The following is a 55,539-nucleotide window of genomic DNA, read 5'->3' as shown; positions in this document are numbered from 1 at the left end:
CGGGGCCAGCGCGGCGGACTCGGTTTGCGCCTCTTCCAGTGCTGCGACGACCTGCAGGCGGACGGCTGCGGCGGCGGTCGAGTCAGGTGCCGCGCCGTCGAGGTCACGCCAGGCGGTCTGTGCCTGGTTGGCGACGGTGCGGACGATGCGCTGCTGTGCTGTGTAGAACTCGGCGTCGACCTCGGTCATGGGCTCGGTCATCAGCATCACCACCCGGTCACCCGGTCGGGGAGGGCAACGAGCCGGACCGCGTCGACGGACGCAGAATCGGGTTCGTGGAGGCAACGGACAAGGTGCTGCTGATCGACGTGGAGAACGTGGTCGGACCGAACCAGCCGCGTCCTCGCCTGCTGCGCGCGAGGGTGGGCGCGCTGGTGGCGGCGGCCGGGCCGGTTCATCACGTGATGGCCAGCTACAGCCATCCGGACACGCACGAGGACTTCACGCTCAGCGTGCTGGCGGAGCTCGGCGTGGCCGCGTGCCGAGTACCGCCACACGCCAACGCCGCCGAACACGCCTTGCTGTGCCACGCGCGGTATGCCCATCAGCAGGGGTGCCGCAGCTTCGCCGTGGCCTCGGCTGACCGTGCGTTCACCGCGCTGGGCGACTACGGGCAGTTCGAGGTCCTGATCTGGGAGGGCCAGCCGGTCGCTGCCAGGTTGGAAGCCCGCGCGCACCAGGTGGTGCGGGTGCGGCGCCCGGTGCTCACACCGGCTGTCGCGGCTCGATGAACTGCACGGCGGGCGGCGGGAGCACCTGGCCGCCGAGCTGCCCGGCCGGGCGGCGCGGCGAGGGGATCGACGGGGCCGCGGGCTCGGACCGGCGTGGCTCGGGGAGGGGCTTTGGCCCGAACTCGGCGGCCTGGTCGCCACCGGCGACGCGCGAGTACGCCTCGGCGTCCTCGGCCTCCATGTCCCGGATGTCGGTGTCGGAGTAGCCCAGCGAACGGCGGGCGAAGCGACGCGGCAGCAGCCGATCCGCCGAGTAGAGCTTCACGGCGGCGTCGGCCTGCGCGGCGAACGTCGGCGTTGCGGCGTCGGCCCACTGCGATTCCATCCGCAGCGCCTCGGGAGGAATGCGGCCGTCGCGGATGATCAGCACGATGCGCATGACCTGTTCCCAGCTGTCGCCGAACGTGCGCTGTCGGCGTTCCGCGCGCTTGATGTGCCGCGACTCCGACGAGCGGATGCCGTCCGCGCTGGCGGGGTTCTCGGTGGCGTATCCGAGGTAGTGCGGGGGCAGGCCGGACAGGCTGGAGACCACGCGCGCCAAGGTGTTGAGCGTGTTGTGGAAGTTGGAAAGGTCGGCCTCGGGGAACTGGCCGACGCTGACGCCATCTTCCTTCGGACTCTTCGGGCTGGCCCACAGCACACCCGCGACGGACTCCCACGGCGTGAGCTGACGACCCTGTGCGTCAACGAAATCGTCCTTGTCGAAGCCGAGCGCGTACCGGCGCGGCATCGCGTGGTACTCGGCGGAGATCATCATGTCCGTGGCGATCTTGCATGCTGCGTCGGACAGCGGGAGAACGCTGATCAGCTCCGAGCGCCCGAGCCGGGGTGGGGCGGTCCGGCGGCGACGGATGCGCGGCCGGTTGATGATCGGCACCACTGGAACGGTGCCCATGCCGTGCTCGTCACGCTCGATCTCCGACCACGTGCCGCCGCCGTTGTCCGAGGAGTACCAGACGGTTTCGTTGGGCAGGTACAGGGTGGCGTAGGCCTCGGTGTAGCCGTCGCCGTCCTCCTCGTACTGCCGTTTCAGCGCCGCCCGGACCTCACGGGTCCGCGGGTCCAGGTCAACGTGGACCTCCAGCGGAGACTCCACCGTGACCAGCGGCGTGGAGCGGTCACGCTCGTTGCTGCCCACGATCGCATAGGAGCGGCCCAGCGCCAGCGCGTCCACGTGCGCCTGCTCGGCGTGCAGGTCCAGACGGTTGGCCTGCCAGATGTGCCACAGCTCCCGATCGGCCGCAGCCTCGCCGCCGAGCCGGAAGCCGGTGACGTCCAGACGTTCGTCCAGGCTGTCCACGATGAGCTGCGGCCAGTTGATGACCACGGAGCGGAGCCGGGAGTCCAAGCGCCGCAGGAGCTCGGGGTGCATGTACGACAGCGGCTGTTCGCCCTCGTAGTAGGCGTCCAGCAGTTCGAGCTCGGGGAGTTGCTTGTTGTGCAGCCGCGCGAGGCGGGTCACCCACTGTTCAGGCGACAGCGTGAATTTGGTAGTGATCAGGACAATCACCACCACACGGCCGGTACGGTCTTCGCCGTGCCGTCAGGACAAGTTCCGATTTGGGTCCCAGTAGTCGTTGGTGTACTGGGCATCGTGGGTGTTATCAGTGGTCAGTGGATCAATTCCTGGCGAGAGGATCGCCGGTGGAAGCGCGAGCTGGAACGCGAAGATCTGCGGTGGCAACGTGAGCGCGAGCGTGATCAGGAGCGCCATGAGATCGAACGGTCGCGTGAGGAGCTCAGGCAAGCGCATGACGCCCGCATCGAGTGGCGCGCTCAACGATTCGAGGCCTACAAAGTCTTCGTGGCTGCGGTCGATGAACTTGTGCGGTCCGGACCAACGAGTAGAGGCAAAGGCTACCGTGATGACCTGAGCCGTGCCTTCCAAGATCCAGACTTCAGTTCGCGGATGAGTGAGGCTCTATCGCTGGTAAACGATGCAGCTGTCGCGATCGAATTGCTTGCAGGTAGGGATCTGGTCGACGCCGCTGACCACCTCTTGAACACGTGTGAAGCACTGCGATGGAGCGTATTCCTGCCGCCTCGCCCGCCTCGGCGTAAAGACAGCAACGAGGAAGAGCCTGAAGTGGACTGGGATTCGATGGGTGAGCGGTATGCACACGCATACCGGGCACTAGGGAGCGCGCGGGCAGAGTTCATAGCGAAGGTAAAACGCGAAATCGCACTTGTGACGCCTGATGAAGCCAAGGCCAAGGCTTAGCCCATTACGACCATCTTTCCCGACTTCGTTGGTTTTGCGCCGCGCAGCTTCCAGCCACCCACGGCCATCGCGGCTGTGGGCACAGCGTCGATGCGCTTGCCGGTCTTACCGCGTTCGGGCTTGTCGGGCCGGATGAGGTCGGGTTCGCCTGCGGGGTGGCGGACCTCTACGGAGTCGAAGCAGTATTCGGCGACGGGGTTTCCGTGATGGGACCAGGCGCGGGACTTGGTCAGCGCCATGAGTTCGGTCATGCCGTGGGTCATGCCCTTGTAGGTCTGCGGGACGGGGTACATCGGGACGCCGGTGCGGCGTTCGAGGCGTTGGCGGACGGGTTCGCCGGACCACTCGTCGTAGGAGATGTCCGCGACACGGACCAGGCCGGTGTCGGCGGTGATGTCGGCCTCGATGATGTCGTAGTCGATGACCTCGCCGTCCGTGGCCGTGATCCAGCCTGCCTCGACCCACTGCGAGATCTTGCCGTCGGTGCGCTTGTCCAGCGCCTCCACGGCCGACTCGGGCAGCCAGAACCGCCACAGCGCGGAGGCCCGGTCGTCAATGCCGGCGGGGACGATGAGACACCACGCGGTCAGGTCCATCTTGGACGCGAGGTCGAGGCCACCCCACGCGGGCCGGCCGGCGTGCAGCTCCCGCAGCCGGTCCGCGGGCGTCGAGTCGGTGCCGGTGCACAGGGCGTAGAGGTGCATCGGCATCCACCGTGACGACTGCGAGACCCACTGGTTCAGCCGGAACTGGCGGAACACGTTCTCGCGGGCGGGATCGTTGCGGGCCTCGATCGCCTCTTCTCGCAGCGCCTCAAGTGAGAGGAAGTCACCCAGCGCCGGGTTGGACAGGAACCAGTTCGTCTCGTCCCACGGGTCTGCGTCCTCGGGCAGGTTGCGGAGATACACGAAGCGGTGCGGGGCGCGGTCGGGGTTCTCGGCGATCTTCACGCACTCGTCGTGCTCGGCCTTGGCGAACGACGTCGGGTCGTTGCCCGCCGTGGTGGCGGCGATGAGCAGCGGCTCAAGGCGGGTGCCCATGCCGGTGCGCATCGCGTGCCAGAAGTCGCCGTTGGGCTGCGTCAGAACCTCGTCGAAGATCACGGCCGAGGGGTTGGAGCCGAGGTTGCCCAGCGCGTCGGAGGGCACGACCTGGTAGACCGAGTTCGTCTTCTCGTCGACGATGCGCGACGAGTGCTCGATCACCCGCAGACGGCGTGACAGGACGGGGCTCAGCTTCACCATCCGGGCCGCGACGTTGAATACCAATCGGGCCTGCTCGGTGTCGCGGGCACAGCCGTAGATCTCCGCGGACTCCACGCCGTCGCCGACCAGCATGTACAGCGCCACGAACGCCAGAAGCTCGCTCTTGCCGTTCTTGCGTGCGATCTCGATCCACGCGATGCGGAATCGCCGCACGTAGCAGGAGGCCTCGGGGTCCCAGCGGACCTCGCCGAACAACGGCCGGACGATGTCGTCTCGCTGCCACGGCGCGAGGACGAACGGCTTGCGCGCCCAGCGGTCTTTCGTGTGGACGCAGATCTCTTCAGCGAACGCTTGTGCGTGATCCGCGCGGGGCGCGCAGAAGTGCGTTCCGCGTCTGCGGCAGCGGCGCCCATCGAACTCGCGGCCGCATACCGGGAGTTGTCTTCTTCGAGTCGCGGTCACGGCGGACCACCCCCGATGAAGATGGCGATGGACAGCCGTTCCCTACCTATGTAGAGTACGAGCTATGCGGCGAACACACGCGATGGTCCAGGTGGCAATGGCCCTCATGGCCGATGCCACCGGGAGGCATTGGGGCTACCAGCTCGCGAAGACCTCAGGTGTCCGTTCGGGCGTGCTATACCCAATCCTGACGCGCATGCTCGATGAAGAGTGGCTGATCGACGGCTGGGAGGACCGCAACTCGATCAAGGAGAAGCGCCCCCCGCGTCGCTACTACGAGCTCACGGACGAAGGGCGGCTAGCGCTTGGTGGCGTGCTTCAGGAGGCGCGACGTGACGCGAGGTTCGCGGGGCTTGCAGGGCTGGCCGGGAGGTTCGCGTGAACATTGTCGAACTGCTGAGCACGCTCGCCTCTTGGAAGACACTGCTCGGGGCGATCGCCGTATACGGCTTCGCTCCCGGCTTCGTGTTGCGAATCCTCGTCAGGGCCTACGAGCGCGAGGACCCGCGTCGTGACGAGTTGATTGCAGAGCTGTACACGGTGCCTCGCCCCATGCGGCCCTTCTGGGTGGCCGAACAGTTCGAGACCGTGATCTTCGATGGGCTTGGTCCTCGCCTTAAGTGGGCGGCAACGGGACGCATCATCCTGCGGTGGCACCTCCTGTCGGGTGTGAAGCAGAACCGCGAGCACCCGAAGTCCTTCGAGATCCCGTCCGACGACGAGAAGGCGGAGATCGAGCCTGGTGTCTTCGTGAAGTTGATGTTCGAGCAGAGTGACGGCTGGGTTGAACGCATGTGGGTTGAGGTCGAACGTATCGGACGTCGTCGCATCACCGGACGTCTTTCCAACCAGCCCCTCGACTTTCCTCGGCTGAACCCAGGAAACAAGATCAAGTTTCATCGCAAGCACATCATCGATATCCATTGGCCGACCTCTTGCGAAAATGACGCATCGAAGAAGGCGATTGAGGGTGGAGAAGGTGTGAAGGACGCTGCCTGACCGCTTCTCATGACAGCAGTCGGTCTGCGTTTTGGCCCCCGGCGCCCGCTGCTGTGTCGACCTTGATGGATTGCCGATCGGACGGCGTGAGTCCGAACCGGGCGGCAATCTGCAAGAATGTGCGCTCGGCCTCGGCCTGCACCTGCAACGCCGGGTTCTTCATCAAGCCCGATCCGCCCTGCACGAGCAAGGCGGAGCCGTTGACGAGCTGGGTTGCGGAGCGGTAACGGGCCAAGGCCTCGCACAACAGCAGGAACGCATCCGCGTCCCAGGTGGTCAGCACCCCGCGCTCTTTGAGGCTCGGGGCGAGTCTCTGCCAGATTTCGCGCGCGCTATCGGATGCCCAGTCGGGGCAACGGATTTCGTCGTTGGGTGGCTCGGGTTCTTCGGCATTGATTCGGTCGGCACGATCTCCGTGCAGAACTCGCAGTTTGGTTGGTTTTGCAGCAGGCCCTCGCTTGCCTATCGTGACCTCCGTTGATCAGCGTCCGACGTTCTAGGGGCCTATTCTTCCTCCTCGCTTGAAACAGCGAGCTTCTCGCTCTCGTTTAACTGGCCGAGGGAACTCCGATGCCACCAGTTTCCTGACGAGTCGAGGTAGCGAATATTGACGCCATTTTCTATGGCGCTGGACATGATTTGATTCATTTGACGGAGCCATTCTCCGGACATTACCTGGTCGCCGTTGGCGTCGTCGTAGAACTTTACTTCGCGGGTGAGCCCTTGCAAGTTCTTTGTGATCTCTCGCGAGGCGTCTTGCAGTGTTGAAGGCTCAGGCGTAGGGGGCACGACTGGAACGGTCTTGATTTGGTTGAAATCGTGTTTCAGGAGAGGTGAAGTAATTGTCAATCGGTAAACTGGCTGGCTGCTGGTGTTTGCAAACCGAACCAATATCGACTGATCATTCAGCTCTAGCCAGACGGCCAGCTGGGAGGCTTGTCGCCGTCGCTCATCATCGTTACGTCGTTGCTCTGCCGCTTCGAGTTGTTTGAGCTGTTTGTTCTGTTGCTCGTTGGTTGCGTGAGCGGCCTTCACGGCTCGCCGGGCAAAAAATAGTGCGAGAACGGCGCCGCTGCCTGCGAACCAATCAGGCACGCTGCCCCAGTTGATGTTTGCCATGTTGAAAGGTTAGGGACCGACAGCGGGGCCGCCGCATGCACGGCCCCGCAGCGGCTACGACCCTGAGCTACGGCCCCGCGAGGGGCTGGCGGCGCGGCGCGAGATGGCGCGGCGGGCGCCTGCGAGCAGTCGGCCGATACGGCCTCGCATGGTGATCACTCCTCTCCGGTGTCGGTGGTGGGCAGGTCGACGCCGAGCAGCGCGGCGGCAGCTCGGCCGTCGATGTACTTGTCTCCGATGTGCATCAGGCCTGCGGCCTTGAGGAACGCTTCCTTGTCCTCGCGGGACTTGAAGCACAGGGCGCACCAGAACTCGGAGTCGGTGGCGAGGCGGAATCGTTCGTCCTCGCGCTTGGTGCGTTCGCGGAACCCGATCGCCAGGGCGTCGAGCTCCGCGCCGGCGTCGGTGGCGAGGTCGCCGGTGTACTCGACGTCGGCCAGGGGATCGGGTTCGGGTTCGGCGTTGAGCTGGGCGAGCAGGTCGGCGTTCGAGGACGGGCCGCCGAGTACGGCGGTGGACTTGAGCTGTGCCAGGAGGTCGGCGTTGGGGTCAGGCGGGGAGGCCACGGCGGAACACCTCCAGGTCGGCGAGGGGGAACCAGTCCAAGATCCGCTGGTAGTCGTCGGGTGCGTGCTGGCGGATGGGGTCGAGGAACCGGAAGTCCAGGCCGTCGAAGCTGCGGCCGAACCACTCGTACTCGGGCGGGAGCGGGCAGTTGTGGCGCTTCAGTGCGTCGCGGACGTCGGCGATGCGCCAGTCCCACACGATGCTGACCTTGCGCAGCTGCTCGCGTTTCGGGCCGTGGGTGACCATCGCCATGCGCCGGTTCGGCGAGTCCGCGGCGCGCACGCCGTCGGCATTCCACACGCCGGCGAGGCCCAGGTCCTCCCGGAGCATGTCGGCCATCTCCTCGTAGGTCGGCTCCGGCAGCTGCGCAGCCTCGATCACGGCCGCGCGTTCCGGGGGCTGAAAGAGCAGGCTGTTGAGCCACCGGTATAGCGTCGGGTGCGGCAGGTCCAGGATCGGCGTCTGGAAGAAGTCCTCGTAGAACTTCCTGCTGTCGTCGATGAACCGCAGGCCCGGCACCAGGTACAGGTGATAGGGGACGACGGTGATCCCGGCCTCGCGCATTGCCAGCCACGCGGCCAGGCTGTCCTTGCCGCGGCTGAAGCCGAGCAGAACCGGGTTTCCTTCGGCGGCGAGCTCGGCGCGGATCTGCTCCGAGCTCGTGATGCCGTCGATCTCGATGGGCAGCGGGTCACCTCCAGGTCGTGTGATGCGGTGTGCATCGTGTGATGCGCGGTGCATCACGAACGGTGGTCGGCGGGGAAGGGTTCGCGCGCGGCTAGGCGGGAGACCGTGGACTGGTCCACGTTCGCGTGAGGCGCGATCCGCCGTTGCGGAATCCCGCGCTCGACGGCTTGGCGCACAAGGGATTCCCAGCGCGCGGTCCACGCGGCCACCTGGTCGGCGGCCTGCTCGATCTCGTCGAGCAGACCCTCGGGGTCCGTGCCGGCGTGGGTGCTCACCCACCGGCCCTGCGGACGTGGGTTCGGCCGTCGGCAAAACCTGGCGGGACCCCAACGGCCCTCAGTGGCTTGTGCCTTTGTGCGCGGCGGAAGGGTTCCTCCCCTGGGGTGGGCGTGCGGCCCGAGCGGGCGGCGTCGGCGGCGTGGCTCACGGGCTGTTCCAGCCTCCTCGGGTGCGGGGATCGGTGGCGGTGGCCTTGGCATGGCACGGGGCACACAGACCACGGCCACGGGCAGGCTGGTCAGGGTCCAGGCCAGCGGATACCAGCTCCCTGCGGGTGAGCGGCCAGTGGTCGGCCACGGTGGCGGGTTGCTGGCACGGGCGGCCGGTGTGGGCGGCACAGTCCAGGCGGTCACAGCGGCACACGGTGTCTCGGGCCAGCACAGCGGGACGGAACCGGGAGCGGTGGCGGGCGGTGTAGCCACGCTGCGCGCTGGTCCCGTGAGCCAGCCGGGAACGGGAGCGGCAGGGCGGGCAATGGCCACCGGTGGCGGTGGTGTTCGGGCAGCCTGGGCGGGTGCAGGGGCGGGCGGCACGGGACGGCACGGCCTCACCCCCGGACACGGAACAGCCCCGGCACGGGGTGTGTCGGGGCTGTCTCGGGTGTGCGGTTGTCGGGCGGGTGGCTACTTGGCGGGCTTGACTGCCTTACGGGCCAAGCGGAACGCGGTGTGCACGTAGTGCTTGGAGCTGAACAGCACATCCAGGGCACGGCCCTGTTCGTCCACCTTCGTGGTGTCCCCGTCTTCCAGCTTCTTGGCGGGGTCCATGTGCTCGGCAATGATCATGACGGCCTGGAGAGCGGCCCACCACGTCCCGGCAATCTCGGCGGTGATGTCGAATTCCCCGCGAGTTAGAGCCTTCATGGCGGCATAGCAGAGGCCGTGCCGTTCGCGCTTGTCCTTCGGAGCGGCATCACCGGGGAAGGGGAACAGGGCGTTCGTGAGCCCGGTGAACTCGGCATCGGTGATCTTGCGGGCCATCAGCTCATTGGCCAGTTCCTCGAACCGTTCGCGGTAGATGCTGAGCAGGCTCAGGGCGTCACTGGTCTCCGAGATCCGCGCGTCCTTGTCGTCGGCGGCGACGAGGTCGTAGACGTGGTTCGCGTTGTGCCCCAGGTCGAACGGGAACGTGGTCTGGCTGGCCACCCGGACGGGGCTGACCATGACCTGAGACGGGCGGCCGGGAACCAGGGAGTTGATCAGGACCAGGCGGAGTTCCACGGGGTCCTTGCCACCCACCATGATCGGTTCGGGGTGGCGGATGCTGGCAAAGGCTCCCCTGCCCTCCCAGAGCGGTCCGGCAGGGCCGGTCTTGCCCTTGACCTCTTTCATGATCGAGGTCAGCATTTCGGCCCGGACCTCGATCGGGACCGGAATCCTCTCGGACTTGGTGTGTCCGAGCACGTCCCACCCGAACTCCGAGTCCGGGTTCTTCCGCATGAGCGCGAAGGACCCGAACATCGGGACCGGGACGCAGGTGTCGTCCTTGATGACACGCGGTTCGGCGTCCGGCTCGTCCAGGCTCGGGCATTCCTTCTTGTGCAGTTCCCCGACCGCCCTTTCGCAGTCAATGCACAATCCGGTGGGCGCGAGAGCCACAACGCCTTCCGGCTTCACGTCCCAGCCGGACAGACCGGCCTTGTTCAGCAGGTCAGGAATCGTCCGGGACCCGTTGTTACGGGTCGCGATCCGCGACCACGAGTCCTTGCCCGGCTTGATCGGCTCTGGCACTACAGGGGCGGGCTTGGTCTCGGGCTTGGCGGCCGGGACCTTGGTGTCCTTGGCGGGAGCGGCGGCCTTGGCTGCCTTGGGTGCCGGGGCGGCCTTGGTGGTGGCCGGGGTCTTGGCGGCCGGGGTCTTGGTGGGGGCGGGTTTGGTGGCCGGGGCCTTGGGTGCCGGGGTGGCCTTGGGTGCGGCCTTGGTGGCCGGAGCCTTGGTGGTGGCCTTGGGAGCCTGCACCTTGGCGGCCGGGGTCTTGGTGGCGGCCTTGGCGGGTGCCTGCGGGGCGGGGGCCGGGGTGTTCTGGGCAGGGGTAGCCGGTTCGGTCATTGCTTTTCCTCTGGGATTCGGCCAGCACTCATTCACGGTGCTGTGCTGTGTGGGAGTTGGTGACACCAAGAACACTACTGGTGAAACAAGGCCACACAAGCAATCCAGAGGAATTCTGAACAAAGTGACTACGAACGGTCTAACGTATTATTTTTCGATCTTGCGCGTGCATTCGCGTAATGAGAAAAGGCCTGCGAACCGGAGTTCGCAGGCCTTCCCTGTCCTCGTGAAACTCGTGTCACCAAATCCCAGAGGAACGCGTGCCATCTTGCCGGGCCAGCCGGGCGCCGTCGAGCACCTGGGCGGTCATGACTCAGCCGTCGTCGCGCGCCGACCTGTCCCGGACCTGCTTGAGCGCCTGACTCGCGGCTTGCCGTCCACGGAGCTTGCTCTCGATGCGGGCCAGCTCGAACTCCGTCAGCATCCACACCATGCCGACCGCGTAGCCGACCATCGTCACCGAGAAGCGGTGGTGCCGGTGGCAGAACGACACCATCTCGCGTGCCAGCAGATCCGCCACGTCCAGCGGCGTGGTCGTCAGTGCCACCAGGACGGCGTCACCGTTGAGGCGGTTGATGTGCCGCATGACGTTCACGGCGCGGCGGTCACCCTCGACCTGCTCACGCAACGTCTTCGCGCGCTCGGCCATCGTCCCGCGCACACCCTTGCCGTAGCGGGCGATCTCGGCCGCCTGTTCCGCCCACGTGATCTGTGCGTGCGCGTTGTGGAACGGCCCGCACGCACACGCCGGCATCGGCACACTGCTCAGCCGCACGAAAACAACCTTGTCAGTCAACGACTTTCCCCTTGTACGTCAACAGAATGTGATCGGTGAAGGGCTCGGCGACGACCACGGAAGGGCCGCCGCCGAGCGGGTCTACATCCAGGTGACGACGCGCCAGAGCGCGTCCACCTCGGGCAGATGCCGGTGCGGGGTGATGCAGGTGACCCAGTCCAGAAGGTCAGCGCGTCCCGCGTCGGTGAGCTGGTACGGCATCAGCAACGCGTCCGGCAGGCCTACCGGACGGGCCACCAGCCCCCGCCTGACCGCGCGGTTGCGGGCGGCCGGGGTGGTGACGCTCTCCAGCAGCCACGGCCACGTCATCCCCATGACGAGCGCGTACTGCACCCGCCGCACGGGCAGGTCCTCGGCCAGCAACCGGAAGGCCTCCGAGTCACGCGTCACGCGCTCCGGCCCGGTGTCGTTCTCGGCCTCAGGACCGGTGAACAGCCCGACGTGTTCGGCGTCCTCGGTGGCTGCGTGCCGCCCGGTGAGGGTGCCCCGCATCGACGGGATGCCGGGAGTGCTCGGCAGCCCTGCGGGTGCCTCGGTGCTGGTCTGGGAGGTCTCAGTCATGGCTCGTCACCGCGTCCCAGAAGGCCCCGCACTCCGGGTTGGTGTCGACGTGATCGGCCACGAGGCGGAACCACCGGCCCAGCGCGACGCGTCCCGCGTCGGTGAGCTGGTAGGGGAAGTCCTCCTCGAACGGCTCGGCAACCCAGCCGCGTGCCATTGCCTTCATCACGGCGGCCATGTCGGACAGCCGTTCCAGGTGCTCGGGGCGGCCGAAGCCCTTGGCGATCATGTAGGCCACGCGCAGCACCGCGTGGTCCTTCTGCAACGCGGCCACGGCGGCGGCGTGCTGGGCCCTCGACCGCGTCACCATCCGGTCACGTCCCGCCAGAGCTGCTGGAAACGCTCGTCACGCAGGTGCGGGGTGACGGTGTTCTTCCAGTCCCACCAGGCGGCCAGGCCCTCGTGGGTCAGACCCAGTCGGCGGTCTCCGGTCACCCAGCCGCGCTCACGGGCGTGGTGCAGCGCCATCGGGTCGGTGCGCTCCCGCACCATCTCGGTCCCCAAGTCCAGGTACAGCAGGCACAGCACGTTCATCAGGTCCGCGTCCAGGCTCAATGCCCGGTGCAGCGCGTCGAGCTGCCCGGCACTGCGGGCCAGTGCGAAGCGGTAGCGTTCGCCCGCCTCGGCGGCAGACAACGCGTCCAGCGGTGGAGTACCCTCAGCCACGTCAGGTGTCCTCTCGGAGTCTCTTTTCATTTCCTGCTCCGGGTGGGCACCCGACCGCCGCCCTGGGGCTGTGCCATCAGCCGCCAGGGCTTTTCCGTGCGGCCGGGTGCCGGAAAACAGGTGGATCAACGGGCCATCGGTTCCGGGATGCCGTTCACGGACCCCGGAATCCGGCGGCTAGGAATTGGCGCGGAACGCCGCGCAGGACGGGCATACCCGGCTGGTGGCCTGCATGACCTGACCTGCACCCGGCATGTCCTCCGAGGCCGCCGGGGTCAGCAACATCAGGTTGCACATGTGAAAACGGCGGTCGGACGAGTCCAGCGCGTTTCCCCAATTGAACTGGCCCAACAGGTCGGAATAGAACACCGCCGCAACGGTGTACTCATCGTCGGACGGCTCATCGGAAGACAGGGCCTCGCCGACCATCAGCGTGACGTGGTTGCCGGGAGCAAAGCGGATGCTGTGCTTGTGGCCGTTGTCCAGCCCCTTCAAGTGCTTCATGATCGCGAAGCACAGCTCGCCCACGTGAGAGATGCTGGCAGTGGCAAAGCACTGGGCGCCAAATAGCCGGTGGTCAAGGTTGTCCCTGACCTGGATAGCGGTACTCGGGTACAGCAAAGACATGTTCGGAGTCCCTTTCATTTCCTCTGCTGAATCGGTGTGCCATCACCGGTTCAGCCCTTACCTCTGAATGATGTCCTTTCCGGGGTTCTTGGGCAAGTAAAATGAACGTCTCCGGAAATCTATTTTCTAAGATTCTTCGTGCACATTCCTGACCTGCGAAAACAGGCCAGCGTCTCCCGCGAAAAACGCCGATGCTGACCACGTGCTGAAACCCGGTCCGCATCGAGTCGAGCGCAGCCGGACGGGTGCTGTCGACGTCGGCGTGGGCTGGCGGCTTGGCGATGGGCGACCCTTGGCGAAGCGGCCGGCATGAGGCTGCGGGCGAGGCGTTGGAGGAGGCGGGCGGCGGCGTCGCGCTCGGCGCGATGGGGAACGGTCGCGCCGAGCTGCGGTGTGCCGCCGCCCGCGGAGCGAAGACCTCGGCGGGGGACGGGCGCCGATGTCTTCGCGGACAAGGGAAACCCCGTGGACATGACAAAGCCCGCCGCACCGGGGGGAGGTGTGACGGGCTTCGGCTTGGGGTTTTGGGCACACGAGTACCCAGTGAGATCCATTATGCCGACTGAAATGACTGAAGGTCAACTAGTCGGGTCGTCATCGCGAGTGATCCCGGTCACGGCCAGGGTCTCGTGGGTGAGCTGCTGGTGGAGTGCGGTGTTGAGCTGGACCCAGACGTCCAGGGGCCAGCGCAGTCCGCACGCGGCGCACACGGCGTCGGCCTGGTCGGGGTCGATGTAGAGGGCCGGGCGGCGGACGTAGTCGTCCTGGTCGTCGGCCCACACCTGCACCACGTCCACGCCGCAGGTCGGGCATGCCTTGCCCCGCAGAGGGAAACGCGGTTCGGGGTCGACTACCAGGCGGGCCTGCTGCACCCAGCGTGTTGCCTGCTCGGCGGCCCACACCACGTAGTCGCGGGCATCGAGCTGCCAGTCATCGGCGTGCCCGATCCAGGCGCGCAGTTGCTCGGCCAGCGTCGTGAACTCGGGGTGGCCGTGCGTGCGGCAGCAGCCGCGGACCTCGGCGCGGATCTCACCGAGCAGCGCGAGCGCGCCCAGGCTGGCGGGCGGGCGGGACCCGAGCAGCGTCTTGCCGGAGACCTTCGAGCCGGGAAGGACGGCTTCCTCGACCTGGCGCAGCAGCGGCAGGACCTCGGCGGTCTCGGTGCTGCCGTCCTCGCGGTGGACGCGGTGCTGGCCGGGCTGGATCAGCTGGTCCACCGCGACCTCCCAGGAGAGCCGGGCGTTGGCGGCCTCGCCCCAGCTCGGCCCCTTGTGGACAACGTGTGGATCGGTGTGGACAACCTCGTCGACGATGAACGGGCGTGCGGCGGTCATGCGGAGACTCCTTGCGTGGCGGTGCCGGACGCGGCAGCGCCGGACGAAGTCGGGTTGGTGTCCTGGCGCTCGGTCGCGGCCCGCAGGCGAGACGGGTGCATCCGGGTCTCGCGGTCGCGGACCTCGCGCTGGCGCAGGCGGTTGCGGGTCAGGGGGCTGCACGGGACACCGGCCAGCGCCCGGCAGAAGGGACATGGCACTGAGCGGGCCAGGGCGTGCTGTTCGTGGCCGCTCCAGCCCATCGCCGCGTAGACCTTGCCCACGCCTCGCGCGCCTGCCTCCTTGGCGGCGGTGCGGTCGCGTGGCAGCGGCGGGCGGGCCGAGCTCGGCGCGCTCGCGGCGGCCGGCCGGTACCGCGCGAGCTCGATGAGCCGGGCGACCTCGGCCGCCGTGACGCGCTGGACCCGGTTGGGTGCCATCGAGCTCAACGCCGCGTGGACCTCGCCGACGCTCCGGCCGCGCAAGGCGCGCAGCCACTCGGTCACCACATCCTCGGGCGCGGTGTCGCCGGGGGTGATCCGGTAGTGCGCCAGCAGCATGCGCATCGTGCTTCGGGTCAGCTGCTGGGCGTTCGGCGCGCTCACGCCACCGCCCCCAGTCCGACCGGATCGGGCGTGAGGCCTGCGGCCTGGTGCAACGCGCGCTCCAGGATCGCGTCCAGCGTGGCGGCGTCGGCGTGGGCGGGCAGCTCGGCGCGCACGGCCAGGCCGACGGGGCTGGTGTCGTCCTCGGCGATGGCGTCGGCCCGGATCGCTTCCCAGTTTGCCGCCGTCACCTGTGCACGCCGACGAGCCTCCGGGGAGGCGGCGGTGACGCTTGCCCGCATGGCCTCGCCGACCAGCTCGGCCAGCATCGACGTCGAGAGCTGCTTTGCCGCCCACAGCCGCAGGCCCGAGGCGATGGCTGCGGGCTCGACATCGTCCTGCAGAAGCCGGAGCACCTCGGCGCGCAAGCGGTCGAGGACCTGCCGGGGCTGGCGGGGGCAGTGGGTGACCACCAGCCTCTCGGCTTCACGGCGGCGGGCCTGCCTCACCGAAGACGCCTCGAGCACGGGTTCGGCCTCGGCGAGGCCGGAAGCATCGGCGGCCGGGAACGCCTCGCGTGCGTGCGTGGGCGTGTGCGCGGGCGCAGGCGCGGGGCCACCCACTGGAGTTTCAACCAACGAAAGACGAAGTGCTCCAGTCTCCGACTCCCTACTCCCTTCTCCCCGACCCCGCGGCGAAGGGTTCGCGGAAGGGTTGCGCGAGGGGTTCGCGGAAGGGGTAGGCGAGGGGTTCGGAGTCGGGTTCGTGGCGGGCGCGTCGGCGGCGGCCGGGGTCGTGTCGATCCTGCGAGGGGAGTCCGCGGGCGCGGCCGGCGTGGCGGTGGCGGTGCGGGCCGGGCCGCGTGCGGACATGGCGGCCATCACCGACGCGGGCAGCTCCCGCGCCCCGGCCTCCAGCTCGTCCGCGGCGACGGCCGGGGCCGGGCCGGTGACCTCGACCGGCAGGCGGCGCAGCTCGGCCGCCAGTGCGCGGCGCAGCAACGGGCTTTCGATCTCGAATGCCGTCCGCAACGCCGCGCGCAGGACGTTGGGCTGCTTGTAGAGCTTGTCGTCGGCGATGAACGTCCGGATCAGCAGCTCGTCGGTGTCGTGGTCGACCACGATCATGCGGGCGGCATCCAGCTCGGCCAGCGCGGCGCGGATGCTGTCGGTGTCCTGGTCCGGGTGCGCCTTGGCCCAGCGCTTCACCGAGACGGTGATCTCACCGGAGTAGGCCAGCTTGCGCTGCATGCACAGCTGGACGTACACGATCTTGGCGAGCGCGGACAGGTCGATGAAGTCTTGGTCGTCCCACATGGACAGGTAGAAGCGGGCGTGGTCACGTGCCACGGAAACGGTCCCCCGTAACGGAAAATGGCGAGTGGTCAGCACGAGATGGCCGCGCGTCGATGCGCGGCAACGAAGACAGATGGCTCAGGCGGCGGGCTGCTCGGCGTCGGCGCGTCTGTGCAGCAGGGCGGGCGCGGCGAGGTTGAGCGCGTAGACGCGCATCAGCTTCCCGCCGTTCTTGCCCTTGGTGTCGTCCGAGCGCACGTAACGGCCGGTGGGCACCAGCACGTCCAGCGAGAGCATCCGCCGCACGGTCACGCCGATCATCGGCGGTGCAACCCAGGACGGAATCCCCGTGCGCCACCGGTTCGCCGTGGTTTCGCGGAACGGATCACGCAACGCGTCGTCCACGATCACGGCCGTCACCGCACACACGGCCGGGCGGTTGCGCGGCTCGGCCGCCAGCAGGGCGGCGATCTGCTCCACAGTGGTGCCGTAGTCCAGCGGCAGGCCGATCAGGTGCTCGGCGACCTCGACGGCGAGATCACCCAGCACGGCCGGGGCATCCCCAGAGCGAGCCCGGCCGGTCCCCCGAGACCGGCCGGACTTCCTCCGGGTGCTCACGCCGCGTCCAGCAACCAGAACTTCCGGACGGGTGCGATCTCCTCGCACTCGCGCGCGATCTCCGGGTGCCGCGCGCGGAGCAGCTTCGGCGAGATCGTCACGCGCAACTCGTTGGACCAGCGGACGACGGGAACACCGTTGACGGTGCCGAACTCCTGATCGCCGAGACGGTCCTTCACGGTGCCGCGCAAGGTGTTGCGCAGGCTGGTGAGCCGGTTGATCTGCTCCTCGACGATGCGCAACAGGGTGATGTCGTGCGCCTGGTCGTCCAGGGCAACGGCGTGGACGGTGGACACGGTGATGCTGTTGTCGGTCATTGCGGGACCGCCCTCCCTGGGCGGCCGGTGAGCAAGCTGTGGTGGTCAGCGGCCCTCGCGGCCGGACACCCGCAGGCATCCGGCCCTCGATAGCTCGGCCATCCACGCCGACAGCATCGCTTCCACGTCGGCCGACACCCGACCGTGCGCGCGTCGCTTCCTCATGAAGCCCCCCAGGACTTGTGACGAAAGTTGTTGACCTTGCAATTCCACGTTGCCTGAACTCAACCAGGACGTCAAGCGGAAACACGACACTCGCTCAGATTGTCGCGTCGCTGGTGACAGGCGTGTGTTAGGTCAGGCTGGCCAACTGGTCGTTCGGTAGTGGACCATCTCGATTACGATTCGGCCCCGAACAACGGTGGGGCGATCGTGAGTAGACCAACGGCGGGTCGCGGTCGACCGCTGGACGGTCGAAAATTGGCCTATGGGTGCGACCAGTTGGTAGGAATGGCGCACTTCGCAACTGGGTTCAGCCGGTCTGCCTCAGGGGAAGTACGACGCAGGACGGCGCGGGGGGAACAACATGACCACAGGTGAGTCAGGCAGCCACAACGCCGGTAGCCGTGAGACCCACATCGGCAGACTCGTCAGGAAATACGCGGGCGGGCGGTCGATCAGGTCGATCGAGCGGGACAACAACCTGCCGCACGACAGCCTGTCGCGCTACGTCCGCGGCAAGTGGGATCACCGCAGCCTGAACCTGGACGTCATGGAACGCCTGGCAACGGCCCTCGGCACGAGCATCGACGAGGTCAGCGAGGCCTTCGCACTCGACTCCGAGTTCCCCGTGAACGGCCGCCCGCTCAACGTCGACGAGGCCAACCTCTTGGACTTCTACAACGAGCTCACCCCGGAAGGCCGGGTCGTTCTCCTGGCGATGGCACAGACCCTCCGAAACACCCTGCCCGCTGCGTCCCCGCAGTCCCCTGAGACGGCGTCCTGACCCTCAGCGGCCGAACTCGCCGACGTTGTACGGTGTCGGGATCGGATACTTGAATGATCAGCCAACGACGGCTGGTCCAGCGCGTCTACTGGTCGGGGAGGACAAGGCGACGTGCGGAGGGAAGCGGCCCGATGACAACCTTGTCGGCCGCGAGATGGGGGATGTTCGTTGTGGAGCCGCTTGTCACGTTCGTGCCAGGCCAGAGACCGCACTGGAAGATCAGCACCGACCGGAACGGCAACCGGGTCCTGCGCATCCGGCAGGGCGCACCCGTCACCGTCTTGCTCTACAACCTGATCGGCGAGCTCGCCGCAGAACGCGGCCTCGTTAGCGAACTGCCGCAGATGTTCGAAGAGCACGTGTTCAGCAACGTCCCGTTGCCCCGACGCGAGGCCGACGCGTGCCGCCGCCTCATCGAGCAACTAAGCGCCGAGGGCAGCTGACGTCGGACGCCGGCGAGGGACGGCGGTGGTTCCCCGGCTGGACTCGACTGCCTGATCTTCGCGAGGATGGCGGAATGCGCGTACTTGTGCTGGGCGGCAGTTGGTTCCTCGGTCGTGCCGTAGTTGATGCCGCGCTCGCGGCGCAGCACCAGGTGACCACGTTCCGGCGTGGTCACTCAGGGGAAGGCGCGGTTGGCGTGGAGCTGATCCGCGGTGACCGAACCAACGAGGCAGACCTCGCGCGGTTGGCCGACGCCGGACCGTGGGATCTCGTGCTTGACACGACCGGCTACGTTCCCCGCGAAGCGCTCGCTGTGGCTCGCGCCCTGGAGCCTGTTGCGGCGCGCTACGTCTTTATCAGCACAGTGTCGGTTTACGAGGGCTGGCCGACCACCCCACTAACTGGCGACTCCCCTGTTCTTGACTGCCCATCGGATGCAGGTCCTGACTTCGGATACGACGGCGATCCGGGACCTTCTACCTACGGTTTCGGCAAGGCAGGTTGCGAGCGCGCGATCTTGGAGACCTTCGGGACGGAGCGAACAACGATCCTCCGCCCAGGGGTGATCCTCGGCCCACGCGAATACGTAGGCCGGTTGCCCTGGTGGCTGAGGCGATTCGAGCGTGGCGGACAGGTCCTGTGTCCTGGCGATCCTGGCCGATCGATCCAGCCGGTTGACGTTCGTGACGTCGCGCAATTCGCCTTCACGGCACCAGCGGGCGTGTTCAATGTGACTGCTCCAGGAACGGACACCTTCGGTTCGTTCCTGGGGGCTTGTGCGGAGGTGACGAAGTCGACCGCGGACATGGTCTGGGTCGACGAGGACTACCTGGTTGATCAAGGCGTCAAACAGTGGACTGAGCTTCCCATCTGGCGCACCTACGCAGGGGCTTGGGATGTCGACGCTTCACCGGCTCGCGCGAACGGGCTCACGACGAGGCCGCTGCGCGACACGGTCACGGACACGTGGGCGTGGATGCACGACGGCGAGCTGGTCGAGCACGAGCGCAAAGGCGAACTAGGGATCGCCCCGGAACGAGAAGCCGCTGTCCTGAAGGCGTGGGCTGAACACCGGGGCGATCAGTAGCTCCGCTCATGGAGAGATTGCGCGGCGTGGTGTTGTGCGCGGCAAGCTCCGCTCGGCGAAGTCTTCGATGGCTTCGCCGAGCCGTTTGGCTTCGATTGCGCTACGGAACCGTTCGGCCCCGATTACACCGCCAAGCCGCGTCAGGCGCCGGACCAACGCCTCAGTGCGCCGATCAGGCTCCAGCTCGAACACAGACGACAAAGCGGCTTCGGCTCCTGCCAAGTCGCCCTTCAGGACCCGTGCAGTTCCGAGGTCGATCCGAGCGCCCTGTTCTCCGGCTCCCCACCTGACTTCGTCGGGCATTTGGCCGAACAGCTCCAGGGCAGCGGTCGCCTCCGCTTCCGCGCGCGTCCCGTTGCCGAGTGCTACGTAGACCGCACCTGCGCACAGTGCGCGGCGCGAACGGTCAAATCCGAGTTCGCCGCCAACCTCGTCAAGAAGCGGGTCGCTTCCGGCTCGGTCAAGTTCGGTCAACGCCGCATCGAGTGCGTTGACTGCTTCGTCGCGCGCACCAATCATCGCCAGAGCGCGCGCCTGGACGGAAAGCAGGCGGGCTCGGGCGGTTCCAACTGGCGCTGTGACCAGCGCAGCCTCCGCGATGCGGACTGCCCGGCGAGGCTGGTCAGACCAGAAAGCACAAGTCACCTGATGTGCTCGCGCCCATGCCTGCAACGACAGTTGATCGATCACTGATCCGTAGGTGTGGGCAGCGCGGGCGTGTTCCTCAGCGACGTCTGGATAGCCGAGGTCCCAGGAGACGGACGAGAGAAGTCCGGACACCTGGCCGGCGATGAGGTACAGCTCGGCCTTCTGCCGAGGCTTCTCGATGCGATCGAGCTGGGTATAGACGACATTCCGAAGCCGCATCAGGTCTGTGAACATTTCGAACGGTGGCGTGACGTAGTAGGCGTGTGCTGCTCGTCGCGCATCCGCGTGAAGCTGTTCAAGAGCGGACGGGTCCAGCGCAGACGCAGCGTGGATAGCGTGCTCCATGGAATCCCGGCCAGCCTTCACAATCTGTTCCTCCTTGCTCAACTCGACGATCGGCACAGCACTTGCGGTGCCGTGGTCGGGTGGCCCGAGCAGGCGGTCAACCGGTTCTTTCCACCAGTGCTGAAGTACGCGGCGTGCGATAGGCAGCGGACTTCCCGAGCCGCCCCTTAGCCAGCGCCTCGCCTGCGGCTCGCTGACCGTTGCTGTCTCGCCCATCTCGGCGGCAGCAGTCGCGTAGCCCGCCATGAACTCGGCCACGGTCAAGGTGGCACCTTGGACAAGCTGCTCAAGCCGCGTGCGCGGTTCAGGCTGCGCCATCTTTCGACCTCCGTCGTCGCCTCAACAGTAGGCGTCGATCGGCCATTCGTGGCCTGTCTGCGGTGTCATGACCACCTGATGATCAGCAGATGATCGGTTCATGACCTGCCAATGATCGACTCAAACGACCATCTTTGTGTCTTGTCAGCAGCTTGTGGCACGCGTCACCAATGGGTGCCACAAGGCCTAGGACTTCCACGGGAAACAGACGACGGGGAAATCAAATGACCACGCAGACCGACACCAGACGCGTTGCCGTCCCCACTCCTGCGGGCACGCGGTCGGTGCTGCGTTCTGAGGCCGTGAGGTGCACCCCGACTGCGGCATCACCGGCCTCCTCGGGGGGTGAGGTGCATCGCAGCGGCGCGGTGGCACCTCACCCCTCGCCTGTCACGACCCAGGACTATGCAGACGGGGTCAGCTGGCCAACCCTCAAGGTCGCCGAGGGCACCTTCCTCGTGTGCGGGCAGCGTGTGGATGTCATCTCGATGCCGAGCGGCCTTGCGGGTGAGGTAAACAACTCCCTGAAACAGCTTTGGCTGGACGCAGCGGTCTTGGAGATCACGGGGACAACCGGCCGCCGTTGGGCCTTCTTTTGCCAGGCACAACCGCCGAGCATCACGAGCCTGGGAATCTTGGAGCTGCGTGGCGTGACGCACCACGGCGGGACCGCGCTGTTCCAGCTGCCGCCAGATCCTATGCGCAATTCCACCTGCCTGCGCTGGATCTGTCCCCCTCTTCCCGGCACGACGATGCTTCCGTTGGTGGCCACTGTCGTCGCCTGCGCGCAGACGGCGTTGCAGCGATGACTCTTCTTGCGGCTACGGGTGCAAGCCACGAACTTGAAGGCCTCTTCATACGCCTGCACGAGATGGGCCTGATGGTGTTGCCCTTGCCCAACTCGACGGGAAGTGACGACGGGCTTCTCTGGCACAGGACATTCCCTGACCACATCGACACCGTGGCTGCATGGGCTGAGAACTACGCCGTTGCGCTGCGAGTACCTAGGCAGCGGACTTGGTCAGACCCATTCGCGCCGTCACCGGTCATCTTCCGCTGTGTCGGAACGCTGGAACAAGCCGTCACTGGGCTCTCAACGTTATCCCCGTACTGCAGCTACCCAGCCGCGAAGCACAGGCAGGAATAGCTGCGCGGCGAGCACATCGGCAACACGCGAGTCGAACTTCTCCGATGAGGTGCCTGTGCGCACCTCCACACCGGTCTGTCCCTACTCGGCAACGAAAGGAGGTACGGCATGGACACCGTGAGCTCGCTTGTGCTGGCGGTCGAAGACCTGTCGGTGGTGCGTGGGCGCATGGACGCTTCCCACTCTGACGCGTCGGAGGACGCGGGCGGCGACGGCTACGTCGGCGACGGTCTGAACATCCCCGCCGAAAGCGCGGGCTGATCGTGGCTCGGTCCTGAAGTCCATTCATTCGGTGGGGCGCCATGACGGGTGGTGCCCCACCGGGTTCTAACGACGCCGAGGAGGACACCGTGGAACACCGACTGATCGAGATGATTGAGAAGGCGCTCGGGTGGAGTGGTGCAGCGCCGCTGGGGCGTGGGTTCGCCCGCGGCTCGTTCGACGACCCCGAACTGTACAGCCGATTGCTCACGCCCCAGCGCTTGCTCGACGCTGCAATGCGTCGAAGCCTTGCACCACCTCAGTTTCGTTGCTTCCAGAACGGAGAGGAACTGCGCCCGAACCAGTTCCTCACGTCCTCCGTCACCAGGCGCGGTCAGAGCCTGCCGATGGCGAATATGGACACCTTGTCACGCCTCATGCGCACCGGCTGCACGCTCGTCGTGGACGCGATGGACACCTTCGATCCGACGATGGAGGCGGCCTGTCGCGCTCTTCAGTGGTGGTCGCACGAACTCGTCCAGGTGAACACCTACCTCACGACTGCTGACGCAGCGGGATTCGGCCTCCACTGGGACGACCACGACGTCATCGTCGTACAACTCGCCGGCGAGAAGTCCTGGGAGGTGCGGGGCGCGTCGCGCGAAGCGCCGATGTATCGGGACGCGGTGCCGAACTCCGACCCCAGCGAGGAAGTCGTCTGGTCCGGCACCATGCAGCCGGGCGATGTCATGCACATCCCTCGGGGGTACTGGCACACCGCCACACGGAACGATCGAGACGACAAGGGTTTCAGTCTGCACGTGACGTTCGGCTTCGTGAAGCGCACTGGTGTGGACTGGATGGCCTGGCTCGGAGACAAGACGCGAACGGACCTGTTGTTCCGTCAGGACCTCGACCGATTCGGTACCAAGGAGGAACAGGGCCTTCAGCACAGCCAGTTGTACGTCGCGATGCTGCGCCACTTTGAGCGCCTCAGCATCCCGGCCTACCTCGCCGCACGCGAAGCAGAACAGCCGCCCTGCCGATACGTGCACACCGGAGGGCTGTTCGGCCCGGTGTCCGACGTCGTCTGCGTCAGCCCGTTCCCCCCGCACATCGCCGTTGACGCCAGCGAGGTGACTGTGACGAGCGTCGGTAAGCGACTTCGGCTCAACCTCCGGGCCGAGGCCGCGGCGAGGCTGTTGCTCTCGGGCTACCCCGTGTCGATTTCGAGCGTCTCCGAGCTGACCGGCATTGAGGCTGCACCCCTTGCGGAGATCTTCATGAAGGAGGGGTTGTGCGCAGAGCTGACCGACGCATTGCACTCGGGTTTCACCGGACTCGTCCCAGCCGCGAGCTGCTTGAGCAAGCTTTGACGCTCGGAGTCACGGACCTCGACACGGCGTTCAACTACCAGGCGTTCCACGGGCATCGAACGCTGGCGAAGGCGGCCGGCGACCTCATCCACGAGTTCACGATCTCGACCAAGGTGGGGTTCTTCCGAGCCGGGGGCACCAGCCGTCATTCGCTTCGGCGATGGGGGCTGAGACAGGCGGTAGAGCAGGCTGTATGCGACCTCTCAGTACCGCCCGCAGTGGTCCTGTTGCACAACCCTGAGGAAAGTCTTCGGTCACTTCATCGTGCACAAGCATTCGACTATTTCGCCGACGCTTGTGCCGAGTTGGAAAATGCCGTCGAGCTGGGACTTTGTGACGCCTGGGGCATCTCTTCATGGGAACCTGGTCCACTGCTCGACGTCCTGCAGGCTGGCACCGGATGCCCAGCGCCGAGCATCCTGATGGTCCGTGCGGGGCTGACTCTGAGCGCCGAACAACTGAACGCGGCCGAGCGGCTGGCCTGGGAGTTCGACGTCAAGCCTGATCGGCGTTGGGGGATGAGCCCGTTCGCCGGAAGCACGAGTAACCGCGTGTGGACGTCGACCAACTTCACACCGTTCCTCGAACCGGACCAGGCCCATACCCCGGTCCAGGCGGCGGTGAGGCTTGCGTTCGAACTGCCGCAGTGCACCAGACTGGCAGTAGGTACGAGCAGCGAACAGCATCTCGCCGAACTGTTGGACGCGACGCAACTCGAAGTGGATTGCGAAGCGGTCGACAAGTACCGCGAACTGATTACCGGTTCGGACTAGTGCCCTTAGGTTCGACAGGATGTCGTCCGGTTCGTCAGGAAGGATTGCTTCGGTGTCAGCAGCACAACCGGGTCAGGCTCGGCCCATCGCCATTTTCGATACGAGCGCGAACGAGCATGACGATGTGCTGGAGCACGTCGAGCGTGCGTTGAACCTTGAGTTGGACCGAACGACGGTCGTACACGGGGTCGGAGGCGTAACCGAGGGGTTCCGGACCAGTCGCGGAACGTGGGCACGGATTGAGCAGCGTCTCCCGTGGCGGATCAAGAGCGCCGCGTGGGTCGGGCTGGAGGCCGCGTCCGCGATCGAAGGTGTCCCGATCCCCGGCTGGTTCCAGAGCGCGACGTGGGCCGATCCGGTTCGTGACCTCGTGTGGCGTGTCGACGAGGTGGAGTTCGTCTCCTCACCGTCGGTGAGAGTGGCGGGCGGCCTGGACGCTGCCAAGGATTTGCCGGACGAGTGGTGGAGCACGCTGTGCCGGTCGCTCAGTTCTCTGGGGCAGCATCCGACCGAGCGTGTGGGTGTGAGTCAGGAGCACCTGACACGTCGGATCGGTCAGGTGTTCGAGCAGGTGGACACGGTAGTGGATGAATGGAGAACGGCGCACGCTGACCTGCATTGGGGCAACGTGACGGTGTCTGGGTTGCTGATCGACTGGCAGGACTGGGGCCTTGCTCCGCGAGGTCACGATGCGGCGACCTTGTGGCAGGCATCGTTGCCCGACCCCGAGCTGCTCGCGCGCGTCGAGACGGCGTTCGCCGATGATCTCCAGACGCGATCGGGCAAGTTGTCGCAGCTCATGCACTGTGCCAATGCGATAAGGATTGCCGACAGGCGTGGAGCCCCGACGCGCTTCTCAGAGCCCGCGAAGGTGGAAGCAGAAAAGCTGCTGGTGGACCTGCGGACTTAAACCACTGTGACAGTCTGGGGCGTGTCGGACTGCATCGCGTTGTCCACTATTGTCGTCGCATGACGGCTGCCGGATGGGAGCTGGTGCGGAACTGGCTCGGCACGATCGGCACCCTCTCAGCGCTCTTGGTCGCTGCGTTCACCTATCGTCGCAACATCAAGATCAAGCGTGAAGAGCAAGCACGGCTCGTGTACTCGAAGATCACGCACGTCAAGCATCACGAGATTGGCGCACTTGTCGACGTCCTCCCGGAGGGGGCGCGGCTCAGCAACCGGCTGTTCCACGTAGAGATGATTCCGAATCCCGACCCTATGGGGGACGACAGGATCGCTTGGAGAGCCACAGCGCCGCTCATTCAGGCCACAGCCGTGATCCACAACGGCAGTAAGGAGCTTGTTGGACCCGCTCGCATCCAGTTGGTCAACAGGGGACGAAAGAGCACGTGGGATGAGTTCTCGATCGAGGTCGGAGTCATCGATCCCGAGTCGGAGTACGTCGTCTGCTTCGTTTGGATTAACGCCGACCACCCCGGCGAACCAGCGTTGGGCACCACGGTCATCTTCCGGGATGCGAGTGGGGAGTGGTGGAGACGTCATCTGGCTGAACCCGTCGAACATGTACACGACGATCCAGAGAACAGCGGGCCGACTCCCACTGAGCGCATAAGCATCAGAGAACAGCAGGTCGCTATGGGCTACGAGCCTATGGCTGAGCCCCAACTCACGTGGCGGGTACGGTGGCATCGATTCTGGCGGAAGCGGCGCGGCAAGACGCCGCTTCCTTAGCCAGTCGGGGACCTGTCTATCAGGGGTACTACATGCGGTGGCCAACGGCCTTGATGGCCAGTTCGGGCCCCTGAGCTGCTACAACAGAGTTCTCATGCTGTGTAGTCAGGTCCACAATTGGATAGCACAAGAATCGCCCGCTGACCTGCGCAAACAGGTTCGGCGGGCGATCTTGTTTTCTGTCCTAAGTGGACGCCGCCTCACCGTGAGCTCCACGACGAGTCCTTTGGTCAGCGACCGCGCATACTCGACTTGGTCGGCAGCTCGCGCAACACGTCAATCACCGCCTGCGAGCCGACCTCCACCTCGCCGTCCACAAGGCACGCCCAAGTCGTGGCCACGAACCAGCTACCTGACGCTCTTGAGCGCAGCGGTGAGGGCCTGCCACGGAAGCAGGACGCAACGTACGCGGCTTCCGGTGGACCGCACGGCCTCGAAAGCGCCCATCGCGCCGACCGAGGCCGGCGGCTCCGGAGTCGTGCCGCGCAGGAAGTCGCGGACCGCGTCGTGCAGTTCAGCGACCCTGTCCGCGGTCTTCGCCTCCATCACCAGGGTGTGCATGACCGACGCCGACGCCTGGCTCAGCGTGCAGCCGGCGACCTCGTGGCTCAGCTCGTCGACGATGTCGTCGTGGTGGCGCAGGCGCAGGGTGATCTCGTCGCCGCAGGACGGGTTGACCTTGTGCACCTCCGCGGTGAACTCGTCCTGCAGGCCGTGGCCGCTGCGCAGGCGGTAGTGCTTGGCGATGACGTCCCGGTAGAGGTCGTCGAGCTTCACGCGTGCTCCTCCAGGTCGATGAACCCCTGCGCGGCGAAGAACTCGCGGGCCCGCCGCACGCCGCTGACCAAGCGGTCGATGTCGTCGTGTCCGTTGTAGACGTGCACGCTGGCGCGGACGGTCGCTGTGACGCCGAGGGCCCGGTGCAGCGGCCATGCGCACTGGTGACCTGCCCGCACCGCGATGTCGTCGTCGTCGAGGATCTGCGCCACGTCGTGCGCGTGCACCCCGTCGACGACGAAGCTGATGATCCCGGGCCGGCGCGCTGGGTCGTCGGGTCCGAGGGTGCGTACGCCGGGGAGCGCCCGCAGCTCGGCGAGCGCGTATCCGGTCAGCTCGACCTCGTGGTCGAGCACCCGCTGTTCGCCCAGGCCCTGCAGGTAGCCGATGGCCGCGGCGAACCCGACGGCCTGCGACACCGGTGGCACGCCGGGCTCGAAGCGGCGCGGCGGGTCGGCGTAGGTGGCGCCGGTGAGCGTGACCGTCTCGATCATGGAGCCGCCGGTGAGGAACGGCGGCATCCGCCCCAGCAGGTCGAACCGGCCCCACAGCACGCCGATGCCGCTCGGCCCGAGCATCTTGTGGCTCGACAGCACGAGGAAGTCCACGTCGAGCGCGCGCACGTCGATCGGGATCCGGCCTGCGGCCTGGCAGGCGTCCACCGCGACGAGGGCTCCCGCTCGGCGGGCGGCGCGCACGATCGGAGCGGTGTCGGTGACCGCGCCGGTGACGTTGCTCTGGAGGGTCACCGACACCAGCGCGGTCCGCTCGCCGATCACCTCGTCGAGCACGGTGAGGTCGAGACAACCGTTCGTGGTGCTGGGGATGTACCGCAGGGTGGCGTCGGTGCGCCTGCACAGCTCCTGCCACGGCACGAGGTTGGCGTGGTGCTCCAGCTCGCTGACGACGACCTCGTCGCCGGGCCTGATCGACAGGCTGTCCGCGCCGGTGCCGGGTGAGCCGAGGGAGAACGCGAGCAGGTTGATCGCTTCGGTGGCGCTCTTGGTGAACACGACCTCGGAGGGGTCCCCGCCCAGGTAGGCGGCGACGGTGGTGCGGGCGTCCTCGTACGCGGCTGTCGCTTGCTCCGCGAGCCGGTGCGCACCGCGGTGGCACGCGGCGTTGGAGTGCTCCAGGAACTCGCGCTCGGCGTCGAGCACGGCGCGCGGGCGCTGGGTCGTCGCCGCGGAGTCGAGGTAGACCAGCGAGCTCGCGTCCGAGGCGGTCAGCAGCGGGAAGTCGGCCCGGACGCTCCGGGAGTCCAGGCGGGGGAGGGCGGGTGTCCGGTCGACGGCGGTCATGAGACCGTCCTGTGGTCAACGGTGCCGGACTCGATGATGATGTTCGCCGTCTGCAGGCACAGGCCCCGCACGCACACGCTGATCTCGTCGGCGTCGGCGATGTAGTCGGGTTCGGCGAACTTCGGGTTGAACGCCTCGATCCGCTTGGTCCGCACACCCTCCTGGTAGTCCGGCAGCCGGGTCCAGACGATGCCGTCGTAGGACTCGGTCCGCTCCGGGAAGACCGCGGGGTCCTGCCAGCGCACCACGACGCCGAACATCAGCAGCGGTTCGAACAGCGGCTCGGCCAGGCCGTCCTCGTCCAGGTCGCCGTCCGCGGCGTAGCTGAACCCGCCGCCGACCATGGACAGCGAGCAGGTGGCCAGCGGTTCCTCGGCGGTGGCGTGCTCGAGCGCGGTGCCGCAGCCCAGCTTGCGGGCCAACAGGTCGGCCACGGCGTAGGGCAGCGCCTCCGCGGTGCGCGGCACCGGGCGCACGTCGTTCTCGGCGTAGCGGGCGACCACCCGCAGGTCGTCGGAGCGCACCTCGTCGAGCAGCAGGGGCAGCTCCTCCTCCAGCGAGCCCTTGCTGTCGTCGAGGATCGCCGAGGCCAGCGGCACCGGCAGCATGCTCGTCGGCGTGCTGACCACGTTCGGGTGCGTCCGGTTCGCCGAGGCGCGGCGCGTGCCGTTGAGGACGTGCGGCTCCCCGTCGATGTCGGTGACGATGGTCAGCTGCAGCACCGGCTGCCACAGGCTCCCGGGCTCCAGGCACTCGCGCAGCGTCGTCACCCGGTTGGACACACCCGGCAAGTGGGCGCGCAGAAACTCAGCGTCATAAACCTTGGCCATTCGAATTCCCCCTCGTGGTGACACGGTTTCGTGTTGTCATCCACGGCAGCATGCGTTCTCGCCGCCTGCCCTCCAGTGGAGGCTGGTGGCGCACCGAGGCGCTCTTCCCCCAAGCTAGCGCGACCTGTGAACGAGCGGTTGTGTTGTCCTTGTCGTCCGTTATGTGCATAGGGCTGGACGAGTGAGTTCTTGAGTTGGGCCGACCGCTTCTTCCGGTCAGAACAGGTAAGTCTGAAATCCATCTTGCGACTCAGCGTGATTCTTGATTCATGTGCACGAGGAATTTCTCACGCCGTTGCCCCGGAAGGGTGGTCTTCTGCACTACTCTCCGATGCTGATCGAGGAAACCGGGGCTATGCCATTCCTCGTCAGGAGAAAACACGCGGTGGCCGGCATTGCTCTACGCTCGGCCCGGTGACCTCCACCCTTGATCGCCTGTACTCGTTCATCCAGTTCTCCGCGCGCCTGCGGGAGGTCGAGCGGCACAACCTGGCGACCCCCGACCGGCCCGAGTCGGTGGCCGAGCACTCCTGGCACCTCGCCCTGATCTGCTGGCTCCTGCGCGACGAGTTCGAGCGCGAGTTCAACGCACCCGTCGACCTGGACAAGATGATCAAGATGTGCCTCCTGCACGACCTCGTCGAGATCGACACCGGCGACCCCTCCGCCTGGCGCACCGACGGTGCCGCCGAGGGCAGCGCGGAAGCCAAGCGGCAGAAGGCGTTGGCGGAGGAGCAGTCGGCTCAGGAACGATTCGGTTCCCTCCCGGAACCCATTGCCTCCGAAATGCTCGCGGTGTGGCACGAGCACGAGGCAGCGGAAACGGTGGAGGCGCGGCTCGTGCGGGCGGTGGACCGGTTGAACCCGGCGCTGATGCGGCACCTGACGGGGCAGGGGTGGTCGGATGTGAGCGCTACCGCTGAGGACCTGGACAACCTGCAGCTCCCGCGGGTGTCGGTGAGTGCGACGCTCACCGAGCTGTATCAGCGGGTTCGCGCGGCTGCGGTCGAAAACGGGCAGTTCGTCGTCAAGGGCGCTTAGTCTGCGTTTTTGTCGAATTTGAAGTGGAATCGGTGTGATGAGCCGGGAATTTCTGTTCTGCAAGGGTCAACTGGTCCTACGGCAGGCTTTCCGGGGTCCGCGGGAAGGCTTCCGGCCCGTGAGCAGGTTCAGCGGCGCTACGGGGTCGGCGACCCTACCGGGGCACGTCGATCGCCGTGGTGCGTCACCAACTGCACAGCCGGAGGCGTGCCGTTGGTCACCGTGTCGGTGGTGACGGTGATCTGGATCAGGCCCGGTTGCGCGCTGTGGAAAGAACCGTTGGCGCACTGGGTGTTCACCAGCTGGTAGTCGTCTGTTGTGGACTGTGCCGTCACCGACACGTTCCCCGCCTTGAGCACCGCCACGTCCATGTGCCCGTGGAAGGTCGCGACCGGGGTGGACGTCGACACGGCCGGGTTGAAGACGTTGAAGCCCACATCGGTGTTCGTGGTCTCGTTGGTGGTGCCGTAGGTGATGCTCGACCACGCCGCCAACGGCCGGGTCGCCGCACCGGCGACGAAGCTCGTCTGGTTCCAGGTCCACGCCGTCACCGACAGGTCGTCGGGGGTCTGGTTCCAGATCGTCGTGTACAGCGTGTTGGCGTCGCAGTCCTGGTAGTGCGTGTACAGGTTCCACCCGTTCTGGTTGCCGAACACGTCCTGCGGCACCGCGCCGTTGTTCCAGATGTCGGCCAGCGCCGCCTCGCTGGGGCAGTCGCCGGAGGAGGCGCCCGAGGCCAGCAGGTTCACGTCGTAGACCCCGCCGGGCAGGGCGACGCTGTACTGCGCGCCCTGCGGACCGTCGACCGGGCCCTGCGACCGCGGGTACTGCGCCCACAGCTGGTTGCCGTACCGGGACGGGACCAGCGCCTGCATGATCGCGAGCGAGTAGCCGGGCGTGGCCGCTTCCACCAGTTGCCCGGTCAGCTCGGCCGACCAGTTCAGCTCGCCGTCGGCGATGCCCGACTGGAAGGCCTGCATCTGGGCCCAGCTCTGCAGGACCGAGGTCTCCGTGGACCCGGCCGCCGCCAGGATGCCGGTGTAGGCCTCGCTCAGCGCGCCCCACAGGTCGGCGAACGCGCCCTCGAACGTCGCCAGGGGGTTCTTCGTGGTCGTCTCGTAGACGTTGTAGGCCGTGCTCATCAGGTTCGCCACCACCGAGGCCACCGGCCCCAGCGCCGACAGCGCGGTGTAGACGGTGCCCTCGACCAGGGCGAGGACCGTGGCGGCGGTGTGCGACTGGGACCCCAGGCCCACGTCCGCGCCCAGCTCGTCCAGCAACGCCTCGCTGTTGATGAAGAACGAGTTGATGAACCCGGTCAGCTCGCCGAACAGGCGCTGGATGTCGTCGGCCAGGCTGAGCTGCTGCTGCAGCGAGGTGACCACCGCGCTCCAGTCGGTCGCCGACACCCCCGTCGGGCACGTGGCCGAGGAGCTGATGAACAGCGACAGCGTGAGCGGGCTGATGGTGAGGTTGCTGTAGGACTGTTCGACGGTCATCGTGCGCGGCAGCAGCTCGGCTTGCTGGAGCTGCTCGTTGATCGAGTCGTAGGCGGTGCCCTGGCCGCCGGTGTAGGCGGGGAACTGCCCGGTCGGCAGCCCCAGGATGCCCTGCACCGGGTAGGCCGGCCACAGCGTCCAGGTCTGCGCGGGCGACCCGGTGCAGCTGTCCACCACCACGGGGGTGCCCGCCGCGGTCGACCCGCCTTGAACGGTGAGCGCGAGCGTCCCGTTGCCCAGCGAGCTCATGAACGCGCCGTCGGTCAGGGTGAAGACCTCGTTGACCCCTCCGTTCCCGTGCCAGGCGATGACCTGCGTGCCCGGCGCGGTCAGGTTCGCGGTGACGTTCGCGTAGAGGCCGTTCAGCCGGTTGACCAGGAGGTTGCCGTCGACGCACCACAGCTGGTTGGGCCGTGGACCCTGCGGCGCCGGCGTCGAGGTCAGCGGGTTGAGCACCAGCGGCGTCAACGGCTGGCCGTCGGCGTTGGCCAGGTCCAGGACGAACTTCGTGCCGGTCGGCTCGGACAGGTCGCTCACCACGAACGAGTGCCAGTTCTGCATGACTGCCCACTTCCCACGGCTGGACTACCCGACCGATGGCAACACGTTCGCCCCTGCCCCACCAGAAGGGTCACCCGGAGGTGTGTCACCTCCCCTTGTCACACCTGCCTGCCGGGGACAGCGGGATCGGCTGCACCGCCGAACAACCCGGAGTGACCTCTGGGACGCGTTGATCGAGCCGTTTTCGACGTGCTCGCACAAGCCCTGGCGCAGTGACAGGACGTCCTGACCACGCCGCACCGGCAGCACCACCTGGAGCGGACCTGACGGCGCCGGGCAGCCGGCCCCCGCGCCGGGGCGGGCGGAGGGGCCGGCTGCCGGGGGTCAGGCCGCGTGCGCCTGCAGCGACGAGTAGCCGACCCCGGACTGCGCGAACGCCTCGACGGCGAACTCGGTGAGCTGGTCGACCACCGTCGGGTTCAGCAGCAGCTGTTGCGTCTGGACCAGGCTGGCGCCGGAGAGGCGCGGCTGCTCGCTGTACTCGATCTTGACGCTGTTCCCGCCGGTGGTCGTGACGTTCACCTTGACGTCCCGGTAGACGCCGGTGAGCTTCGAGGCGATCTTCATCGTCAGGTCGGCCACGACCACGGCCGCGGTGAGACCGGCGATGATCGTCAGCATCACCTTCGGGTCCACCCCGAACGCCTGGGACTGGGCCGGCGTCGTCCACTTGCCCCCGCTGTACAGGCGGGTCGCGGAGTTGGCCGAGCTGAGGTCGACCTCCACCGAGTTGGACCGCGCGTCGCTGAACATCGTGCTCGTGGTGATCTTCTGCTCGAACCACACCTGGACCACCTCCGCCGGCGTGAGCACGTCCTCGCCGAGGACGATCTCCTTCTCGGCGACGTAGATCGGGGTCGTCGACCCGTTGCCGTGGATGTCCGTCGAGTACGACGACAGACCGGGGTGGATCTTGCCGTACTGGTTGACCAGCGTGATCCCCGTGCTCAGGCCGCCGGTGACGGCGTCGTGGAGCAGGCCGTCGTCGTCCAGGACCGCTTTGTCGCCCAGGCCGATCGCGACGTCGTTGGTCGAGACGCTCACCGCCACGTCGCCCTGGAAGCCGTTGCTGCCGAAGAGCCGGTAGAGCGGCTGCCACGAGAAGGTGTTCTTCGAGAGGTACCTGTCGGCCGACTGCCACACGACGTTGTAGGTGCCGTTCACCTTCTTCGCGAAGCACAGGTTGTACTTGTTGTCCTTCAGGGTCTTGAGGTCGTCCGGTGCGATGTGGATCGAGACCGTCTTGAACTGGCCGTCGGCCATGGTGCACTCCTCGGTCGTGGTGACGGGGCCGGTGCGACCCCGTGGACACACGCTCCGGCGCCGCCGTCTCCGACCGGTCGCCGCGCCGCACGAGGGGGTGTCGCCGTGCCGTCGCCGTCACTCGATGGGCTGGACTGGGCCAGGCGGGTTCCGTTGGGCCATTGGCGGTACAGGTGCCGACGGGGGTCCCCGGGGGCTGGTGACGCGCCGTTGCCGTTCTTACCCGGACGGGTGACCACGAAGGTATGGGTCAAGTCCGCGCACGACTGAGTGGCGGCGGCCCGGCGGCGCCGGGGCGGACGCCGCGGCAGTCGGGCGGGAGATGCCACGGAGACGCTTCCGGGCGATGCTCGGATCGTGGGGCGACGGCGCCGGTGCTCGCGGGGAGGACGACGATGACCGAAGCGGAAGGTGGCAGACGAGCCGGGGGCGCGGGGGTGCGGCTGGTGGTGCTGGGCCGGTTCGAGCTGCTCACCGGAAGCGGGGACGTCCCGTTGCCCAAGGGCGCGCAACGGCTGCTGGCCTACGTCGCGATCCACCACGGCGAGGCGGTGAGCCGGCAGGCCGTCGCCGAGCAGCTGTGGCCGGAGTGCCGCAGGCAGCGGGCGACCGCGAACGTGCGGCAGGCGCTGTGGCACCTGCGCAGGGCCACGGAACGGCCGGTCGTCGAGTGCTCCGTGGACCGGTTACGCCCGTCGCCCGCGCTGACCGTCGACTTCTGCCGGGCGATCGAGGCGGCCCACCGCGTCGTCGGTCCCGCCGCGACCGTCGACCCGGCGACCGCGGGGGACCTGGTCGCCGCGCTGTCGCGGGACCTGTTGCCGTACTGGGCCGACGAGTGGCTCGCACCCGAACGCCGGCGCTGGGAGCAGGTCCGGTTGCACGCGCTGGAGGCGGTCGCCCACCGGCTCATCTCGGCCGGTGCGCACCTGGCTGCGCTGGAGGCGGCGTTCACGGCGATCTCGATCGACCCGGTGCGGGAGACCGCGCACCGCACGGTGGTCGCGGCGCACCTGGCCCAGGGCAACTGCGGGTCGGCGCTGCGGCACTACCAGCACTACCGGGCGTTGCTGCACCGCGAGCTGGGGGTGGCGCCGTCGTCGCACATGACCCGGTTGGTGGCGTCGCAGGCGGCGTTGTGACCCGGTACCCGTCAGCGGTGCAGCCGGGCCCACAGCGCGGGCCAGCCGCCCTTGCCCAGCACCGCGGCCGGGATCAGCAGGCCGTGTTCGGCGATCTTCGACCAGAACAGGTCCACGGGCGCACCGAGGTCGGCGGCCGCGGGCAACGCCTGCTGCCAGGGCCCCTGCGGGTCGGCCAGGTCGCTCGGGGGAAAGCCGGGCACCGTCGTCTTCCTCGGCCCGGCCACCACGACCGTGTCCTTTGTGGACTCCGAGCAGGTGGTCGCGATCGCCAGCGCGCACACCAGTTCCGTGGACGGGCGACGGGCCACCGAACGCGCCAGCGCGGCGTCACCGAGCAGCTCGCCCATGGCCGCGCGGACCGACCGCGCCACGACGTCCAAGGCGTGGGCGGGAGCGATCTCGGGGCGGCGCACCAGAGCGCGCAACGTCCTCGGCAGCGGTGCGCCGCCGGTGAGGGCGTGCAGCCGCTCGTGGTCGCGCAGCTCCTGGTCGAGCCGGTGCACCGCGGCGGCCAGCGGGCGGACGCGCGTGGCCTGCCACAGGGTCGTCGCGGCGAGGCCGTCGGCGAGGGCCGCGCGGACCAGGTCCACGTGGTCGTCCACGCGCTTCAACGCCACCACGGCCGCGTCCGGTTCGAAGTCGGCGGGACCGGGTCGGCCGAGACCGCGGGCCAGCTCGGCGTAGGCCCGCCGGGCGGTCACGACCGGCTTGCCGGCCAGCTCCCGTTCCACGGCGGCGGTCAGGGCGCGGACGAGCTCGGCGGGCAGGTTTCCCGCGGCGGACCGGCGGGCGGAGCCGCCCCGCACGCGCACCGGGGGAACGGGCACCACCGGCTCCGGTTCCGGCGGCCGGGGCGCGGGCAGGTGCTCCACCCACTTCCTGACCTGCTGCTCCAGCTCGTCCGCGACGGTGTCGTTGAACCGCGCGCGCAGTTCGTGGACGTGCCAGCCCGCGGTGTGGCGGCGCACGTCGAGGTTCGCGGCGATGCGGCCGTCGGGAGCCCGCAGGGCCATGAGCACGCAGTGGCCCTTGCGCGCCTGGTCGGCGTACCAGGACTCGCCGATGCAGTTGCCCATGTACCCGGACCACTCAGCCAGCTGCCGCGGTTCGCGACCCAGCTCCACGGTCAGCCCCGCGACGGTCGAACCGTCCACAGCGGACACACCGGGCGGGATGGGGAACACGCCGGTGTCGGCCTCGGCGATCACGGCGCTGGAGGTGACGCCGGTGACCAGCTCCGCCCAGCTCCCGCAGCGCGGTGGTGGCACCGCGCCGAACATCACGAGCTGCGCCACCTCGGCCACGGCGAGCGGCAGCGAGGTGTGGCCCGGCTTCGCCGGCGCGTCGTCGTAGGTGACGGTGGGGTGGGGGTGCTCGTGCCGGACGGTCGCGGAGTCGCCGCCGTGGAACGGTGCCAGCGCGTCGGCGAGGTCCGCGAACCACAGCAGGTCGTGCGGCAGCTCGACGTCGGCCGGATCGGCGCCGGCGAGGCGCTGGGCCAGCGGTGCGGTGGGGGCCTCCTCGCGCGTGTCGGCCAGCGGCGGCTGTTCCCAGCTCTGCGGCGCACGCGGGTACCCCACTTCCCGGCGCCACCCGGCCAGCTGCGGCGACCGCCCCGGATCGCCCTCGCCAGGGTGGTGCAGCGGCTGGAACAGCCTGTCGAGGAACCTCTCCACGGCCTCGAACACGACCACGCCGTAGTTGCGCGCCATGGCGGTGTACGTGCGCACCCTGCCCTCGGTCCGCGCGTTGACCGTCCGGTCGGGACCGGTTTCCAGCACGATCCGGTGGACGTAGGCGCCTGGCCGGGCCGGGTGGTTGTACGCGCCGTCGGGCCGGTGGGTGGCCGCCGTGCGGCTCCTCTCGGTGAGACAGGCGTCGGCGGCGACCAGCTCCGCCCGGTGCCGGTCCACGGCGACCGCGAAACCCTCGTCGGACGTCGTCCGCGCGAACCGCAGCAGCGCTGTCGCCGCGATGGCGTCGTGCAGCAGGTGTTCGAGCTCGCTGGCGGTCCACCACTTCGGCGGCTGCCAGCGCGCGGCGTTGGCGAGCGTCACCGGCTGTCCGCTGAGGTCCCAGGTCAGGTGCTGCACGATCTTGGCGTCGAAGTGCTCGCGGTGGCGCTCGCGGAGCTCGTCGAGCCGCTCCGTCCGCACCTGCGACGCCACCAGGCGGGCCCGGCGCTGCCGGTCCAGCAGCAGCCCGCACACGTGGTCCCACAGGTCGAGGACGAGCTTCAGCCTGCGCGGCTTCGGGTACGCGGCCAGCACGCGGGACAGGTGACCGGCCACAGTGGACGCCGCGCCGCGCGGGAACGGGTCGACGTCCTCGGGCGCACGCAGGTCCAGCACGCGTTCCAGCTGTTCCGGCCCGAGCAGGTCGGACGCCGCCGAGGCCAGCTGCACCGCGGCCCAACGCCCGTCGGTGACCGCCCGGTGCGCCGCCGCGCCGACCCGTTTGGTGACCTGCTCGCCGAACAACGCCACCAGCACAGCGGTCCGGTCACCCAGCCGGTGCGCGCCGTCGGCACCGAGGCACCGCAGCGCGGCCAGCACCGCGTCGCGGCGGTCGCCGTGCGCCCCCGCGAGCCGGGCCGAGTGGAAACCGCCACCGAGGTCGACGCCCGCACCCGCCGCGACCTCACCGCCTTGGCGCACCAGCCGGTCGAGCCGGCCGGTCGCGGCGCGGACGGCCGCGGGAGCGGCACCGGCGGGACCGAGTGCGACCGGTGCGCCGGGCACGGGCGGTCCGCCCGACGGGACCGGCCAGCAGCCGAGCCCCGGTCCGGCCGTCACGCCGAATGCCAGTCGAGTCGTCATCGGCACCATCATCGCGCACGCGTGCCACCCGTTTTCCCGGCTGAAGCGCGTCCGGTGACCCGCTGACACCGCGCTGGCACGCGGTGTCAGGGAAGTGTCAGCGCGCGTCGCAATTCTCATGGCCATGAGGAAGTCAGCGCTCTCGGCGCTCAAGAGGATCACTTTCGTGGCGTTGATGGGCGCGCTGGTCGGCGTGTCCGCAGGCGCCGCCACGGCCAACGCGGCGACCGCCCGCAACGGCTCCTGCGAGGCGGGCGAGTTCTGCCTGTACTACAACAGCGACCACGCCGGTTCGGTGTCGGACTTCGCCACCTCCGTTTCCGACTACGGCGACGAACAGCCGAGCTGCTACGACTTCAAGGGCGCGGGCAACGGCAAGGGCCTGTGCGTGAAGAACGAGGCCGCCTCGGTCTGGAACCGCACCAGCGGCCCGGTCACCGTCTACTTCAACAGCGGCTACGCCGGTCCCCGGCAGACCATCGCCGCCGGTGGCAAGGTCAACCTGAACTCGGAGCTCAAGAACGAGAACGCCGCGCACAAGCTGGGTGACGGCGGTGGCGGCACCCCGCCGCCGAGCGGTTCCTACGGCACCCCGGCGACCAACCCGCACCCGTCGGCCACCGCGCGGGCCCCGCAGGCCACCAAGCGCACGCAGTTCATCGACGACCAGATCCGGTCGCTGACCGGCGAGAAGGACTGCTGGGTCGGTGACTACCGCAGCTACGAGCCGTCGACGAGCAACCACAACACCGGCAACGCGCTCGACTGCACCATCTCCAACGCCATCGGCTCCTACCCGAGCGCGGCGCAGAAGGAGCAGGGCTGGAAGCTGGCCCGCTGGCTGCAGAAGCACGCCGCGAAGCTCGACGTCCGCTACGTGATCTGGCAGGGCAAGATCTGGAGCGTCGCCCGCTCGTCCGAGGGCTGGCGCGACTACACCGCGGGCAGCGGTGTCACCGGCGGTCACTACGACCACGTCCACGTCTCCGTGCAGAACCCGCACGGTGACTGAGCTGCCGGACAGCTGACGTCCGGCAGGGGGGACGTCGACCTGGTCCGGCGCTGTGCAAGGGGAGTGCCCGTCGCGGGTGCTCCCCTTGCCGCGTCGCTCAGGCGTTCCGGCGGCGCACCACCTCGGTGATCCAGACCGGTGCGAACGGCGACGTGCAGTTCGGTGGTGTCGGGTAGTCCTTGAGCACCTGCAGCCGTTCGCCGATGTCGATCGCCCGTTGCCGCAGCGCCGGGTGCTCGATGCCGATCTGCGCCAGGCAGTGGTTCATCGCCCACTGCAACCGGTCCGGGGCGTCGCGCAGCTCCTCCTCGACGACGTCCAGCAGCCCGTCGAGGTCGAGGCCCTCCGGTTTCTTCGCCACCCGGTCGACGGTCAACGCCCAGCCGGCGCTCGCCACCACCGGGTCGGGGTCGTCGATCCACGTCACGCGCAGGTCTTCGGCGTGAGCGCTCTTCTTGACGACGTAGTTCACGAGCCAGTCGTGCACCTTGGGCTTGCGCGCCTCGCGCAGCATCGTGTCGAGCTCGGCGCGTGAGAACGCCTTGGGGCGGCAGATCAGCAACGCCAGCAGGCGCGCCGCCGTGTCGCCGGTGGCCCACAGCTGCACGGCGAGGTCCTGCTGGGTCTTGAGCTCCTTGGCCAGAGCGCGGAGCCTGCCGAGGTTCACGCCGTGGTCGTCGCCGTGCTTCTCGTTCACGGCACGGGCTTTCGGGTCCTCCAGTGCGGCCAGCCTGTCGAGCACCCCGGTCACCGTCATCGCAGCCTCCCGTTCGTCACCGACAACAGAATACGTCGGTGACGAACAGGTCGTGCGGCTAGCGGCCGACCACCGTGCAGGTGGCGGTCGCGGTCCTGGCCGGGTTGCTCTCGGACGTGGCCTTGAGCGTCACCTTGGACGTGATCGGGCCGCCGTCGCGCTTGGCGTGCACCGGCACGTCCACGCGGCCGCCGAACTTCGCGGTCGCGAGCGCGTTCGGCAGCGACACGGTCCAGCCGGTGTCCGCGACCGTGGCGGACACGCGGTAGACGTCACCGCCGAGGTACTGGGTGACGTCCTCGGGGTGGCCGCCCGCCGCGGCCGCGCGACCGGTGTTGGTCAACGGGAACCGGCACGTGGCCACGCCGTCCGAGCCCGTGCGGGCCGCCGTGGGCGTCACGCGCACGCCGCGCTGCTGCGGGCCGGTGCCGTCCAGCGAGCGGACGGCGACGGTGTAGGACAGCACGCCCGCGGCGTCGCGCTGCACGTCGAGGACGTAGAAGTGCAGGCGGTTGGCCTGGTCCACGTACTCGAACTCGCTGCCGGAATTGGTGCCCGCGTGGAACAACGCGTCCGACAGCTGCCGGTAGTCGCCGACGGTGATGGGGACCTTCGTGCCGTCCGGCAGGACGTAGTCGGTCATGCCGATGTCCTGCGGGTTGGCGTCGACGACCCACGTGAACGGTGCGGCGTCGGCGTTCTTGGTCTTCGCGAGCAGCACACCGGAGTCCGGGGTGAACGAGTCGGCGCCCATGCGGTCGACGACTTCCAGCGTGTAGTTGTTGTAGCCGCCGCCGTCGCAGAACGGGTTCGCCGACACGGTGCAGGTCGGCGACCGGTCGGCGTTCATCGCGATGTTCACGCCGGTGAGGCCGGTCGCGCCGGGCTGCACGGAACGGGCGGTGACCTTCGCGATGACCGTGCCGGAGCCGGCCAGCGCCTCCCGCGACAGCCGCAGGACGTTCTGCTCGTCGACGATGCCGAGCTTGATCTTGTTGCGCAGGGTCTGCTGCGCGCCCAGCGACGCACCGCCGGTGGCCGGGATGGTCCACCGCGAGTGCGGGCCGCCGGGGCCGTTGAACGAGCCGCGCGACAGCATGTCCCACGGGCCGGAGTAGTCACGCCGCGGCGGGCTGCCGTAGGGGTTGCTGTAGTTGTCGCCGATGCCGAGGAGGTGGCTCAGCTCGTGCGCGTAGACGCCCTGGCCGGAGCTCTCGGCCTGGGTCGACGAGCCGCCGCCGGCGTTCGGCCAGATCGACGAGCCCGCCGCCCACGAGGTCCAGTCCACGTACCGGGTGCGCGACCAGTTCGGCAGCGCGGGGTCCGGCGGGCCGAAGTCGTCGGTGACGTCCTCCCTGGTGCGGAACTTCATCATCCCGAACTCCTGCCAGGTGCCCGACTCGTCCTGGCCCGCCGACAGGTAGTAGGTGAAGTCGTAGCCCGCCGGCACCTCCGCGCCGACGTCGGCCACCCACGCGGCACGGCCGTCGGTGCGGATGTCGCGGGTGCACGTGTCGCCGGCCGGGCAGCCGGTGCCGCCCTGGAACTCCATGGCGTACTCGTGGTCCTTGCCCGGCATCGTGTACGGGCCGAACGCCTTCAGGTCGACGCCGTAGCGCCCGCCGGAGGTCTCCATCCAGTACTCGTGCACGGTGTGGCCGCGGTTGAGGCCGTTCGGCTTGTTGAGGAAGTCCTGGTAGAACTGCGCGACCTGCTCGCGCGGCACGCCGCTGGCCTCCGCGCTGGGGTTGCCGAACACCGTGGAGTGCTCGGGCTGCGTCACGACGAACGGCTGGTTCGGGTAGTCCAGCAGCACCAGGGCACCCTTGAACGTGCGCACCGACCCCCGCTTCGAGGGGTCGGCCCAGGTGGTGCCGGGGATCTTGCGGTAGTCCCCCTCCCACGTCATGTGGTCGGGGTTGACCCAGTTCTGCGGGTCGATCGGGCCGGGCAGTCCGGCGTGCGCGGCCACTCTCGCGGCGTCGCGCGACTGCTGCCACGGCTGCTGCTGCGGCCAGTGGTCGAACTGCCAGTGGTGCAGGGGTTCGTCGGGCGGAGCAGCGCTCACGCCGGTGGTGCCGGCGACGAGTCCGCCGACCGAGAGCAACGCGGTGACCAGCAGTAACGGACGCCGGTTCCGGCGACGTGCAGGTGTGCGGTCCATACCACCCACCGTGGTGCAGACCGCGGTGCCGTCACCACGGCCTGGCGTCAGGTGGCCGCGTTGCCAGTTGACACAGCGGAACGGTGCCCGACGCCCTCCACAGGGGAGGTTCGGCCCCGCACGACCGGGGTGAAGCCGCTCGTGGGAAGCCGTCCACAGTAGAGCCTTTTCGGCTCACTGAAGCTGGAGTTGCCCCGTCGATCAGTGGCCTGAAGAATGCGGACGCTCCACGCGGAATTTGCCCTCTGACCACCGGCGGAGCTTCCTTGTCAGTGTTCTGCGCACCCTCTACTCTCGGATCCAAGAGCTTTGACGACTGCTGGGGCGGAGTTCGTCGGATTGTTTCGCCTATTCGGACGGGCTGCCACGGCCGCGTTACTGCAGTTGTATTTACGGGTTGACCGGTCAACGGTCCGGTTCGCCTTCATGGTCCGCACGGCCGCGGCGGTGGTCGGTGCGCGTTGACAACGAGGTCGGCGGAAGTGACGAGGAGGGGGACACGTCATGGGCTCTGGAGACGTCCGAGGGCGCAGGGCTGCGGCCAACCGTGCAGGTCGAAGCGATGACCAGGTGATGATGACACGGGTCGGGCTGCGTATCCCCACGGCGTTGAGCTTCGACGAGTGGGAGCGGGCAGGTCGCAGGCTGGCCGAGCTCGTGGACTCCTCGGCGTGGTCGCTGGGGGACTGGCTCGTGTTCGGCAAAGAACACTACTCCGAGCGCTACCAGCACGCGGTGCGGGCGGTCGGTCTGAGTTATCAGACGTTGCGCAACTACGCCTGGGTGGCCGGTCGGTTCGATTTGCACCGGCGGCGTCCGGCGTTGACCTTTCAACACCACGCGGAAGTCGCCTCCCTGCCGGCTGATGTCCAGGAATACCTGCTCAGCCAAGCGGAGATGAATTCCTGGACCACCCGGCAGCTGCGTTCCGCCATTCGCGGCGAAAAAGACTCCGGAAATGAGGTTTCGGCCGACTCGCGCATCAGCCTGCCGCAGGACCGGATCGAGACCTGGCGGCAGGCGGCGGACGTGGTCGGGCAGGACTTCGAGCAGTGGCTGGTGACGAACCTCGACCGGGCCGCCGAGCGCACGCTGAGCTCGGGGCAGGGGCTGCGGGTCGTCTCCTGAGCGACGGCCCGGCGCCGGCGGCTGTCACAGGTTGCGGACGAGTCCGCCGTCGCAGCGCAGCGCCGTGCCGGTGATGTAGGACGCCGGCTCACCGCACAGGAACGCGGCCGCGGCGGCGAACTCCTCCGGGCGCCCGTAGCGGCCGGCCGGGATCGTGGCGAGGGAGGCACGGGTGACCTCGGCGACGGTGCGGCCGGACCGCTCGGCGTTCGCGGCGTCGACCGCGGCGAGCCGGTCGGTCTCGATGCGGCCGGGCAGCAGCATGTTCACGGTGACGCCGGCCGCGGCCACCTCGCCGGCGAGCGTCTTGAGGTACCCGGCGAGCGCGGCCCGGCCGAGGTTCGACAGCGCCATGTTCGCGAGCGGCGCGGCGACCCCGCTGGAGCCGACCGCGAGGATCCGGCCCCAGCCGCGGTCCCGCATCGCGGGCAGGCACAGCGCGACGAGCCGCAGGTGCGGGCGCAGCAGTGCGTCCAGCGCGCCGTCGGCGTCGGCCACGTCCACCCCGTGCGCAGGGCCCTGGCGCGGCCCGGGACCGTTGAGCACCAGCACGTCCGGTGGCCCGAACCGCTCGGTCGTCGCGGCGACCAGCGCGGCAGGGCCGTCCGGTGCCGTCAGGTCCACCTCCACGCCCACCGCGCTGGGCAACGACGCGGCGACCTCCCGCGCCCGGTCGCCGCGGCGGCCGCAGATCACCACGCCGGCCCCCTCCGCGGCGAGCGCACGGGCCACCGCCTCACCGATTCCGCCGGTCGACGAACACACGAGTGCGGTGCGCCCGGTCAGTCCGAGATCCATGGGTTCCACTCCAAACCTGAAATCGGCGAGTTGTTGGATTGAATATCAGTGCGCCGGGGTACGTGCAACCGGCGTCCTGCCGACAGGACAACCGGCAGGACCGGAAGAGGTGTGGAACGAGCGCTATTTGTTGCGGCCTCGCGATAACGCGTGCTAGGCATTTGTCACCACCCGACCTGATTATGGGAATGGATATGACTGCCGAATACGACCCACTGCTGCTGCCGTTGACCAGTGAAATTCTCGACACGACGTTGCGGGACGGCTCCTACGCCGTCGATTTCCAGTTCGACGAGAATTTCGTCGTCGAACTGATGTGCCGGCTGGACGCGACCCCGATCCAGAAGATCGAGATCGCGCACGGGGTCGGGTACGAGGCGGAACGGGCGGGCAACCGGCCGGGCAGCATCTCGCTGCGCCGCTGGTGCGAGCTGGCGGGCACCCACCTGCGGTCATCGACGTGGGGCGTGTTCGCGCAGCCGTCGTTCAGCCGCCTGGAGACCATGTCCGAGCTGGTCGGGGCGGGCATGAGCTTCGTGCGCGTCGGCATGGAGGCCGAGAAGGTCGCGGCCAACCTCGACTACCTGCGCAGGGCCACCGAGATCTGCGGTCAGGTCTACCTCAACCTGATGAAGTCCAGCTCCACGCCCTACGAGGCCCTGCCGGACCTGCTCAAGGCCGTGCCGCGGGAGGTCGCGGGCGTCTACGTCGTCGACTCCTACGGCTCGATGCTGCCCAGCGACGTCCACCGCTACGTCACCGTCGTGCAGCGGTCGTTCCCCGTCGTCGGGTTCCACGGCCACAACAACCTGGGCCTCGCCAACGCCAACAGCATCGCGGCGCTCACGGCCGGCGCGTCGATCGTCGACGGCACCCTGCACGGCTTCGGCCGCGGCTCCGGCAACGCCGAGACCGAGTCGCTCGCCGGCATCCTCAAGGTCAAGGGCGACGACCGCTACGACTACCGCGAGCTGTCCCGGATGGCCGAGTTCTGCCGCGAGCACCTCGACGTGCTGCCGGACAACCGGAACATGCAGGTCCTGGGCGGTGTGCTGGGCGTGCACTCGAACTACTACCAGCTGGTCGAGGACCTGTGCGAGCAGCACCGGCTGGACCCGGCGTCGGTGATGGAGAAGGCCGCCGGCCTGGCCACCCGCAGCATCGACGGCGCCGACATCAGGGCCGCCGCCGAGCTGTTGTCCGCGCCCGCGACCGTCGGCGCTCGGGCCTGAGGGGGAGACGCCGTGAAGCTGGCGCGGTTCAGCACGGGCATCAGCCACGAGGTCCACGCGGGCCTGCCCGACGGGCGCTGGGTGCCGTTGTCGCTCATCCCCGGCTACGAGGAGCCGGTGCGCCTGGTCGACCTGCTCGTCCCCGACCACCGGCCGGAGCTCGAAGCGCAGGTCGCAGCCCTCGCCGACCGGGCAGTCGAGCTCGACCTGGGCGACGCGGCCACGATCGCGCAGGGCCCCGTGTGGGGTGCCGGGCTCAACTACCGCAAGCACTCCCAGGACCTGCTGACCGAGCAGCCCAAGTCCGGTCCGGGCTCCTACCTGCGCCCGGACAACGCGCTGATCGGCAACGGCGGTGTGATCGAGCTGCCGAGGCAGAGCGAACGCGTCACCGCCGAGGCCGAGCTGGGTCTCGTGATCGGCACGGAGTGCAAGAACGTGCGGCGCGACGAATGGCTTTCCGTCGTCGTCGGGGTCACCGCGGTTCTCGACATGACCGCGGAGGACGTCATCCGGGAGAATCCGCGGTACATCCCGTGGGCGAAGGGGTTCGACACGTTCTGCAGCGTCGGTCCGCAACTCGTCACGGTGGACGAGATCACCGACTTCGCGACAATTCAGGTGTCGACCGTGCGAAACGGGGAAGTCATGTCTTCGGCACCTGTTTCCGACATGCTCTACGACCTCGGCTATTTGGTGGAGTACTTCACCGCCGGCCGCACGATCGCACCCGGCACGGTCATCTGCACGGGAACTCCGGGTGCCGCCGTGATCTCCGCGGGCGACTCCGTACGCGCGGTGGTCGAGGGGGTCGGAACGCTCGTGCACACCGTCAAACAGGCACCGTGAAGGGGCGACAGGCGTGTTGGTTGAGCAGCTTTCCATCGTGGACGCGATCCGGCGTGCCTTCGTCGAGCACGCCGGTCGCGCCGCCGTCGAGACGGCGGCCGAGACGATCACCTACCGCGAGCTCGGCGACCGCGTCGCGGCGTTCGCGGGACAGCTCGAAGCGTGCACCGCTCCCGGCGAGTTCGTCGGGGTCGAGGCCGCGCGCGGTGCCGCGACGATCGTCGCGCTGGCCGGTGCGCTGACGTCCGGCCGGCCGTTCGTGGTGCTGGACCCGCGCGACAGCACGTCGAACGCGGAGAAGGTCGCCGCGCTCGGCGTCGCGTGGCTCGCCCGCGGCGGTGAGCTCGTCGAGGTGCCCGGCGAGAAGCGGGCGGTCGGGCAGACCGGGGCCGCCTACGCGATCCACACCTCCGGCTCGACCGGTGAGCCGAAGTGCGTGCTGGTCGCGGTGGACCCGCTGGCGCGGATGATCGCCGACCACGTGCGGCGGCTGGAGCTCACACCGGACTGCCGGACGTTGCAGTTCGCGCGGCTCACGTTCGACGGCTGCGTCACCGAGATCCTCTGGACCCTCACCTCGGGTGCCTGCCTGGTCGTGGTGGACGAGTCGCGGCTGGCGCCGGGCCCGGTGCTGCAGGCCACGCTGGAGGACCTGCGGATCACGCACCTGAAGACCACGCCGTTCGCGCTGACCGCGACCGAGCCGACCGGCTCGATGTCGTTGCGGCACGTGGTGAACGGCGGTGGCGCGTGCCGTCCGGCGCTGGTCGGCAAGTGGTCGGCGGTGGCGGCGTTCCACAACGCCTACGGGCTGACCGAGACCACCGTCTGCAACCTGCTGAGCGACGTGCTCGACCCGGCGCTGCACACGGAGACCGTGCCGCTGGGCGAGGTCGTCGGCGACTGCGGGTACGAGGTCGTGCCGCGCCCCGGCGACCCGGCCTCCCGCGGCGAGCTGGTGATCATCGGGCGCAGCGTGGCGATCGGGTACCTGACCGCCGACGGCGTGCAGCGCTTCGAGGGCGCCTACCGGACCGGTGACGTGGTCGAGGAACGCGACGGGCGGCTGTACTTCGTCGAACGCGCCGACCGGCAGCTGAAGGTCCGCGGCTACCGGCTCGACCCCGGTGAGATCGAGAGCGCCGCCTGCCGGTTGGCGGGCGTGGTCGAGGCGGTCGTGACGGCCGAGTCGCACGACGGTTCCGAGATCGCGGACGCCTTGGTCTGCTACTTCGTCGGCACGGTCGACGAACGGGCCGTGCGCGCCCATCTGGAAGCGGTGCTCGACCCCTACAAGGTGCCGTCGGTGGTCACGCGCATCGAACAGATGCCGTACACGCCCAACGGGAAGGTCGACCGGGACGCCCTGCGGGCCGCGCGCACGACGACGGCGGCGGCGGTGACCGATCTGCCGGAGGACCGGGTGCTCGCGCTGGCCCGGCAGCTCACCGGTGTCTCCGACGCCTCCCTGGACGACAACTTCTTCGACATCGGCGGCGACTCGGCCTCGACCGTGGTGCTGGTGAACGAGTTGCGCAGGCTCGGCTGGATGGACGCGGGCGTGCGGGACGTGCTGCGCGCCGAGAACCTGAAGTCGCTCACCACCGCGCTGCGCGAGCGGAGCGCCTGATGTGCGGCGTGTGCGGGACGTTCGCGCCCGACGGCCAGGTCGACCGCGGCGTCGCCGCGGCCATGCACACCCGGCTCGTGCACCGCGGCCCGGACGAGACGTACTCGCTGAACACGCCGACGCTGGCGGTGAAGCTGGGCCGGCTCGGCATGACCGGACTGGTCGACGGCTGGCAGCCGGCGGAGGACCGCGGCGGCCGGTTCGTGGCGATGACGAACGGCGAGATCTACAACGCCCGTGCGCTGAAGGCGCGGCTGGGCACCGACCCGGCCAACGGCGTGGACGTCGCCGTGATCCCCGACCTCGTCGCGGCACACGGCATCGCGGGGCTGGCGGAGGTCGACGGGCAGTTCGCGTCGGTGGTGTTCGACCGGGCGGAGAACGCGCTGTACCTGGCGCGCGACCGGTTCGGCGTCTGCCCGCTGTACTACACGGCGGTGGGCTCGTCCGTGCACTTCTGCTCCGAGCTCAAGGCGCTGGTGCAGTGCGCGGGGCAGGCGTGGCGGGTCGACGTGACCGCGGTGGACCAGTACTTCTCGCTCGGCAACGTCGTCGCGCCCAGGACGCTGGTGCACGGTGTGTCCGCGGTGCCGCCGGGATGTGCGGTCCGGATCTCGGCCGACGGCGTGGAGACCGTGCGGTACTGGCGTTACGGCGACTTCACCGAGGACCCGGTGCCCCCGGAGGAGCTGCGGTCGGCGCTGCGCGAGTCGGTGTCGGCGCGGCTGCACGCGGACGTGGAGATCGGCGCGTACCTCAGCGGTGGCTTCGACTCCACGGCGATCGTGCTGGAGGCGGCGTCGCTCGTGGACCGTCCGATGAGGACGTTCTCGGTGGTGTTCGACGACCCGTCGCTCGACGAGGGCCGGTTCCAGCGCGAGGTCGCCGCCCTCGCCGAGACCAAGCACGAGCAGATCCGGTGCGGGGTCTCCGACATCACCGCGTCGTTCGAGAAGATGGTGCGGCACTGCTGCTTCCCGCAGCGGGAGACCTACAACGTCGCCGCGATGATGCTCGCCGACGCGGTCCGGTCCGCCGGGATCAAGGGCGTGGTGTCCGGTGAGGGCGCCGACGAGCTGTTCTTCGGCTACGACTCCTACGCGTTCGACAGCGCTGGCCGCGGCCGGCGGCCCGGTCGTGACGAGAACGAGCAGGCCTGGGGCAGGGCCGACTTCGCGTGGGAGGTGAACTGGGACAAGGTGTCCTCGCGCCGCACGGCGTTCCTCGCGCCGGAGGTCCAGGAAGCCCTGCGGGGCGCGGAGTTCTGGCGCTCGCGGCTGATCCCGTTCAGCGACGACGAGGTGCGCTCGCTCTCGCCCATGCAGCTGCGGTCGGTCGCGGACGTGCACGTGCAGCTGTCCGGGCACCTGCTCGGCGACCACGGTGACGCGATGGTCATGCGGAACTCGGTCGAGGGGCGGTACCCGTTCCTGGGCAACGGCGTGGTGGCGGCGGCGTTGCGGGTCCCGGACGCGGAGAAGGTGGCGGACTTCGAGGGCAAGGCGTGCCTGCGGTCGGCCTACCGCGGGATCGTGCCGGACTCGGTGCTGAACCGGGGCAAGCACGGGTTCACCGCCTACGACCTGGACTCCGTCGTGGACCCGGTGACGTGGGCGCGGTGGGAGGAGCTCGTGGTGGCCAGCGGGGTGCTGGCGCCGGGGTCCCTGACCGTCGCGCCGGGCACGGACAAGTTCGACTTCCGGTTGAGTGCGATCAGCATCGCGATGGTGGTGGATGAGCTCGGGTTGCGGGTCTGAGGTGTTCGTCTTCCCCGGTGCCGGGTCCTACGGCAGCGACTGCCGGGCGTTGCTGCGCTCGGGGACGCTGGTGAAGTACCCGGGGCGGTTCGGGCGCAGCGCGCCGGCGGCGTCGTTCGGTGCGCTGGTCGAGGCGTGCGCGGAGCAGGTGACAGGGGAACGGCCGGTGCTCGTCGGGCACAGCTTCGGCGCCTACGTGGCCTATGCGGTCGCCGGGGTGCTGGAGACCTCCGGTGTCGCCGTCGAACGGCTGGTGGTGCTCGGAGCTGTTGCGCCGTCCCGGCATTCCGTGGCACCGGAGTCCATTTCGGACACCGAGGCGTACCTGGAGCGGGTGGCGCCGGGGCTCGTCGCGGGGGAGTGGCGCGACGTCGTGGTGGAGACCGCGGCGCGGGACATGACGCTGCTGGGCGAGTTCCGGCCGTCGGACCACCCGGTGCTGCGGTGCCCGGTCTTCGCCGCGCACGGCGAGGAGGACCCGCTGACGTCCCCGGCCGGTGTCGCCGCGTGGGCCGAGGTGACCACGGGCGTGTTCACCCGCACCGAGTTCCCCGGCGGCCACTCAGCCCTGCTGGAGGCCCCCGACCTGCTCTGACCAGCCCTCTCCTGGCATCTGCCTGGGCAGCAAGGGAGAGGGCTAGGGGGAGGTTTTGGCTGCGCAAGCGGGCGAGCAGGTGTTCGCGAGCAGTGGCACCGGGGTCTCGGCGACGTGTCGCACGACCCAGCGCTGGTGCAGCTCGGTCACGGGGCCGTCGCACACGCTGCACGCGCGGACGTGCTCGGTGCCGTGCGTGCCGGGGTCGAGGCGGGAGAGGTCGGTCGTGGGCGGCACCAGCACCGGGAACACGTGGCCGGCGTAGAGCGCGTCCGCGCTGACCCGGCTCTCGGCGAGGTTCCGGCAGCGGGTCAGCTCGTACGGGAACCAGTGCAGCCGGTGCGAGGTGTGCGGGTCGAACCGCCGCAGGCTCGTCATGGCACCGATCTCCGGCGGCACGCGGACCAGGTTCGACCCGCGCAGGTCCAGCACCTCGACCGCCGTCAGCTTCGCGATCGTGGGCGGCAGGGTGATGATCTGGTGCTGCTCCACGGGACTCAGCTCGCGCAACGGCCGGAACAACGCGCGCCCGTCTGCCGCGGCCTCCTCGACCACCTCCAGCAGGTGCAGCCAGCCCGGTGACGCCGGGTTCTGGCGGTCCGGGTGGAAGCGCACGAGCTGCCGGGTCCTGTCGACGCACCGGCACCCGTCCTCGGTCTCCCCCATGACGGGCAGGGTATCGCTGCCACCGTTCGGCCCGTCGGGATCAACCAGGTTGCCCTGCACGCCGAACGGCTAGGCCTGGGCCTGTGCGGCACGGCGGCGCGGGCGGAACCACATGGTGACGCCGGTGGCCATCAGCACGAACAACGGCAGCAGCGGCACGTACGACACCCACACCACCGAGCTGTCCACCGTCAGCGCGACCGCCGTGAAGACGACCGTGACCATGAAGACCATGCTCACGACGCGGTGGAACCGGCGCATCCGCTTGCTCATCTCGAACCTCCCAGTCGGGTGTTTGTCGAGGTCAACGGTACGAGCACGGGTGCGGTCCGCGCTTCTCGATTCCTGACCGGTCGTTCACGGGGAAATCAGGCAGGATGCGCGTGTCGATCGCGGCCGCTCCCGATCGACGTGCTGGTGAGAGCACACCGGAGCACCTGAGGAGAAGATCGATGCGCACCCTGATCGCCACCGCGTTCGTCTCGCTCGACGGCGTCGTCGAGGCCCCCGGCGGCGAGCCGGGCCACCGCAGCTCCGGCTGGACCTTCAAGGACATCGCGTTCGACGAGGCCGCCTACGAGATCAAGGGACGTGAGCAGGAGGAGGCCGCGGCCATGATGATGGGCCGGGTCAGCTACGAGGCGTTCTCCCCGGTGTGGCCGGCGCTCGACTACTTCCCGCGGTACAACGCGATGCCGAAGTACGTCGTCTCCAGCACGTTGGAGGAGGACCAGCTCGTCGGCAACTGGGGCGACATCACGATCCTGCGCTCCCTCGACGACGTGGCCGCGCTCAAGGAGACCGACGGCGGCCCGATCTCGATCCACGGCAGCGCGACGCTGAACCGCAGCCTGTCCGACGTCGGCCTGATCGACCGCTACCACCTGCTGGTGTTCCCGGTGCTGCTCGGCGCGGGCAAGCGGCTGTTCAGCGAGACCGACAAGGACAAGCAGCTGCTGACGCTGGTCGAGAGCGAGTCCTACTCCAACGGCATCCAGAAGCTGGTCTACGACGTCACGCGCTGACGCTCGCGCTCCGGCACGGCCACCGGTCGTGCCGGGGTGAGCTGGACCAGGACGATCGAGCCGATCAGCACCAGCGCGCCGATGAGCTGGAGCAGCGACAGCGTCTGACCGAGGAACACCAGCCCCAGCAGGGTGGCGACGAGCGGGCTGAAGAACCCCAGGAACGACAGCCCGATCGCCGGCACCCGGTCGGTGCCGCGGAACCAGACCGAGTAGGCGAAGAGCGACCCGAGCACGATCAGGTAGCCGAAGCCGAGCGCGTTGGTGCCGTTGATCGTGCTCGGCAGGCCCTCCAGCAGGAACAGGGCCGGCAGCAGCACGATCCCGCCTGCGGTGAGCTGCCAGCCGGTGAACAGCAGCACGTTGACCTCGGCCGGCCGCTGCCACCGCTTGGTCAGCACGATGCCCGACGCCATGCAGACCGCGCCGCCCAGCGCCGCCAGCACGCCGACGACGTCCAGCTGCGCCGTCGCCTTCAGCACGAGCAGCGCCACCCCCGCCGAAGCGGCCAGGCACGCCAGCAGGTGGGGGAGCCGGACGCGGTCGCCCAGCAGCAGCGCGGCGAGCACCAGCACGACCATCGGCTGCACCGAGCCGACGAGCGCCGCGACCCCGCCGGGCAGCCGGTAGGCGGCGACGAAGAGCAGGAAGAAGAACGCGCCGATGTTCAGCGTGCCCAGCACGAGCGCGCGCCACCACCAGATGCCGGTGGGCAGGATGCGCCCGAACAGCAACAGGATCAGCCCCGCCGGCAACGCGCGCACCACCGCGGCCAGCAGCGGCCGGTCCGGTGGCAGCAGCTGGGTGGTGACGAGGTAGGTGCTGCCCCAGATCATCGGTGCCAGCGCGGTGGTCGCCGAGTCCGCCAGCAGTCGGTTGCCCTTCATGGCACTGCCCCCGTCACTTGTCGGTGCCGAAGAACCGATCCCCGAAGTCACCGATGCCGGGCAGCATGTAGGCGTTCTCGTTGAGCCGTTCCTCGATCGCGGACGTCACGATCCGCACCCGCGGGTAGCGCGAGCACACCGCCTCGATGCCCTCGGGCACCGTGATGAAGGTGACGAACACGATGTTCTCTTCTAGCACCCCGTGGTCGAGCAGCACTTGAACCGCGGCCAGCGCGGTGCCGCCGGTCGCGAGCATCGGGTCGAGCAGCAGCACCTGGCGGGACGCGATGTCCTCCGGCAGCGCCGAGTAGTACAGCTTCGGCAGCTTGGTCACCTTGTCGCGCTGGATGAGGATCTTGCCGATCCGCACGCCCCTGACCACCGCCCGCAGCCCGGCCTCCATGCTCTCGCCCGCCCGTACGATCGGGACGCCGACGAGGTCCTCCGCGAACCGCAACCCGTGGTAGGTCGCGCCGACCGGGGTGGTGACGTCGCGCGGTGTGAACGGCAGCAGGTCGAGCCCGGCCTCCACGAGCAGCCGGATGATGCGTTCGGTGTAGAAGACGAACTCCTCGCGCGACACCTCGCGGTCGCGGACGATCGTGTGCATCGCGCGCAGCTGGTTGGTCTGCGGCAACAGGTGGACGTTCTTCTCGAGGTAGGCCTCGATGGAGATCACGGGCACTCCTTGGCAGCGGCCACGACCCCGGCGAACGAGTCGACGAGCCAGGTGGGGTTGGCGCTGAGCAGTTGTTCGACGCTGTGCACGCCGTAGGTCACGCCGATCGACGCCATCCCGGCGGCGTGCGCCATCAGCACGTCGTGGGTGGTGTCGCCGACCATCACCGCGTTCGCCGCGGCCACGTCCAGCGCGTCGAGCACCACGAACCCGGACGCGGGGTCGGGCTTCGGCGCGGGCACCTGGTCCGCGCCGACGACGACGGCGAAGTGCTCGCGCAGCCCGGCCGCGGTGAGCAGCGCCTCGGCGTTGGCGATGAACTTGCTGGTGGCCACGGCGAGCAGGACACCGCCGTCCGCCAGCTCCTCCAGCCCGTCGTGCACGCCGGGGAACACGAGCCGGGTGGCCATCGGCAGCACGATCCGGCGGAACGTCGACTGGTAGAGCTCCACGCAGTCGGCGGCCACCGGGTCGTCGGCCGCGACGCCCAGCAGCTTCGCGAACGCCGCCGGCAGCGGCAGCCCGATCGTGGACCGGATCGCGCCCGAGTCCGCAGTGGGCAGTCCGAGCTGGGCGAACACGGCGGCGAACGTCGTGACGATCCCGGTCGGGGTGTCGACCAGCGTGCCGTCGAGGTCGAACACCACGCAGCGGCGGCTCATCGGCTGAACTCCCTCGCGTGGGCGGCGGCCAGCTCGCCGGCGACCTCGGCGGTGCTGACCAGCACCGCGGTGTTCGCCTTGGCGGAACGGCCTTCCGTGGCGCGTTCGACGGCCTTCATCAGGTACTTCGTGATCGCCTGTCCGGTCACGCCCTCGCGTTCGGCGCGCTCGACCGCCTCGGCGATCACCGACTCGACCTCACCGCCGTCGATCGCGTCACCCGGTTTCGTGGGTGTGGTGACGAGGAACGAGCCGGGGCCGCCGAGCCGCCAGTGGTTCTCGACCGCGCGCGCCAGCACCGCGGGGTCGTCGATCCGGTGCGGGCTGCGGAACCCGCTGGAGGTGCAGTAGAACGCCGGGAAGTCGTCGGAGCGGTAGGACACGACCGGCACGCAGTGCGTCTCCAGGAACTCCAGGGTGAGCCCGAGGTCCAGGATGTTCTTCGCGCCCGCGCACACCACGGCGACCTTCGAGCGGGTGAACTGGATCAGGTCCGACGACACGTCCATCGTCCGCTCGGCGCCGCGGTGCACACCGCCGATCCCCGCGGAGGAGAAGAACTTCAGCCCGGCGAGCTCGGCGGCGATCACCGACGACGCGACGGTCGTGGCGCCCATGCCGCCGCGGGCCAGCACGATCGGCAGGTCCCGGCTGCTGACCTTCGGGATCTTCGGTGTGGACGCGAACCGCTCGATGTCGGTGTCGGTCATGCCGACGAGGATGCGGCCGCCGTCGATGCCGATCGTCGCGGGCACCGAGCCACCCGCGCGCACGGCGTCCTGCACGCTGCGGGCGGTCTCGGCGTTGTCCGGGTAGTCCAGGCCGTGCGTGATGACGTTGGACTCCAACGCCACCACGGGCTGTCCGGCGGTGATCGCCTCGGCCACTTCCTCGCTGTACACCAGGGGAATGCTCACGAACTACCTCCGATCGCCAGCGTGACCGCCTTGGTCACGGCCTCGATCAGCTCGGACATCTGCTCGTCGGTGAGCAGCACCGGCACGTGCGCGGCGGCGTGCAGCTCGACCTGCCGGCGCACCTGCGACTGGCCGATGGCGGTCATCAGCTCGTCGATGTCGGGCTCGCGCAGCAGGCTGTAGTGGTCCGCCTCCAGGTCGACGATGACGGGGGGCACTGCAGAGAAACCTTCGCTGCCCTCGATGAACGAGTAGTCGTCGCCCCGCGCCTTGAAGATGGTGATGGGCGCGGTGATCGTGCGTTCGGCGAGCTCGCTGAAGGTGTACTTGAAGGAGAACGTCTCGGTGACGATCCGGATGATCCGCCGCACCAGCTCGGGGTCGAGGTCGCGGAACTCGGCGCTGACGAACCCGGCGAAGCTCTCCTCGTCGCGCGCCACCTCCAGGCACCGCTGCAGCCGCGGGTCGGTGATGCTGCCCGCGAACACCGAGAACAGGATGGTCACGAACGCCCTGTTGTCGTACGCGGCCTCGTTGCTGTCGCGCTCGTCGCGGACTTTCGGCGAGCCCGGCGCGATCAGGAACAGGGTGCGCACCTCGTGCCCGGCCTGCTCCAGCTGGTGCGCCGTCTCGAACGCGACCCGCGCGCCGAACGAGTAGCCCCACAGCGTGTACGGGCCCTCCGGCTGGACCTTCTTGATCGCCTCGACGTCGGCGGCGGCCATCTCGCGGATGGTGCGGTACGGCGTCTCGCCCTCGTTGATGCCGTGCGCCTGCACGCCGTAGAACGTCTTCTCCGACTTGCTCGCCAGCGTGCGCAGGTTCATCGGGTAGCCGCCCAGACCGGGCCAGCAGAACACCGGTGCGCCGGTGCCGCCGGAGCTCATCGGCACGAGCCGGGAGATCGGTCCCTCGTGGACGCCGTCGACCCGGCGGGACAGCTGCTCGATCGTCGGCGACTCGAACAGCACCTGCAACGGCAGCGAGGTGCCGAAGTCCTTGTTGATCCGGTTGACCAGGCCGACCGCGATCAGCGAGTTGCCGCCGGTCTCGAAGAAGTCGTCGTGCGTCGACACGGTCTCGCGCTTCATGAGCTTCTTCCACAGCTCGCTGACGCGGCGTTCGGTCGTGGTGCGCGGGGCGACGAACGGGCGGTCGTTGTCGTCGGCGTTGGTCTTGTCGGACTTCTCCAGCGCCTTGACGTCGATCTTGCCGTTCGCGGTGACCGGCAACGCGTCCAGCACCACGACCTTGTTCGGGATCATGTAGTCGGGCAGGAAGTTGACCAGGTCGTCGCGGATCAGCTCGGCCGGTCCCTTCATGTGCACGACGTCCTCGTTCATGCCGGGGCTGCGCCGCTGGGCGTAGGAGACCTTGCCGCCCAGGAAGAAGTACGACGGGCCGGGCGCCTCACCGAGGTCGGCCAGCACGCCGTTGATGCGCTTGGCCGACGGCAGGTCGTTGCCGGACTTGGAGCTGTAGCCCGACGACATGAAACCGAGGTCGACG

At 68.5% G+C, this 55,539-nt stretch carries 59 protein-coding genes (2 of these 59 running past the window's edge); 23 read left to right on the top strand and 36 right to left on the bottom strand.

What is annotated here, in order from left to right:
- Positions 1-201 carry the start of a VG15 protein gene (locus ACZ7CF_RS32965; protein ID WP_470371428.1) on the bottom strand. It extends 774 nt beyond the left edge of the window, so 201 of the gene's 975 nt are visible here — the first part of the coding sequence; it begins with the start codon at positions 199-201; its stop codon lies beyond the left edge, outside the window.
- A 74-nt stretch (positions 202-275) separates the two neighbouring features.
- On the opposite strand from ACZ7CF_RS32965, the gene ACZ7CF_RS32960 reads away from it, so the two are divergent.
- Positions 276-731: a hypothetical protein gene (locus ACZ7CF_RS32960; protein WP_470371427.1), complete on the top strand. Its 456-nt coding sequence runs from the start codon at positions 276-278 to the stop codon at positions 729-731.
- Here ACZ7CF_RS32960 and ACZ7CF_RS32955 read toward each other — a convergent pair.
- A complete protein-coding gene (locus ACZ7CF_RS32955) occupies positions 706-2,193 on the bottom strand; it encodes a phage portal protein (protein WP_470371426.1) in 1,488 nt (495 codons plus the stop codon). The genes ACZ7CF_RS32960 and ACZ7CF_RS32955 overlap by 26 nt on opposite strands.
- Between ACZ7CF_RS32955 and ACZ7CF_RS32950 the strand changes: the two genes are divergently transcribed.
- Positions 2,170-2,952: a hypothetical protein gene (locus tag ACZ7CF_RS32950; RefSeq protein ID WP_470371425.1), complete on the top strand. Its 783-nt coding sequence runs from the start codon at positions 2,170-2,172 to the stop codon at positions 2,950-2,952. The genes ACZ7CF_RS32955 and ACZ7CF_RS32950 overlap by 24 nt on opposite strands.
- Here the strand turns inward: ACZ7CF_RS32950 and ACZ7CF_RS32945 are convergent.
- Positions 2,949-4,619, bottom strand: a complete 1,671-nt coding sequence (locus ACZ7CF_RS32945) for a terminase large subunit (RefSeq protein WP_470371424.1) — start codon at positions 4,617-4,619, stop codon at positions 2,949-2,951. The genes ACZ7CF_RS32950 and ACZ7CF_RS32945 overlap by 4 nt on opposite strands.
- A gap of 64 nt (positions 4,620-4,683) precedes the next feature.
- On the opposite strand from ACZ7CF_RS32945, the gene ACZ7CF_RS32940 reads away from it, so the two are divergent.
- Positions 4,684-5,001, top strand: a complete 318-nt coding sequence (locus ACZ7CF_RS32940) for a PadR family transcriptional regulator (RefSeq protein ID WP_470371423.1) — start codon at positions 4,684-4,686, stop codon at positions 4,999-5,001.
- Positions 4,998-5,618 (top strand): DUF2314 domain-containing protein, encoded by a 621-nt coding sequence (locus tag ACZ7CF_RS32935; protein ID WP_470371422.1) that lies wholly within the window; start codon positions 4,998-5,000, stop codon positions 5,616-5,618. The genes ACZ7CF_RS32940 and ACZ7CF_RS32935 overlap by 4 nt, the downstream gene beginning before the upstream one ends.
- 7 nt (positions 5,619-5,625) lie before the next feature.
- On the opposite strand, the gene ACZ7CF_RS32930 is transcribed toward ACZ7CF_RS32935, so the two are convergent.
- From ACZ7CF_RS32930 to ACZ7CF_RS32855, 16 genes are all read right to left on the bottom strand, one after another.
- On the bottom strand, positions 5,626-5,979 hold the full coding sequence (locus ACZ7CF_RS32930; protein ID WP_470371480.1) for a phage terminase small subunit P27 family: 354 nt from the start codon (positions 5,977-5,979) through the stop codon (positions 5,626-5,628).
- Between the two features lie 143 nt (positions 5,980-6,122).
- Positions 6,123-6,737, bottom strand: coding sequence for a hypothetical protein (locus ACZ7CF_RS32925; protein ID WP_470371421.1), 615 nt, complete (start codon positions 6,735-6,737; stop codon positions 6,123-6,125).
- 155 nt (positions 6,738-6,892) lie between these two features.
- A complete protein-coding gene (locus tag ACZ7CF_RS32920; RefSeq protein WP_470371420.1) occupies positions 6,893-7,303 on the bottom strand; it encodes a hypothetical protein in 411 nt (136 codons plus the stop codon).
- Complete coding sequence (locus ACZ7CF_RS32915; protein WP_470371419.1) at positions 7,287-8,045, bottom strand: adenine nucleotide alpha hydrolase family protein; 759 nt, start codon at positions 8,043-8,045, stop codon at positions 7,287-7,289. Before ACZ7CF_RS32915 ends, ACZ7CF_RS32920 begins: the two co-directional genes overlap by 17 nt.
- A complete protein-coding gene (locus tag ACZ7CF_RS32910) occupies positions 8,045-8,266 on the bottom strand; it encodes a hypothetical protein (RefSeq protein ID WP_470371418.1) in 222 nt (73 codons plus the stop codon). The genes ACZ7CF_RS32915 and ACZ7CF_RS32910 overlap by 1 nt, the downstream gene beginning before the upstream one ends.
- 627 nt (positions 8,267-8,893) lie before the next feature.
- Complete coding sequence (locus tag ACZ7CF_RS32905) at positions 8,894-10,354, bottom strand: DUF932 domain-containing protein (RefSeq protein ID WP_470371417.1); 1,461 nt, start codon at positions 10,352-10,354, stop codon at positions 8,894-8,896.
- A gap of 277 nt (positions 10,355-10,631) precedes the next feature.
- Positions 10,632-11,093, bottom strand: coding sequence for a hypothetical protein (locus ACZ7CF_RS32900; protein WP_470371416.1), 462 nt, complete (start codon positions 11,091-11,093; stop codon positions 10,632-10,634).
- Positions 11,094-11,195: 102 nt separating this feature from the next.
- The gene (locus tag ACZ7CF_RS32895; protein WP_470371415.1) at positions 11,196-11,675 is read right to left on the bottom strand and encodes a hypothetical protein; all 480 of its coding nucleotides are present in this window, start codon (positions 11,673-11,675) and stop codon (positions 11,196-11,198) included.
- Positions 11,668-11,985, bottom strand: a complete 318-nt coding sequence (locus ACZ7CF_RS32890) for a hypothetical protein (protein WP_470371414.1) — start codon at positions 11,983-11,985, stop codon at positions 11,668-11,670. Before ACZ7CF_RS32890 ends, ACZ7CF_RS32895 begins: the two co-directional genes overlap by 8 nt.
- The gene (locus ACZ7CF_RS32885; protein ID WP_470371413.1) at positions 11,979-12,341 is read right to left on the bottom strand and encodes a hypothetical protein; all 363 of its coding nucleotides are present in this window, start codon (positions 12,339-12,341) and stop codon (positions 11,979-11,981) included. Before ACZ7CF_RS32885 ends, ACZ7CF_RS32890 begins: the two co-directional genes overlap by 7 nt.
- Before the next feature lie 177 nt (positions 12,342-12,518).
- A complete protein-coding gene (locus ACZ7CF_RS32880) occupies positions 12,519-12,869 on the bottom strand; it encodes a hypothetical protein (protein WP_470371412.1) in 351 nt (116 codons plus the stop codon).
- 677 nt (positions 12,870-13,546) lie between these two features.
- Entirely contained in the window at positions 13,547-14,302 is a 756-nt protein-coding gene (locus ACZ7CF_RS32875; protein WP_470371411.1) for a DUF7341 domain-containing protein, read from the bottom strand.
- Positions 14,299-14,886: a zinc finger domain-containing protein gene (locus ACZ7CF_RS32870; RefSeq protein WP_470371410.1), complete on the bottom strand. Its 588-nt coding sequence runs from the start codon at positions 14,884-14,886 to the stop codon at positions 14,299-14,301. Before ACZ7CF_RS32870 ends, ACZ7CF_RS32875 begins: the two co-directional genes overlap by 4 nt.
- Positions 14,883-16,175: a hypothetical protein gene (locus ACZ7CF_RS32865; protein WP_470371409.1), complete on the bottom strand. Its 1,293-nt coding sequence runs from the start codon at positions 16,173-16,175 to the stop codon at positions 14,883-14,885. Before ACZ7CF_RS32865 ends, ACZ7CF_RS32870 begins: the two co-directional genes overlap by 4 nt.
- 84 nt (positions 16,176-16,259) lie before the next feature.
- Positions 16,260-16,670, bottom strand: coding sequence for a hypothetical protein (locus ACZ7CF_RS32860; protein ID WP_470371408.1), 411 nt, complete (start codon positions 16,668-16,670; stop codon positions 16,260-16,262).
- Between the two features lie 65 nt (positions 16,671-16,735).
- Positions 16,736-17,056 carry a hypothetical protein gene (locus ACZ7CF_RS32855; protein ID WP_470371407.1) on the bottom strand — a complete coding sequence of 107 codons (321 nt, stop codon included), beginning with the start codon at positions 17,054-17,056 and terminating at the stop codon, positions 16,736-16,738.
- A 526-nt stretch (positions 17,057-17,582) separates the two neighbouring features.
- Here ACZ7CF_RS32855 and ACZ7CF_RS32850 point away from each other — a divergent pair.
- The 3 genes from ACZ7CF_RS32850 (at position 17,583) to ACZ7CF_RS32840 (ending at position 19,533) form a co-directional block, all read left to right on the top strand.
- Positions 17,583-18,002, top strand: a complete 420-nt coding sequence (locus ACZ7CF_RS32850) for a helix-turn-helix domain-containing protein (protein ID WP_470371406.1) — start codon at positions 17,583-17,585, stop codon at positions 18,000-18,002.
- Positions 18,003-18,163: 161 nt separating this feature from the next.
- Positions 18,164-18,445, top strand: a complete 282-nt coding sequence (locus tag ACZ7CF_RS32845) for a hypothetical protein (RefSeq protein WP_470371405.1) — start codon at positions 18,164-18,166, stop codon at positions 18,443-18,445.
- 74 nt (positions 18,446-18,519) lie between these two features.
- Complete coding sequence (locus tag ACZ7CF_RS32840; protein WP_470371404.1) at positions 18,520-19,533, top strand: NAD-dependent epimerase/dehydratase family protein; 1,014 nt, start codon at positions 18,520-18,522, stop codon at positions 19,531-19,533.
- 6 nt (positions 19,534-19,539) lie between these two features.
- Here the strand turns inward: ACZ7CF_RS32840 and ACZ7CF_RS32835 are convergent, their stop codons facing one another.
- Positions 19,540-20,844 (bottom strand): hypothetical protein, encoded by a 1,305-nt coding sequence (locus tag ACZ7CF_RS32835; protein WP_470371403.1) that lies wholly within the window; start codon positions 20,842-20,844, stop codon positions 19,540-19,542.
- 350 nt (positions 20,845-21,194) lie between these two features.
- Between ACZ7CF_RS32835 and ACZ7CF_RS32830 the strand changes: the two genes are divergently transcribed.
- The 6 genes from ACZ7CF_RS32830 (at position 21,195) to ACZ7CF_RS32805 (ending at position 26,036) form a co-directional block, all read left to right on the top strand.
- Positions 21,195-21,653 carry a hypothetical protein gene (locus tag ACZ7CF_RS32830; protein ID WP_470371402.1) on the top strand — a complete coding sequence of 153 codons (459 nt, stop codon included), beginning with the start codon at positions 21,195-21,197 and terminating at the stop codon, positions 21,651-21,653.
- Between the two features lie 446 nt (positions 21,654-22,099).
- Positions 22,100-22,252, top strand: a complete 153-nt coding sequence (locus tag ACZ7CF_RS32825) for a hypothetical protein (RefSeq protein ID WP_176929712.1) — start codon at positions 22,100-22,102, stop codon at positions 22,250-22,252.
- An 89-nt stretch (positions 22,253-22,341) separates the two neighbouring features.
- Positions 22,342-23,568 (top strand): JmjC domain-containing protein, encoded by a 1,227-nt coding sequence (locus ACZ7CF_RS32820; protein ID WP_470371401.1) that lies wholly within the window; start codon positions 22,342-22,344, stop codon positions 23,566-23,568.
- Positions 23,565-24,341, top strand: coding sequence for an aldo/keto reductase (locus ACZ7CF_RS32815; RefSeq protein WP_470371400.1), 777 nt, complete (start codon positions 23,565-23,567; stop codon positions 24,339-24,341). The genes ACZ7CF_RS32820 and ACZ7CF_RS32815 overlap by 4 nt, the downstream gene beginning before the upstream one ends.
- Positions 24,342-24,393: 52 nt before the next feature.
- Complete coding sequence (locus ACZ7CF_RS32810; protein WP_470371399.1) at positions 24,394-25,251, top strand: phosphotransferase; 858 nt, start codon at positions 24,394-24,396, stop codon at positions 25,249-25,251.
- 59 nt (positions 25,252-25,310) lie between these two features.
- A complete protein-coding gene (locus ACZ7CF_RS32805) occupies positions 25,311-26,036 on the top strand; it encodes a hypothetical protein (protein WP_470371398.1) in 726 nt (241 codons plus the stop codon).
- Positions 26,037-26,384: 348 nt separating this feature from the next.
- Here ACZ7CF_RS32805 and sufU read toward each other — a convergent pair whose 3' ends face one another.
- Genes sufU through ACZ7CF_RS32790 form a run of 3 tightly spaced genes read right to left on the bottom strand, consistent with a single transcriptional unit; the run spans position 26,385 to position 28,884 of the window.
- Positions 26,385-26,813, bottom strand: coding sequence for a Fe-S cluster assembly sulfur transfer protein SufU (gene sufU / locus ACZ7CF_RS32800; RefSeq protein WP_470371397.1), 429 nt, complete (start codon positions 26,811-26,813; stop codon positions 26,385-26,387).
- Entirely contained in the window at positions 26,810-28,114 is a 1,305-nt protein-coding gene (locus tag ACZ7CF_RS32795) for an aminotransferase class V-fold PLP-dependent enzyme (RefSeq protein ID WP_470371396.1), read from the bottom strand. Before ACZ7CF_RS32795 ends, sufU begins: the two co-directional genes overlap by 4 nt.
- A complete protein-coding gene (locus ACZ7CF_RS32790) occupies positions 28,111-28,884 on the bottom strand; it encodes a hypothetical protein (protein ID WP_470371395.1) in 774 nt (257 codons plus the stop codon). Before ACZ7CF_RS32790 ends, ACZ7CF_RS32795 begins: the two co-directional genes overlap by 4 nt.
- Before the next feature lie 249 nt (positions 28,885-29,133).
- On the opposite strand from ACZ7CF_RS32790, the gene ACZ7CF_RS32785 reads away from it, so the two are divergent.
- Positions 29,134-29,985, top strand: coding sequence for an HD domain-containing protein (locus ACZ7CF_RS32785; RefSeq protein WP_470371394.1), 852 nt, complete (start codon positions 29,134-29,136; stop codon positions 29,983-29,985).
- 137 nt (positions 29,986-30,122) lie between these two features.
- Here the strand turns inward: ACZ7CF_RS32785 and ACZ7CF_RS32780 are convergent, their stop codons facing one another.
- Together ACZ7CF_RS32780 and ACZ7CF_RS32775 are read right to left on the bottom strand one after the other, a co-directional pair.
- On the bottom strand, positions 30,123-32,045 hold the full coding sequence (locus ACZ7CF_RS32780; protein ID WP_470371393.1) for an RICIN domain-containing protein: 1,923 nt from the start codon (positions 32,043-32,045) through the stop codon (positions 30,123-30,125).
- A 324-nt stretch (positions 32,046-32,369) separates the two neighbouring features.
- The gene (locus ACZ7CF_RS32775; protein WP_360397932.1) at positions 32,370-33,308 is read right to left on the bottom strand and encodes a hypothetical protein; all 939 of its coding nucleotides are present in this window, start codon (positions 33,306-33,308) and stop codon (positions 32,370-32,372) included.
- A 395-nt stretch (positions 33,309-33,703) separates the two neighbouring features.
- Between ACZ7CF_RS32775 and ACZ7CF_RS32770 the strand changes: the two genes are divergently transcribed.
- A complete protein-coding gene (locus ACZ7CF_RS32770) occupies positions 33,704-34,450 on the top strand; it encodes an AfsR/SARP family transcriptional regulator (RefSeq protein WP_360397934.1) in 747 nt (248 codons plus the stop codon).
- Positions 34,451-34,461: 11 nt separating this feature from the next.
- Here the strand turns inward: ACZ7CF_RS32770 and ACZ7CF_RS32765 are convergent, their stop codons facing one another.
- Complete coding sequence (locus ACZ7CF_RS32765) at positions 34,462-37,272, bottom strand: hypothetical protein (RefSeq protein WP_360397936.1); 2,811 nt, start codon at positions 37,270-37,272, stop codon at positions 34,462-34,464.
- A gap of 124 nt (positions 37,273-37,396) precedes the next feature.
- Here ACZ7CF_RS32765 and ACZ7CF_RS32760 point away from each other — a divergent pair, with 124 nt between their 5' ends.
- Positions 37,397-38,284 (top strand): peptidase inhibitor family I36 protein, encoded by an 888-nt coding sequence (locus ACZ7CF_RS32760; protein WP_470371392.1) that lies wholly within the window; start codon positions 37,397-37,399, stop codon positions 38,282-38,284.
- 97 nt (positions 38,285-38,381) lie between these two features.
- Here ACZ7CF_RS32760 and ACZ7CF_RS32755 read toward each other — a convergent pair whose 3' ends face one another.
- Together ACZ7CF_RS32755 and ACZ7CF_RS32750 are read right to left on the bottom strand one after the other, a co-directional pair.
- On the bottom strand, positions 38,382-39,041 hold the full coding sequence (locus tag ACZ7CF_RS32755; RefSeq protein ID WP_360397940.1) for a DNA alkylation repair protein: 660 nt from the start codon (positions 39,039-39,041) through the stop codon (positions 38,382-38,384).
- Between the two features lie 58 nt (positions 39,042-39,099).
- Entirely contained in the window at positions 39,100-41,205 is a 2,106-nt protein-coding gene (locus tag ACZ7CF_RS32750) for a M6 family metalloprotease domain-containing protein (protein WP_470371391.1), read from the bottom strand.
- Between the two features lie 573 nt (positions 41,206-41,778).
- Between ACZ7CF_RS32750 and ACZ7CF_RS32745 the strand changes: the two genes are divergently transcribed.
- A complete protein-coding gene (locus ACZ7CF_RS32745; RefSeq protein ID WP_458434202.1) occupies positions 41,779-42,333 on the top strand; it encodes an LmbU family transcriptional regulator in 555 nt (184 codons plus the stop codon).
- Positions 42,334-42,357: 24 nt separating this feature from the next.
- On the opposite strand, the gene ACZ7CF_RS32740 is transcribed toward ACZ7CF_RS32745, so the two are convergent.
- The gene (locus ACZ7CF_RS32740; protein WP_470371390.1) at positions 42,358-43,131 is read right to left on the bottom strand and encodes an SDR family oxidoreductase; all 774 of its coding nucleotides are present in this window, start codon (positions 43,129-43,131) and stop codon (positions 42,358-42,360) included.
- A gap of 194 nt (positions 43,132-43,325) precedes the next feature.
- Between ACZ7CF_RS32740 and ACZ7CF_RS32735 the strand changes: the two genes are divergently transcribed.
- From ACZ7CF_RS32735 to ACZ7CF_RS32715, 5 genes are read left to right on the top strand one after another with little or no spacing between them, the layout of a single operon-like run.
- The gene (locus ACZ7CF_RS32735; RefSeq protein ID WP_360397946.1) at positions 43,326-44,363 is read left to right on the top strand and encodes a beta/alpha barrel domain-containing protein; all 1,038 of its coding nucleotides are present in this window, start codon (positions 43,326-43,328) and stop codon (positions 44,361-44,363) included.
- Between the two features lie 12 nt (positions 44,364-44,375).
- Positions 44,376-45,212, top strand: a complete 837-nt coding sequence (locus tag ACZ7CF_RS32730; protein WP_470371389.1) for a fumarylacetoacetate hydrolase family protein — start codon at positions 44,376-44,378, stop codon at positions 45,210-45,212.
- A gap of 13 nt (positions 45,213-45,225) precedes the next feature.
- Positions 45,226-46,842: a non-ribosomal peptide synthetase gene (locus ACZ7CF_RS32725; protein ID WP_470371388.1), complete on the top strand. Its 1,617-nt coding sequence runs from the start codon at positions 45,226-45,228 to the stop codon at positions 46,840-46,842.
- Positions 46,842-48,599, top strand: coding sequence for an asparagine synthase (glutamine-hydrolyzing) (gene asnB, locus ACZ7CF_RS32720; protein WP_470371387.1), 1,758 nt, complete (start codon positions 46,842-46,844; stop codon positions 48,597-48,599). Before ACZ7CF_RS32725 ends, asnB begins: the two co-directional genes overlap by 1 nt.
- A complete protein-coding gene (locus ACZ7CF_RS32715; protein ID WP_360397954.1) occupies positions 48,577-49,194 on the top strand; it encodes a thioesterase II family protein in 618 nt (205 codons plus the stop codon). Before asnB ends, ACZ7CF_RS32715 begins: the two co-directional genes overlap by 23 nt.
- A gap of 42 nt (positions 49,195-49,236) precedes the next feature.
- Here ACZ7CF_RS32715 and ACZ7CF_RS32710 read toward each other — a convergent pair whose 3' ends face one another.
- Both ACZ7CF_RS32710 and ACZ7CF_RS32705 read right to left on the bottom strand, forming a co-directional pair.
- The gene (locus ACZ7CF_RS32710) at positions 49,237-49,860 is read right to left on the bottom strand and encodes a leucine-rich repeat domain-containing protein (protein ID WP_470371386.1); all 624 of its coding nucleotides are present in this window, start codon (positions 49,858-49,860) and stop codon (positions 49,237-49,239) included.
- Positions 49,861-49,929: 69 nt separating this feature from the next.
- Positions 49,930-50,133, bottom strand: coding sequence for a hypothetical protein (locus ACZ7CF_RS32705; protein WP_470371385.1), 204 nt, complete (start codon positions 50,131-50,133; stop codon positions 49,930-49,932).
- Positions 50,134-50,312: 179 nt separating this feature from the next.
- Between ACZ7CF_RS32705 and ACZ7CF_RS32700 the strand changes: the two genes are divergently transcribed.
- Entirely contained in the window at positions 50,313-50,885 is a 573-nt protein-coding gene (locus tag ACZ7CF_RS32700; RefSeq protein WP_360397960.1) for a dihydrofolate reductase family protein, read from the top strand.
- Here ACZ7CF_RS32700 and ACZ7CF_RS32695 read toward each other — a convergent pair.
- The 5 genes in view from ACZ7CF_RS32695 to ACZ7CF_RS32675 are tightly spaced (at most 13 nt apart) and all read right to left on the bottom strand, a layout consistent with a single transcriptional unit that may run on beyond the window.
- A complete protein-coding gene (locus tag ACZ7CF_RS32695) occupies positions 50,867-51,772 on the bottom strand; it encodes an EamA family transporter (protein ID WP_360397962.1) in 906 nt (301 codons plus the stop codon). The two genes, ACZ7CF_RS32700 and ACZ7CF_RS32695, sit on opposite strands and share 19 nt — an antisense overlap.
- A gap of 13 nt (positions 51,773-51,785) precedes the next feature.
- Positions 51,786-52,451, bottom strand: a complete 666-nt coding sequence (gene upp / locus ACZ7CF_RS32690) for a uracil phosphoribosyltransferase (RefSeq protein WP_458434191.1) — start codon at positions 52,449-52,451, stop codon at positions 51,786-51,788.
- Positions 52,448-53,113 (bottom strand): HAD family hydrolase, encoded by a 666-nt coding sequence (locus ACZ7CF_RS32685; RefSeq protein ID WP_360397966.1) that lies wholly within the window; start codon positions 53,111-53,113, stop codon positions 52,448-52,450. Before ACZ7CF_RS32685 ends, upp begins: the two co-directional genes overlap by 4 nt.
- Positions 53,110-54,030, bottom strand: a complete 921-nt coding sequence (locus tag ACZ7CF_RS32680) for a pseudouridine-5'-phosphate glycosidase (protein WP_360397968.1) — start codon at positions 54,028-54,030, stop codon at positions 53,110-53,112. Before ACZ7CF_RS32680 ends, ACZ7CF_RS32685 begins: the two co-directional genes overlap by 4 nt.
- Positions 54,027-55,539 carry the final stretch of a non-ribosomal peptide synthetase family protein gene (locus tag ACZ7CF_RS32675; RefSeq protein ID WP_470371384.1) on the bottom strand. It continues 2,375 nt past the right edge of the window, so 1,513 of the gene's 3,888 nt are visible here — the last part of the coding sequence; its start codon lies beyond the right edge, outside the window — the gene reads right to left on this strand; it ends in the stop codon at positions 54,027-54,029. Before ACZ7CF_RS32675 ends, ACZ7CF_RS32680 begins: the two co-directional genes overlap by 4 nt.

It is taken from the genome of Lentzea sp. NPDC036955, assembly GCF_055608005.1.
The sequence above is the reverse complement of the archived record's forward strand: the minus strand, read 5'-3'. Positions and strand labels throughout refer to the sequence as shown.

Excerpts from the sequence above, each read along its gene's own strand:
- ACZ7CF_RS32940 (WP_470371423.1), top strand. The coding sequence starts at position 4,684 with ATGCGGCGAACACACGCGATGGTCCAGGTGGCAATGGCCCTCATGGCC.
- ACZ7CF_RS32925 (WP_470371421.1), bottom strand. The coding sequence starts at position 6,737 with ATGGCAAACATCAACTGGGGCAGCGTGCCTGATTGGTTCGCAGGCAGC.
- ACZ7CF_RS32915 (WP_470371419.1), bottom strand. The coding sequence starts at position 8,045 with ATGCACCGCGCATCACACGATGCACACCGCATCACACGACCTGGAGGT.
- ACZ7CF_RS32895 (WP_470371415.1), bottom strand. The coding sequence starts at position 11,675 with ATGACTGAGACCTCCCAGACCAGCACCGAGGCACCCGCAGGGCTGCCG.
- ACZ7CF_RS32890 (WP_470371414.1), bottom strand. The coding sequence starts at position 11,985 with ATGGTGACGCGGTCGAGGGCCCAGCACGCCGCCGCCGTGGCCGCGTTG.
- ACZ7CF_RS32875 (WP_470371411.1), bottom strand. The coding sequence starts at position 14,302 with ATGACCGCCGCACGCCCGTTCATCGTCGACGAGGTTGTCCACACCGAT.
- ACZ7CF_RS32855 (WP_470371407.1), bottom strand. The coding sequence starts at position 17,056 with ATGACCGACAACAGCATCACCGTGTCCACCGTCCACGCCGTTGCCCTG.
- ACZ7CF_RS32850 (WP_470371406.1), top strand. The coding sequence starts at position 17,583 with ATGACCACAGGTGAGTCAGGCAGCCACAACGCCGGTAGCCGTGAGACC.
- ACZ7CF_RS32845 (WP_470371405.1), top strand. The coding sequence starts at position 18,164 with ATGTTCGTTGTGGAGCCGCTTGTCACGTTCGTGCCAGGCCAGAGACCG.
- ACZ7CF_RS32840 (WP_470371404.1), top strand. The coding sequence starts at position 18,520 with ATGCGCGTACTTGTGCTGGGCGGCAGTTGGTTCCTCGGTCGTGCCGTA.
- ACZ7CF_RS32835 (WP_470371403.1), bottom strand. The coding sequence starts at position 20,844 with ATGGCGCAGCCTGAACCGCGCACGCGGCTTGAGCAGCTTGTCCAAGGT.
- ACZ7CF_RS32825 (WP_176929712.1), top strand. The coding sequence starts at position 22,100 with ATGGACACCGTGAGCTCGCTTGTGCTGGCGGTCGAAGACCTGTCGGTG.
- ACZ7CF_RS32805 (WP_470371398.1), top strand. The coding sequence starts at position 25,311 with ATGACGGCTGCCGGATGGGAGCTGGTGCGGAACTGGCTCGGCACGATC.
- ACZ7CF_RS32795 (WP_470371396.1), bottom strand. The coding sequence starts at position 28,114 with ATGACCGCCGTCGACCGGACACCCGCCCTCCCCCGCCTGGACTCCCGG.
- ACZ7CF_RS32780 (WP_470371393.1), bottom strand. The coding sequence starts at position 32,045 with ATGCAGAACTGGCACTCGTTCGTGGTGAGCGACCTGTCCGAGCCGACC.
- ACZ7CF_RS32775 (WP_360397932.1), bottom strand. The coding sequence starts at position 33,308 with ATGGCCGACGGCCAGTTCAAGACGGTCTCGATCCACATCGCACCGGAC.
- ACZ7CF_RS32770 (WP_360397934.1), top strand. The coding sequence starts at position 33,704 with ATGACCGAAGCGGAAGGTGGCAGACGAGCCGGGGGCGCGGGGGTGCGG.
- ACZ7CF_RS32765 (WP_360397936.1), bottom strand. The coding sequence starts at position 37,272 with ATGACGACTCGACTGGCATTCGGCGTGACGGCCGGACCGGGGCTCGGC.
- ACZ7CF_RS32760 (WP_470371392.1), top strand. The coding sequence starts at position 37,397 with ATGAGGAAGTCAGCGCTCTCGGCGCTCAAGAGGATCACTTTCGTGGCG.
- ACZ7CF_RS32755 (WP_360397940.1), bottom strand. The coding sequence starts at position 39,041 with ATGACGGTGACCGGGGTGCTCGACAGGCTGGCCGCACTGGAGGACCCG.
- ACZ7CF_RS32750 (WP_470371391.1), bottom strand. The coding sequence starts at position 41,205 with ATGGACCGCACACCTGCACGTCGCCGGAACCGGCGTCCGTTACTGCTG.
- ACZ7CF_RS32745 (WP_458434202.1), top strand. The coding sequence starts at position 41,779 with ATGATGACACGGGTCGGGCTGCGTATCCCCACGGCGTTGAGCTTCGAC.
- ACZ7CF_RS32740 (WP_470371390.1), bottom strand. The coding sequence starts at position 43,131 with ATGGATCTCGGACTGACCGGGCGCACCGCACTCGTGTGTTCGTCGACC.
- ACZ7CF_RS32735 (WP_360397946.1), top strand. The coding sequence starts at position 43,326 with ATGACTGCCGAATACGACCCACTGCTGCTGCCGTTGACCAGTGAAATT.
- asnB (WP_470371387.1), top strand. The coding sequence starts at position 46,842 with ATGTGCGGCGTGTGCGGGACGTTCGCGCCCGACGGCCAGGTCGACCGC.
- ACZ7CF_RS32715 (WP_360397954.1), top strand. The coding sequence starts at position 48,577 with ATGAGCTCGGGTTGCGGGTCTGAGGTGTTCGTCTTCCCCGGTGCCGGG.
- ACZ7CF_RS32710 (WP_470371386.1), bottom strand. The coding sequence starts at position 49,860 with ATGGGGGAGACCGAGGACGGGTGCCGGTGCGTCGACAGGACCCGGCAG.
- ACZ7CF_RS32705 (WP_470371385.1), bottom strand. The coding sequence starts at position 50,133 with ATGAGCAAGCGGATGCGCCGGTTCCACCGCGTCGTGAGCATGGTCTTC.
- ACZ7CF_RS32700 (WP_360397960.1), top strand. The coding sequence starts at position 50,313 with ATGCGCACCCTGATCGCCACCGCGTTCGTCTCGCTCGACGGCGTCGTC.
- ACZ7CF_RS32695 (WP_360397962.1), bottom strand. The coding sequence starts at position 51,772 with ATGAAGGGCAACCGACTGCTGGCGGACTCGGCGACCACCGCGCTGGCA.
- ACZ7CF_RS32685 (WP_360397966.1), bottom strand. The coding sequence starts at position 53,113 with ATGAGCCGCCGCTGCGTGGTGTTCGACCTCGACGGCACGCTGGTCGAC.